Origin of the sequence: Levilinea saccharolytica, assembly GCF_001306035.1 — a bacterium.
Classification (GTDB): domain Bacteria; phylum Chloroflexota; class Anaerolineae; order Anaerolineales; family Anaerolineaceae; genus Levilinea; species Levilinea saccharolytica.
Genome location: NZ_LGCM01000045.1, coordinates 1 through 57376, shown reverse-complemented (window position 1 = coordinate 57376; position 57376 = coordinate 1). Strand labels below are relative to the sequence as shown.

General features: G+C 64.2%; 50 protein-coding genes (1 of these 50 cut by a window edge). 28 read left to right on the top strand and 22 right to left on the bottom strand.

Annotated elements, in window-relative coordinates; translation table 11 throughout:
• From ADN01_RS13130 to ADN01_RS13055, 16 genes are all read left to right on the top strand, one after another.
• A protein-coding gene (locus ADN01_RS13130; RefSeq protein ID WP_062417355.1) for a clostripain-related cysteine peptidase crosses the window boundary here: on the top strand, positions 1–1130 show its end. The gene continues 3925 nt to the left of window position 1, outside the view; 1130 of the gene's 5055 nt are visible here — the last part of the coding sequence; the start codon falls outside the window, past its left edge; the stop codon is at positions 1128–1130.
• Positions 1131–1304: 174 nt separating this feature from the next.
• Positions 1305–1661 carry an NADH-quinone oxidoreductase subunit A gene (locus ADN01_RS13125; RefSeq protein ID WP_062417356.1) on the top strand — a complete coding sequence of 119 codons (357 nt, stop codon included), beginning with the start codon at positions 1305–1307 and terminating at the stop codon, positions 1659–1661.
• Positions 1652–2134, top strand: coding sequence for an NADH-quinone oxidoreductase subunit B (locus ADN01_RS13120; protein ID WP_062417357.1), 483 nt, complete (start codon positions 1652–1654; stop codon positions 2132–2134). Before ADN01_RS13125 ends, ADN01_RS13120 begins: the two co-directional genes overlap by 10 nt.
• 45 nt (positions 2135–2179) lie before the next feature.
• Positions 2180–2692: an NADH-quinone oxidoreductase subunit C gene (locus tag ADN01_RS13115; protein ID WP_062417358.1), complete on the top strand. Its 513-nt coding sequence runs from the start codon at positions 2180–2182 to the stop codon at positions 2690–2692.
• Positions 2693–2782: 90 nt separating this feature from the next.
• On the top strand, positions 2783–3937 hold the full coding sequence (nuoD, locus tag ADN01_RS13110; protein ID WP_369425844.1) for an NADH dehydrogenase (quinone) subunit D: 1155 nt from the start codon (positions 2783–2785) through the stop codon (positions 3935–3937).
• Complete coding sequence (locus tag ADN01_RS13105) at positions 3934–4443, top strand: NADH-quinone oxidoreductase subunit NuoE family protein (protein WP_082142650.1); 510 nt, start codon at positions 3934–3936, stop codon at positions 4441–4443. The genes nuoD and ADN01_RS13105 overlap by 4 nt, the downstream gene beginning before the upstream one ends.
• 2 nt (positions 4444–4445) lie before the next feature.
• Entirely contained in the window at positions 4446–5690 is a 1245-nt protein-coding gene (gene nuoF, locus ADN01_RS13100; protein WP_075071194.1) for an NADH-quinone oxidoreductase subunit NuoF, read from the top strand.
• A 53-nt stretch (positions 5691–5743) separates the two neighbouring features.
• Entirely contained in the window at positions 5744–8251 is a 2508-nt protein-coding gene (nuoG, locus tag ADN01_RS13095) for an NADH-quinone oxidoreductase subunit NuoG (RefSeq protein WP_062417360.1), read from the top strand.
• A 7-nt stretch (positions 8252–8258) separates the two neighbouring features.
• Positions 8259–9269, top strand: a complete 1011-nt coding sequence (nuoH, locus tag ADN01_RS13090; RefSeq protein ID WP_062417361.1) for an NADH-quinone oxidoreductase subunit NuoH — start codon at positions 8259–8261, stop codon at positions 9267–9269.
• Positions 9270–9272: 3 nt separating this feature from the next.
• Positions 9273–9764: an NADH-quinone oxidoreductase subunit NuoI gene (nuoI, locus tag ADN01_RS19920; RefSeq protein WP_062417362.1), complete on the top strand. Its 492-nt coding sequence runs from the start codon at positions 9273–9275 to the stop codon at positions 9762–9764.
• A gap of 14 nt (positions 9765–9778) precedes the next feature.
• Positions 9779–10330: an NADH-quinone oxidoreductase subunit J family protein gene (locus ADN01_RS13080; protein WP_062417363.1), complete on the top strand. Its 552-nt coding sequence runs from the start codon at positions 9779–9781 to the stop codon at positions 10328–10330.
• A gap of 4 nt (positions 10331–10334) precedes the next feature.
• A complete protein-coding gene (gene nuoK, locus ADN01_RS13075; protein ID WP_062417364.1) occupies positions 10335–10634 on the top strand; it encodes an NADH-quinone oxidoreductase subunit NuoK in 300 nt (99 codons plus the stop codon).
• A gap of 47 nt (positions 10635–10681) precedes the next feature.
• Positions 10682–12670, top strand: coding sequence for an NADH-quinone oxidoreductase subunit L (nuoL, locus tag ADN01_RS13070; RefSeq protein ID WP_062417365.1), 1989 nt, complete (start codon positions 10682–10684; stop codon positions 12668–12670).
• 25 nt (positions 12671–12695) lie between these two features.
• Positions 12696–14186 carry a complex I subunit 4 family protein gene (locus ADN01_RS13065; RefSeq protein WP_062417381.1) on the top strand — a complete coding sequence of 497 codons (1491 nt, stop codon included), beginning with the start codon at positions 12696–12698 and terminating at the stop codon, positions 14184–14186.
• Between the two features lie 14 nt (positions 14187–14200).
• Positions 14201–15646, top strand: a complete 1446-nt coding sequence (locus ADN01_RS13060; RefSeq protein ID WP_062417366.1) for an NADH-quinone oxidoreductase subunit N — start codon at positions 14201–14203, stop codon at positions 15644–15646.
• Between the two features lie 88 nt (positions 15647–15734).
• Positions 15735–17624, top strand: coding sequence for a hypothetical protein (locus ADN01_RS13055; protein ID WP_062417367.1), 1890 nt, complete (start codon positions 15735–15737; stop codon positions 17622–17624).
• On the opposite strand, the gene ADN01_RS13050 is transcribed toward ADN01_RS13055, so the two are convergent.
• Entirely contained in the window at positions 17621–19615 is a 1995-nt protein-coding gene (locus tag ADN01_RS13050) for a discoidin domain-containing protein (RefSeq protein WP_062417368.1), read from the bottom strand. The two genes, ADN01_RS13055 and ADN01_RS13050, sit on opposite strands and share 4 nt — an antisense overlap.
• A gap of 13 nt (positions 19616–19628) precedes the next feature.
• Positions 19629–20774, bottom strand: coding sequence for a hypothetical protein (locus tag ADN01_RS13045; protein ID WP_062417369.1), 1146 nt, complete (start codon positions 20772–20774; stop codon positions 19629–19631).
• A 950-nt stretch (positions 20775–21724) separates the two neighbouring features.
• Here ADN01_RS13045 and ADN01_RS13040 point away from each other — a divergent pair.
• Positions 21725–23776 (top strand): PP2C family protein-serine/threonine phosphatase, encoded by a 2052-nt coding sequence (locus tag ADN01_RS13040; RefSeq protein ID WP_062417370.1) that lies wholly within the window; start codon positions 21725–21727, stop codon positions 23774–23776.
• 1 nt (position 23777) lies between these two features.
• Here ADN01_RS13040 and ADN01_RS13035 read toward each other — a convergent pair whose 3' ends face one another.
• The 9 genes from ADN01_RS13035 to ADN01_RS12995 form a co-directional block, all read right to left on the bottom strand.
• Positions 23778–25022, bottom strand: coding sequence for an MFS transporter (locus ADN01_RS13035; protein WP_062417371.1), 1245 nt, complete (start codon positions 25020–25022; stop codon positions 23778–23780).
• Positions 25023–25046: 24 nt separating this feature from the next.
• Positions 25047–25877: a DUF92 domain-containing protein gene (locus tag ADN01_RS13030; RefSeq protein WP_062417372.1), complete on the bottom strand. Its 831-nt coding sequence runs from the start codon at positions 25875–25877 to the stop codon at positions 25047–25049.
• A 103-nt stretch (positions 25878–25980) separates the two neighbouring features.
• Positions 25981–26478 (bottom strand): hypothetical protein, encoded by a 498-nt coding sequence (locus tag ADN01_RS13025; RefSeq protein ID WP_062417373.1) that lies wholly within the window; start codon positions 26476–26478, stop codon positions 25981–25983.
• A gap of 129 nt (positions 26479–26607) precedes the next feature.
• On the bottom strand, positions 26608–27510 hold the full coding sequence (locus ADN01_RS13020; RefSeq protein ID WP_062417374.1) for a PH domain-containing protein: 903 nt from the start codon (positions 27508–27510) through the stop codon (positions 26608–26610).
• A gap of 11 nt (positions 27511–27521) precedes the next feature.
• Positions 27522–28706, bottom strand: coding sequence for a DegT/DnrJ/EryC1/StrS family aminotransferase (locus ADN01_RS13015; RefSeq protein ID WP_062417375.1), 1185 nt, complete (start codon positions 28704–28706; stop codon positions 27522–27524).
• Positions 28707–28793: 87 nt separating this feature from the next.
• Positions 28794–29207 (bottom strand): hypothetical protein, encoded by a 414-nt coding sequence (locus ADN01_RS13010; RefSeq protein WP_062417376.1) that lies wholly within the window; start codon positions 29205–29207, stop codon positions 28794–28796.
• A gap of 8 nt (positions 29208–29215) precedes the next feature.
• Positions 29216–29581 (bottom strand): DUF4190 domain-containing protein, encoded by a 366-nt coding sequence (locus ADN01_RS13005; protein WP_062417377.1) that lies wholly within the window; start codon positions 29579–29581, stop codon positions 29216–29218.
• A 33-nt stretch (positions 29582–29614) separates the two neighbouring features.
• Positions 29615–30184, bottom strand: a complete 570-nt coding sequence (locus ADN01_RS13000; RefSeq protein WP_062417378.1) for a DUF4126 domain-containing protein — start codon at positions 30182–30184, stop codon at positions 29615–29617.
• Between the two features lie 21 nt (positions 30185–30205).
• On the bottom strand, positions 30206–31027 hold the full coding sequence (locus ADN01_RS12995) for a DUF2085 domain-containing protein (RefSeq protein ID WP_062417379.1): 822 nt from the start codon (positions 31025–31027) through the stop codon (positions 30206–30208).
• A 94-nt stretch (positions 31028–31121) separates the two neighbouring features.
• Here ADN01_RS12995 and ADN01_RS12990 point away from each other — a divergent pair, with 94 nt between their 5' ends.
• Positions 31122–32276, top strand: a complete 1155-nt coding sequence (locus tag ADN01_RS12990; RefSeq protein ID WP_075071193.1) for a DUF3048 domain-containing protein — start codon at positions 31122–31124, stop codon at positions 32274–32276.
• Positions 32277–32380: 104 nt separating this feature from the next.
• Here ADN01_RS12990 and ADN01_RS12985 read toward each other — a convergent pair whose 3' ends face one another.
• Genes ADN01_RS12985 through menC form a run of 3 tightly spaced genes read right to left on the bottom strand, consistent with a single transcriptional unit; the run spans position 32381 to position 35437 of the window.
• Complete coding sequence (locus tag ADN01_RS12985) at positions 32381–33517, bottom strand: M20 family metallopeptidase (RefSeq protein ID WP_062417383.1); 1137 nt, start codon at positions 33515–33517, stop codon at positions 32381–32383.
• Positions 33498–34334 carry a GNAT family N-acetyltransferase gene (locus ADN01_RS12980; protein ID WP_062417384.1) on the bottom strand — a complete coding sequence of 279 codons (837 nt, stop codon included), beginning with the start codon at positions 34332–34334 and terminating at the stop codon, positions 33498–33500. The genes ADN01_RS12985 and ADN01_RS12980 overlap by 20 nt, the downstream gene beginning before the upstream one ends.
• Complete coding sequence (menC, locus tag ADN01_RS12975) at positions 34331–35437, bottom strand: o-succinylbenzoate synthase (RefSeq protein WP_062417385.1); 1107 nt, start codon at positions 35435–35437, stop codon at positions 34331–34333. Before menC ends, ADN01_RS12980 begins: the two co-directional genes overlap by 4 nt.
• Before the next feature lie 393 nt (positions 35438–35830).
• Here menC and ADN01_RS12970 point away from each other — a divergent pair, with 393 nt between their 5' ends.
• The 9 genes from ADN01_RS12970 (at position 35831) to ADN01_RS12930 (ending at position 46990) form a co-directional block, all read left to right on the top strand.
• Positions 35831–37198, top strand: coding sequence for a cryptochrome/photolyase family protein (locus ADN01_RS12970; protein ID WP_062417386.1), 1368 nt, complete (start codon positions 35831–35833; stop codon positions 37196–37198).
• A gap of 108 nt (positions 37199–37306) precedes the next feature.
• Entirely contained in the window at positions 37307–40108 is a 2802-nt protein-coding gene (locus tag ADN01_RS12965; protein ID WP_062417387.1) for a molybdopterin-dependent oxidoreductase, read from the top strand.
• A 17-nt stretch (positions 40109–40125) separates the two neighbouring features.
• On the top strand, positions 40126–40821 hold the full coding sequence (locus tag ADN01_RS12960) for an aspartate/glutamate racemase family protein (protein WP_062417388.1): 696 nt from the start codon (positions 40126–40128) through the stop codon (positions 40819–40821).
• A 35-nt stretch (positions 40822–40856) separates the two neighbouring features.
• Positions 40857–41252 carry a DUF3054 domain-containing protein gene (locus tag ADN01_RS12955; protein WP_082142651.1) on the top strand — a complete coding sequence of 132 codons (396 nt, stop codon included), beginning with the start codon at positions 40857–40859 and terminating at the stop codon, positions 41250–41252.
• Complete coding sequence (locus ADN01_RS12950) at positions 41204–41866, top strand: RNA polymerase sigma factor (RefSeq protein WP_201778684.1); 663 nt, start codon at positions 41204–41206, stop codon at positions 41864–41866. Before ADN01_RS12955 ends, ADN01_RS12950 begins: the two co-directional genes overlap by 49 nt.
• Complete coding sequence (locus ADN01_RS12945; RefSeq protein WP_062417391.1) at positions 41863–42837, top strand: anti-sigma factor family protein; 975 nt, start codon at positions 41863–41865, stop codon at positions 42835–42837. The genes ADN01_RS12950 and ADN01_RS12945 overlap by 4 nt, the downstream gene beginning before the upstream one ends.
• A 3-nt stretch (positions 42838–42840) precedes the next feature.
• Positions 42841–43365 (top strand): NUDIX hydrolase, encoded by a 525-nt coding sequence (locus ADN01_RS12940; RefSeq protein ID WP_075071192.1) that lies wholly within the window; start codon positions 42841–42843, stop codon positions 43363–43365.
• Between the two features lie 72 nt (positions 43366–43437).
• Entirely contained in the window at positions 43438–44538 is a 1101-nt protein-coding gene (locus ADN01_RS12935; RefSeq protein WP_062417393.1) for a site-specific DNA-methyltransferase, read from the top strand.
• Positions 44539–44548: 10 nt separating this feature from the next.
• Positions 44549–46990 (top strand): DNA translocase FtsK, encoded by a 2442-nt coding sequence (locus ADN01_RS12930; protein WP_062417394.1) that lies wholly within the window; start codon positions 44549–44551, stop codon positions 46988–46990.
• A gap of 7 nt (positions 46991–46997) precedes the next feature.
• Here the strand turns inward: ADN01_RS12930 and ADN01_RS12925 are convergent, their stop codons facing one another.
• Entirely contained in the window at positions 46998–47720 is a 723-nt protein-coding gene (locus tag ADN01_RS12925) for an RsmE family RNA methyltransferase (protein WP_062417395.1), read from the bottom strand.
• Positions 47721–47727: 7 nt separating this feature from the next.
• Positions 47728–48483 (bottom strand): 16S rRNA (cytidine(1402)-2'-O)-methyltransferase, encoded by a 756-nt coding sequence (rsmI, locus tag ADN01_RS12920; protein ID WP_075071191.1) that lies wholly within the window; start codon positions 48481–48483, stop codon positions 47728–47730.
• Between the two features lie 118 nt (positions 48484–48601).
• On the opposite strand from rsmI, the gene lipA reads away from it, so the two are divergent.
• A complete protein-coding gene (gene lipA / locus ADN01_RS12915; protein ID WP_062417396.1) occupies positions 48602–49558 on the top strand; it encodes a lipoyl synthase in 957 nt (318 codons plus the stop codon).
• Positions 49559–49627: 69 nt separating this feature from the next.
• Here the strand turns inward: lipA and ADN01_RS12910 are convergent, their stop codons facing one another.
• From ADN01_RS12910 to ADN01_RS12885, 6 genes are all read right to left on the bottom strand, one after another.
• The gene (locus tag ADN01_RS12910) at positions 49628–50395 is read right to left on the bottom strand and encodes a nucleoside phosphorylase (RefSeq protein ID WP_062417397.1); all 768 of its coding nucleotides are present in this window, start codon (positions 50393–50395) and stop codon (positions 49628–49630) included.
• A gap of 38 nt (positions 50396–50433) precedes the next feature.
• On the bottom strand, positions 50434–52332 hold the full coding sequence (locus tag ADN01_RS12905) for a CASTOR/POLLUX-related putative ion channel (RefSeq protein ID WP_062417398.1): 1899 nt from the start codon (positions 52330–52332) through the stop codon (positions 50434–50436).
• 132 nt (positions 52333–52464) lie between these two features.
• Positions 52465–54075 carry a maltose alpha-D-glucosyltransferase gene (gene treS / locus ADN01_RS12900; protein WP_062417399.1) on the bottom strand — a complete coding sequence of 537 codons (1611 nt, stop codon included), beginning with the start codon at positions 54073–54075 and terminating at the stop codon, positions 52465–52467.
• 118 nt (positions 54076–54193) lie between these two features.
• Positions 54194–55408 (bottom strand): carbohydrate ABC transporter permease, encoded by a 1215-nt coding sequence (locus ADN01_RS12895; RefSeq protein ID WP_062417400.1) that lies wholly within the window; start codon positions 55406–55408, stop codon positions 54194–54196.
• Positions 55405–56319, bottom strand: coding sequence for a carbohydrate ABC transporter permease (locus ADN01_RS12890; RefSeq protein ID WP_201778683.1), 915 nt, complete (start codon positions 56317–56319; stop codon positions 55405–55407). The genes ADN01_RS12895 and ADN01_RS12890 overlap by 4 nt, the downstream gene beginning before the upstream one ends.
• Positions 56320–56471: 152 nt before the next feature.
• The coding region (locus ADN01_RS12885; RefSeq protein WP_075071190.1) for an ABC transporter substrate-binding protein at positions 56472–57376 on the bottom strand (905 nt) is incomplete at its 5' end.

Genomic DNA, 57376 nt, shown 5'->3' with positions numbered 1-57376 from the left:
CGGGCGGGATTCGCGAATCGCGCTTTGTGCAGTCGGTGGATTTTGCCACGGCTGACCCGGGCGACCCCACCTACACCATCCAGAAGAAACCATTCCAGGGCTACCGCACCGTCTGGTATCAGATTTCACCTTTCGCCAGCGGGACGCTGAAGGTGAATACCTTCGGCAGCGACTACGACACGGTTTTGGGGGTGTGGACGCGCACCGCGGACCAATGGACGCGGGTGGCATGGAATGACAACCGCCCCAACCAGAAGAAGAATTCTTCGGTGAGCCTGACGGTGAACCCGGGCACGACCTACTATGTGGAAATTGCCGCCAAGAGCGACACCGCCAAGAACCTGGTGGTCAGCACCAAATTCACGCCGCGCAAGGCCTCCAACAACCTCATCGCCTACGGCCGCCTGGTGCGCGACAGCCTGACGGGAACGGATTTCCAGCGCAGTGACGACGTGTACGCCGCCACCACCAGCCTGCTCGACCCGGTTTTCCCCGGTATCGGCCAGGGCCAGCGCAGCGTGTGGTACCGCTTTACCCCACTGCGCAGCGGCACGCTGACCGTCAGCACGGAGGGCAGCCAGTATGATACCCTGTTGGGGGTGTGGTACGGCTCGCGCAGCGCCCCGCAGCTGGTGGCCTGGGATGACAACGGCGGCGCGGAGGGCACTTCCCGCCTGTCGGTGGATCTGGTCGGCCGCGTCACGTATTATATCGAAGTGGCCGCCGCCCCTGGCGCGCTGGGCTCGAATCTGAACTTCCAACTCCAGTTTGCGCCCGCCGCGGCGCTGACCGAGAACCATTACGAAGCCGACCTGGGGAACCTGACCACCCTGGGGCTGTGGGAGGACAGCGGGGCTTTGCTGACCTCTTCGGCCCCGCGCGCCAGCGCCGGGTTGAATTTTGAGGGCCGCCAGATCCGCCTGGCCTACAGCCGCCTGCCCCTGGGGCTGGGCAAGCTGCGCGTCAAGGTGGACGGCGTGACCCTGACCACCCTGAATCAATCCAGTTCGCTGGTGCAGGAGGACGGCCTGGTATGGACCAGCAAGCTGCTCAAAGCCGGGGAGCACACCCTCACCCTGGAAAGCGTCAGCGGTGAGGTTAACCTGGATTGGATCGAGGTGCTGCCGTAGCGGGCTGAGGCAGCGCAAAAATGAGCGTAAGGGCGAGGTACTACCTCGCCCTTACGGGGTTAATCCGCGAAATTTATTCATGATTCCATTTCCCTTGTATGTGAAAATTGCCACCAATCTGGACATGTGATATACTCATTACACACAAATAAGACCTATCCGGTAAGGATTCCTATGATCGAACATTATCTCCCCCTGTTTGTCATCTTGGGCCTGGCGGTCTTCGTCGGGGTTTTGGTGGTCGTCTTAGGGACCATTTTCGGCCCCAAACGCCCCACCGAACGCAAATCCTCCCCCTATGAATCCGGCATGGTTCCCTACGGCCCCGGCCGCCGCCGCATGTCTGTGCGCTACTACCTGGTGGCGGTGCTCTTCATCCTGTTCGATATTGAGGTCATCTTTGTCTTACCCTGGGCGGTCACCTTCCGCGACCTGGGCATGCCCGGCCTGTGGCTGATGATCGTCTTCCTGCTGGTTTTAGAGGTAGCCTACGTGTACGCCTGGAAGAAAGGAGCGCTCGAATGGGAATAGAGCAAAAAGCCGGAAACATGGGCGTGGTCACCGCCCGCCTGGAAGATGTGATCAACTGGTCCCGCACCAATTCCATGTGGCCGATGCTGTTTGGGCTGGCCTGCTGCGCCATCGAGATGATGGCTGCACAGGCCGCTAATTATGATATGAGCCGCTTCGGCATGGAGCTGATGCGCGCCAGCCCGCGCCAATCCGACCTGATGATTGTGGCCGGGCGCGTCAGCCGCAAGATGGCCCCCGTGCTGCGCCAGCTCTACGACCAGATGCCCTCGCCCAAATGGGTCATCGCCATGGGCGACTGCGCTTCCTGCGGCGGTGTGTTCAACAATTACGCCGTGGTGCAGGGGGTGGACGAAATTGTGCCGGTGGATGTGTACGTGGCCGGCTGCCCGCCGCGCCCCGAAGGCCTGATTCACGGGGTGATGACCCTGCACGAAAAGATCAAACAAGAAAAGCTCAAAACCTGGGCTTAATACCCCTGCCTGCACCCTTCTCCCGATCGAAGATGGATGATGCCGATGAACGAAAATCTCCAAGCTGCTGTTGATGCGATTCAGGCCGAGTTCGGCGCCAGTCTGCAAACCTTTCGCGGCGAGCACACCCTGATCCTCGCCCGCGAACAGATCGCGGCTGCTGCCCAGGCCCTGCGCGACCGCTTCCAATTTGAGATGCTGGTGGATGTGACCGCGGTGGATTATTGGCCCCAAGAAGAACCGCGCTTCCACGTCATTTACCAGTTCAACTCCGTCAGCCACCACGGCCTGCTGCGCGTGCGTGTGCCCCTTTCGGCGGCAGAACCGAAAGTGCCCACGCTGGAGGGCGTGTACCCCGGCGCCAACTGGTATGAGCGCGAGGTGTGGGACATGTTCGGGATCCAATTTGAGGGGCATTCCGATCTGCGCCGCATCATCATGCCCTACGACTGGGTGGGCCACCCCCTGCGCAAAGATTACCCCCTGGGCTATGAAGAAGTCCAGTTTACCTTTAATTTTGACGACATCAGCCTGCGCAAGCCGCACCCCAAAGAATAGGCTGGAGGAGCGTTCATGACCGAAATCCGCGAAGTCAGTGTGGATGAACTCCGCCATCTGGTATCCGACCGCGCCCGCAGCGGCGAGACCATGCTGCTCAACATGGGCCCGCAGCACCCCAGCACCCACGGTGTGCTGCGTTTGCTGTTGGAGCTGGACGGCGAAACGGTGGTCAGCTGTATTCCCGACATTGGATTCCTGCACACCGGTGTGGAAAAGAACATGGAATCCAAGAATTACCAGCAGGCTGAGGTGATGACAGACCGGTTGGATTACCTCAACCCCATCGGCAACAACCTGGTGTACAGCCTGGCGGTGGAGAAGCTGCTGGATCTGGACGTGCCGGAGCGCGCCCAGGTGATCCGTGTGATCCTGGCCGAGCTGACCCGCATCAACTCGCACCTGGTGTGGGTGGGCACTTCGGCTCTGGATCTGGGGGCCATGTCCCTCTTCCTGTACGCCATGCGCGAGCGCGAGCTGATTCTGGACATCTTTGAGATGTGCGCGGGCCAGCGCATGATGACCACCTACGTGCGGCCGGGCGGTTTGTGGCGGGATGTGCCGGTGGAATTTGAGGCCGCTGTGCGCGATTTTCTGGCCCTCATGCCCGCCCGGTTGGACGAATACGAGCGCCTGCTGAACAATAACCCCCTCTTCCTGGAACGCACCAGCCAGATTGGGATCATCTCGAAAGAGGACTGCCTGCGCTATGCCGCTACCGGCCCGGTGCTGCGCGCCGCCGGCATGGCCTATGACCTGCGCAAAGCCCGCCCCTACAGCGGCTATGAGACCTACGATTTCGACATCCCCACCGAGACCGCCGGGGATGTGCGCGCGCGCTACCTGGTGCGCATGGCCGAGATGCGCCAGTCCCTGCGTATCATTCAGCAGGGCATGGACCGCCTGCCCTACGGGCCGGTGCGCTCCAACAACCGCAAATACGTGCCCCCACCGCGCTCTGAGATCGGCGTCAGCATGGAAGCCCTCATCCACCACTTCAAGTTGTGGACGGAAGGCTTTTCGGCCCCGCAGGGGTCGGTGTACGCCACCATTGAATCGCCCCGCGGCGAGCTGGGCGTGTTCTTAGAAAGCGACGGCGGCCCCAAGCCCTACCGGGTGCACTTCCGCACCCCCACCTTCCCCAACCTGCAAATTATGCCGCTGCTCAGCCGCGGTCATTTTGTGGCGGACGTGGTGGCGATCATTGGTTCCATTGATATTGTTCTGGGAGATGCTGACCGGTGAACGAGCTGCTGAGCAAATACCCCCAAGAAGTCCAGCGCATCCTGGCGCGCTACCCGGCTGAGCGTAAACGCTCGGCGGTTATGCCGCTCCTCTTCCTGGCGCAGGCCGAGAAGAACTACATCACCCCGCAGGCCATCGCGGAAATCGCCGAAATTGCGGAGGTTTCTGCCACCGAGGTGGCTTCGGTGGCTGGTTTTTACACCCTCTTCCACGAAGAGCCGGGCGGGCGTTACCGCATTCAGGTGTGCACCGATTTGCCCTGTGTGCTGCGCGGCGCAGACCGTTTTTTGCAGGAACTGAAGGCCTACCTGGGCATTGAGGTCGGCCAGACTACCGCTGACGGCATGTTCAGCCTGGAAGAGGTCAAGTGCCTGGCGGCCTGCCACCGCGCGCCCATGTTCCAGCTGCAAGGGGATGGGCAAATCACCTACCACGAAGACCAAACCCTCGAAACCGTGCGCGCCCTGGTGGAAGAGCTGCGCGCGCGGGCTGGAAAGGAGGCCTAGGCATGGGTCAATATCTCCTCCTGCGCCACCGAGAAATACCCAACCTGCACCAATTGGACGTGTACCGCGCCCACGGCGGTTTTGAGGCTTTCCGCAAAGCCGTCACCAGCATGACCCCCGCGGATGTGCTGGCGGCGGTCAAAAATTCGGGCCTGCGCGGGCGCGGCGGTGCGGGCTTCCCCACCGGCATGAAATGGGCTTTTCTGCCCAACGACCGCTGGCCGCATTACGTGGTGGCCAACGCGGACGAATCCGAACCGGGCACGTTTAAAGACCGCGAGCTGCTGGAATCCAACCCTTACCAGTTCCTGGAAGGGCTGATGCTGGCTTCTTACGCGGTGCAGGCCAACCAATCTTACGTGTACCTGCGCGGCGAATTCTGGGCGCTGGCCCAAAAGCTGGACGGCTGTATCGCCGAGCTGGAAAAGGCCGGGCTGCTGGGCGAAAACCTCTTCGGCACGGCCTACCACCTGCGCCTGGCCACCCACCTGGGGGCCGGAGCCTATATCTGCGGTGAAGAAACCGCCCTGCTGGAATCGCTGGAAGGCAAGCTGGGTCAGCCGCGGCTGCGCCCGCCCTTCCCCGCCACCCACGGCCTGTACAACAGCCCCACCGTGGTCAACAACGTGGAAACCCTGGCGAATGTGCCCCTGATTGTGGAACACGGCCCGGATTGGTACCGCTCCTTCGGCACCGAGAAAAGCCCCGGGGTCAAGATCTTCTCGCTGTCGGGCTGCGTGAACAAGCCGGGCAACTATGAGCTGCCCCTGGGCACGCCCTTCCGTGAGCTGATCTTCCAGCACGGCGGCGGCATCCCCAACGGCGGCCAGGTGAAGGCCTTCATGTCCGCCGGGGCTTCGTCCACCATCGTGGCCGCGGATGACGCCGCCCTGGACACGCCCATGGATTACGAATCCACGCAGAACAATCTTAACGCCCCCCTGGGTTCGGCCTCGGTCATCATCCTGGATGACACCGTGAACATGGCCGACCTGGTGCAGAAGACGGTGCATTTCTTCAAGCACGAATCCTGCGGAAAATGCACCCCCTGCCGCGAAGGAACCTTCTGGATGAACCGCCTGGCCACCCGCATCGCCGCGGGGCAGGGCAGCGAAAAGGATGTGGATCTGCTGGCGGCGGTTGCCCGTCAGATGCAAGGCAAATGCCTGTGCGCCCTGGGTGAATTTTCCACCATGGCGGTCGTTTCTGGCATCGAGAAATTCCGCGAGGATTTTCTGCACAAATAAAGCCCACCGCGCGCCCACCGGCGCTGACCGGAGCGCGAAGGAGTTGAGAATTAATGGCGAAAATGGTAACGCTCAGCATAGATGATCAGACCGTAACCGTCCCCGCCGGAACGCTGGTGGTGGATGCGGCCAAGAAGATTGGCAACGACATCCCCGTGTTCTGCTACCATCCTAAGATGGAACCGGTGGGCATGTGCCGCATGTGCCTGGTGGAAATCGGCCGCCCGGTGATGGACCGCGCCAGCGGACAGCCCGTGCTGGAGCCGGACGGCAAGCCCCGCATCCAGTTTGCCCCCAAGCTGGAGACGGCCTGCACCACCCCCGTTTCGGAGGGCATGGTGGTTCTCACCGAAAACCAAAAGGTGACCGCGGCCCGCAAAGAGGTGTTGGAATTTCTGCTCACCTCGCACCCCCTGGACTGCCCCATCTGCGACAAGGGCGGCGAATGTCCGCTGCAAAACCTGACCCTGGCCCACGGCCCCGGCGAAAGCCGCTTCCTCTTTGACGAGAAAATGCGCCAGCAGAAGCATGTGCCCCTGGGCGAGCTGATCTTCCTCGACCGCGAACGCTGCATCCAATGCGCGCGCTGCGTGCGCTTCCAAAGCGACATCGCCGCCGACCCTGTGTTGGGCTTCAGCCAGCGCGGGCGCTCGCTGGAGATCATGACCCATTCTGAGCCGGGCTTTGATTCGATCTTCTCCGGCAACACCACCGACATCTGCCCGGTGGGCGCGCTGACCACCGCCGATTTCCGCTTTGGCGCCCGCCCCTGGGAACTGAAATCCGCCGCCTCGCTGTGCAACCACTGCCCGGTGGGCTGCAACCTGACCTACAACGTACGCCGCGAGGCCCGTTCGGACGGCAAGTCCGTCATCAAGCGCGCCCTGCCGCGCCAAAACGAGGCCGTCAACGAGATTTGGATCTGCGACAAGGCCCGCTTTGTGTATCACTACACCGAAAGCCCCGAACGCCTTTCCACGCCCCTGGTGCGCAGGAACGGCGAGCTGACCCCCGCCTCGTGGGACGAAGCCCTGGAGGCCGCTGCCCAGGGTCTGCGCAGCGCCGGTGAAAAGCTGGTGGTGCTGGCGGGCGGGCGGCTGAGCAACGAAGACCTGTTCAACCTGCACGCCCTGGCCGCCGCACGCAAAGGCCGCGCCGTGCTGTACAGCGATATGGCCGGCGGCGACCTGACCGCTCAAGTGGGCCTGGCCCCCGGCAGCAACCTGGCCGATCTGGGCGCGGGTTCGGTGGTGCTGGTGGCCGCCAGCGATCTGCACGAAGAGGCCCCCCTGTGGTGGCTGCGCATCAAGCAGGCCGCCCAGCGCGGAGCGCGGCTGATCACCCTGGGCGCCCGCCCGACCCGGCTGGAGGCATTTGCCAGCCTGCGCCTGCGCGCCGATTACGGCCAGCAAGCCCAGGCCCTGGCCAGCCTGCTGGAACCGGCTGGGCTGGAAGGGGATTTCCGCGAGGCCGCCGAAGCCCTGCGCAGCGCCGAAAATGTGGTCATTTTCTTCGGCAGCGACGGGGTTGAACTGGCCGAATCCGAGGCTTTGGCCCGCGCCGCCGCCGATTTGCTGGTGCACACCGGCCACACCGCCCGCCCCAACAACGGGCTGGTGGGGGTTTGGCCGCACGGCAACACCCAGGGCGCCTGGGACATGGGCTTCCACCCGCAGGCCCCCGCCGAACTGGCGCACAGCCTGGCGGGCGCGGGCGGGGTGCTTTTGGCTGGGGCCGACCCGGCGGGCGACGACCCCGCGCTGGCGGCTGCCCTGGAGCAGGCCGGGTTTGTGGTGGTGCAGGAGCTGTTCCTGACGGAAAGCGCGCGCCGGGCTGATGTGGTGCTGCCCGCCGCGGCTTATACCGAGCGCGAAGGCACCTACACCTCCGGCGAACGGCGCGTGCAGCGCTTTTACCCCGTCACCCCGCCGCGCGCCAATGCCCGCCCCGATTTCGTCATCGCCGCCCAGTTGGGCACGGGTCTGCTGACGGATGTGGAAGGCCGCGCCGCCGCCCTGGTGATGCAGCGCATCGCCGCTCAGATCCCCGCCTACGCCGCGATCAGCTACCAGCGCCTGGCCGAAACCCAGGAGCAGTGGCCCATCATCGGGCGCAAAGACCTGTATTACGGCGGCACGTCGTATGAGAATACCCAGGGGTTGGGCGTGTCTCTGCCCCTGCCGGAGATGGTGAGCCTGCCCGCGCCCAAGGCTTACGCGCCCGCGCCGGTCCCTGCCGGGGCTTTGCGCCTGGTGCGCTTCAGCCGCCTGTACGACCACGGCAGCCTGGTGCGGCATTCCCCGCTGATCGGTCAGCGCCTGGCGGCCCGCGCCGTCTGGCTGCACCCCAGCCTGCTGGTGCAGTTGGGCGTTCAGCCCGGCGAGGAAGTGGAAATAACCGCCGGGGATGAGATCCTGCGGCTGCCCGCGGCGGCGGATGAAAACCTGCCGCTGAATGCGGCTGGCCTGCCGCGCAGCGCGGGTTTCCCCACCCCCAATGTGCCGTGGGTGGTCGTGCGTGTACCGGCGCCTGTCCCCAGCGGGCAGGCTAACAAGGAGTGAGGTGCGCATGGATGCTGCATTAATCTGGGAATGGGTCATCAAGTCCCTTTTCATCATCCTCTTCATGACCGCGGGCTTCGCCTACGTCACCCTGCTGGAACGGCGCGTGCTGGCGCGCATGCAGGTGCGCATCGGCCCCAACCGCGCCGGGCCGTTTGGCCTGCTGCAGCCGGTGGCAGACGGGGTTAAGCTGATCTTCAAAGAGGAATTGATCCCGGCCTACGCCGACAAATTTGTCTTCGTCCTTGCGCCGGTGCTCACCGTCATCCCCGCGCTGATCATCACCGCCGTGGTCCCCTGGGGGCCGCAGGTGATGCTCTTTGGGCGGCCTGTGCCCCTGTATCTGGTGGACCTTAACATCGGCGTGCTCTACATCGTGGCCGTCACCTCCATCTCCGTGTACGGCATCGCCCTGGCGGGGTGGTCTTCCAACAACAAATACGCCACGATGGGCGGTCTGCGCGCCACAGCGCAGATGATCAGCTACGAATTGGCCCTGGGTCTGGCCATGCTGGCGCCGGTGATGATGGCCGGCTCGATGAGCATGGTGGACGTGGTGGAAAGTCAGCGCACCCTGCCCTTCATCGTCCTCCAGCCGGTGGCCTTTCTGATTTACTTCATGTCCTCCCTGGCGGAGATCAACCGCGCCCCCTTTGATATGCCCGAAGCCGAGCAGGAGCTGACCGCCGGGTATCACACCGAATATTCCGGCATGAAGTTCGCCCTGTTCTTCATGGCTGAATACATCAAGATGATCGCCGTGGCCATGATCGGCTCCACCCTCTTCCTGGGGGGCTATGCCTGGCCGCTGCCGCCCGAATGGTTGGGGGGCTTTGCCGGGCCGATCAACCTGTTGGCCAAGGTATTGGTGTGGCTGTTTGTCATCATCTGGCTGCGCGCCACCCTGCCGCGCATCCGCTACGACCGGCTGATGTTCTACGGCTGGAAGGTGCTCTTCCCGGTCGCCCTGGTCAACATTGTGATCACAGCCGTTGTGATTGTATTGGTAGGAGGTTAAGCGATGATCGAAGGACTGTGGACCACGCTGAAAGCCTTTTTCAGCAAGCCGGTGACGATCTCATACCCTGAAGAGAAGCGCCCCGTGCGCGTGCGCTTTAAGGGACGCCACACGCTGAAGCGCTATGACAACGGGCTGGAAAAATGCATCGGCTGCGCCCTGTGCGCTGCCGCCTGCCCCGCGGACGCCATTTTTGTGGAAGCCGCCGAAAACACGGATGCGGCGCGCTATTCCCCGGGTGAGCGCTACGCCAGCACCTATGAAATCAATATGCTGCGCTGCATCTTCTGCGGCTTTTGCGAAGACGCCTGCCCCACCGAAGCCATTGTGCTGGGGGATAACTACGAGCTGTCTTTTGTGGACCGCGCCGCCTCCATTTACACCAAAGATCTGCTTCTGGAGCCGGTGGCGGAAGGCGGCCAACTGACCCCCCAAGAGACCCCGCCGGGTGTGTTCACCCGTTCGGTGCCGGCCATGCAAGACCCCAGCGACTAAAAGGAAGGAATCCCATGCTGCCTGGCGAAATCCTCTTTGGTTTTATCGGCCTGGTGGTGGTGATCACCGCGGTGGGGATGGTCATCAGCCGCAACGCCATCTACTCGGCCCTCTTCCTGGTGAGCAATTTCACCACCGTGGCCCTGCTGTATCTGATTTTGGGCGCACCGTTCATCGCTGTGGTGCAGATCTCGGTGTATGCCGGTTCCATCATGGTGCTGTTCCTGTTCGTGATCATGCTCTTGGGCGCAGAACGCCTGGCCGCCAAAGAAAAGCTGCAAGGTCAGCGCCTGCTGGCCGTCATCCTGGGCGTGGTTTTCCTGGTGGAATTGGGCCTGTTCGGGGTGTGGAAAGCCGGGTACATGACTACCCCCGTGCCCCCCGCTGCGGCTACCGCGGGCGCGCCCGAAGCCGTGGGCATGGCCCTCTTCACCCAATACGCCCTGCCTTTTGAAGTCACCGGCTTCATCCTGCTGGTGGCCACCGTCGGCGCCATCCTGCTGACCCGCGGCGATAAGCCCGCCAGCAAAGACCTGATCACCGCTGTGAGCGAGAAGGAGGGCTAAAACCATGCCGTTGGGTTACTACCTGGCTTTGTCGGCTGTCATGTTCGTCATCGGCATTGTGGGCGTGCTGGTGCGCCGCAACGCCCTGATCGTCTTCATGTCCTTGGAATTGATGTTTAACGCCGCGAACCTGCTGTTTGTCACCTTTGCCGCCTATTACGGCACCATCATCGGCCAGATTTCAGTCTTCTTCGTGATGACCGTGGCCGCGGCGGAGGTGGCGGTGGGGCTGGCGCTGATGGTGGCTATTTTCCGCACCAAGCACAGCATTGATGTGGACCAGATGAGCAGCCTGAAAGGCTGATCCAACTGCACCCGCTGCGGCGGGTGTCTTGGACACGGGAGAGGAACATGCTTCTGAGTGAAACCCTTCAAAACCCTGCCGTAAGTCTGGTGCCCTGGGTGGTCTTCCTGCCGTTGATCGGTTTGGTGATCAACCTGGTGCTGGGCCAGCGTCTCGGTGAAAAATTTGTCGGTGCGGTGGCCAGCCTGGCTGCCCTGGCGGCCTTTGGGGTGGCGGTGGTGCTGGCTGTCACCCTGGCGGGCGAGCCGGGGGTGGGAAAATTCCACCTGCTGGATTGGATTCAGGTGGGCGGGCTGAACCTGGGGTGGGATTTCCGCGTGGACACCCTGTCGGTGACGATGATGCTGGTGGTGGCGGGCGTCGGCTCCCTCATCCACATCTACGCCACGGCTTACATGCACAGCGATGTGCGCCACAACGGCGACCCCAGCCGTTACCGCCGCTTCTTCGTCTATTTCAACCTCTTTATCCTCGCCATGATGATCCTGGTCAGCGCCGACAGCTACCTGATGCTGTTTGTGGGCTGGGAAGGCGTGGGCTTATGCTCTTATCTGTTGATTGGCTTCTGGTTTGAAAAAGGCGCGGACGGCACCGCCAACGCCAAGGCGGCTAAAAAGGCCTTTGTGGTCAACCGCGTGGGCGATTTCGGCCTGCTGCTGGCCATGTTCCTGCTCTTCTGGAACTTCAAATCGCTCAGCTTTGACGAAATCTTCGCCCAGGCCCCGGCCCTGGCGCAGGCGGCCCCCGGCGTGGTGCTGGCCGTGACCCTCTTCATGCTGCTGGGCGTGGCGGGCAAATCGGCGCAGCTGCCCCTGTTTGTGTGGCTGCCCGATGCGATGGCCGGCCCCACCCCCGTCTCGGCCCTCATCCATGCCGCCACCATGGTCACCGCGGGTGTGTATCTGGTGGCTCGTTCCAGTCCGCTGTATCTGGAAGTGCCGGCGGCGCAGCAGGCGGTGATGTGGGTGGGTGCGCTGACAGCCCTCTTCGCCGCCACCATCGCCGTGGCGCAAAATGACATCAAGAAGGTGCTGGCCTATTCCACCATCAGCCAACTGGGCTTCATGGTGGCCGCGGTGGGCATGACGGCCTATGTGGCGGGCATGTTCCACCTCATCACCCACGCCTTCTTCAAGGCGCTGCTCTTCCTCTCGGCGGGTTCCGTCATCCTCGGCCTGGAACACGGCCATGCCCACTCCCACAACGGGCACAATGGGCACGAGGAAGACCATTTCGACCCGCAGGACATGCGCAACATGGGCGGGCTGCAGGGGCGCATGAAGACCACCTTCTGGGTGTATCTGATCGGCGCGCTGGCCCTGGCGGGGATTGCCCCGCTCTCGGGCTTCTTCTCCAAGGATGAAATTCTGGCTGCTGCCCTGCACACCTCTCCGGCGATCTTTGCCCTGCTGATCGCGGCCGCCTTCCTGACTGCCTTTTACATGGGCCGTCAGGTGTTCCTGGTGTTTTTTGGCCGCCCGCGCAGCACCGCTGCCGAACATGCCGTCGAAAGCCCGGCCCTCATCACCGTGCCGCTTATCCTGCTGGCGCTGCTCTCGGCCTTGGGCGGCGCGCTCAACCTGCCTAAGATTTACACCCTGGAACACTGGCTGGAACATTCCCTCCAGCACAGCCTGGTGGTGGAATTTAACCTGACCGTGGCGGTTGGCTCGGTGCTGCTGGCGCTGACGGCTATCGCCCTGGCCTGGTGGCTGTACGGCAAACGGCAGATGCGCGCCAGCGACCCCGATCCCCTGGCGGCGCCGCTGGGCGGCCTGTTCCGCGCCCTGCAAAACAAATGGTGGGTGGATGAACTCTATCAAGCCGTTATTGTGCGCCCCTACCACGCCCTGGCGAGCTGGCTTTCGGGTCCGGTGGACAGCACCGGCATTGACGGCATTGCCAACGGTTTGGGGCAGTTGACCCATTGGGCGGCGGGCAGCCTGCGCCGCATTCAAACTGGTTATGTGCGCACCTACGTTCTGGTGGTTCTCTTTGGCGTGGTGCTCATGCTGGCCTTCCTGGCGTTCAACTAGGCCGCGGGAGAGCGAACCGATGACTATGGTTTTGAATCCAATCCTTTTGATGACCTTTTTCCCGCTGGTGGGGGCTGCCGTCATTTTGTTCTTCAAATCGGAGCAAAAATCGGCCATCCGCTGGACCGCTCTGATCACCAGCCTGGTGACCTTTGGGCTGTCGCTGTGGGTGCTGGCCGCATACGGCCGCCAGGACGTGGGCATTCACCGCCTGTGGTTCCGCATCGCCGGTCTGCCCATCCACTTCCACATGGCCGTGGACGGCCTCAACATCCTCATGGTGCTGCTGACCACCTTCCTGACCCCGCTGGCTGTGCTTTCCACCTGGAAAGCGGTGGAAGAACGGGTCAAAGGCTTCATGATCTTCTTCCTGCTGCTGGAAGTGGGCATGCTGGGCGTGTTCCTGGCGCTGGATCTGGTGCTGTTCTACATCTTCTGGGAATTCACCCTCATCCCCATGTACTTCCTCATCGGCCTGTGGGGCGGCGAACGGCGCATCTACGCCGCCGTCAAGTTCTTCCTGTTCACCATGGCCGGATCGGTGATCATGCTGCTGGCCATCCTGTACCTGGGGTGGAACGCCAAGACCTTTGATCTGCCGGCCCTGCTGGCCGCTCGCGACAGCTTCGCCGCCGCGCAGATCCCGCTGTTTGCGGCCTTTGCCCTGGCCTTCGCCATCAAAGTGCCCATGTGGCCGCTGCATACCTGGCTGCCCGATGCGCATGTGGAAGCGCCCACCGCCGGTTCGGTCATTTTGGCGGGCGTGCTGCTGAAGATGGGCGCATACGGTTTCCTGCGCTTCAATTTGCTGCTCTTCCCCCAGGCCAGCCTGCAGTTGGCTCCCTGGATGGCGGGGCTGGCTGTGATCGGCATCCTCTACGGCGCGGCGGTGGCGTACACCCAAAAGGATGTCAAAAAGCTGGTGGCCTATTCCTCGGTCAGCCATCTGGGCTTCGTCATGCTGGGCATCTTCGCCCTGAACGCTGAAGGCCTGAGCGGGGCCATTTTGCAGATGGTGAACCACGGTCTGAGCACCGGCGCGCTGTTCCTGATGGTGGGCTTCCTCTACGAGCGCCGCCACACCCGCCTGATGGAGTCCTTTGGCGGCCTGTGGAAGAGCGTCCCCGTTCTGGCGGCCCTGGCCCTCATCGTCAGCCTGTCCTCGATGGGCCTGCCGGGTCTGAACGGCTTCGTGGGCGAGTTCACCATTCTGACGGGGGCCTTTGGCTCGGCGGCGTTGGGCAGCCCCTGGTTTGCGGGTCTGTCCACCCTAGGCGTCATCCTGGCAGCGGTCTACCTGCTGCACATGATGGAAAAGGTCTTCCTCGGCCCCATCACCCACGCGGAAAACCGCAGCCTGCCCGATCTCAGCCCGCGCGAACTGGCGGTGATCCTGCCGCTGCTGGTGGTGATTTTCTGGATTGGCCTGTATCCTAAGCCCTTCTTTGGGCTGATCGAACCCGGCGTCGCCCAGATCCTCGCGGCGGTTCAATCTGCGGCCCTGGCGCTGCATTAACGGAGAGTGACGCGATGACACTGAACGATCTGATCACGATCCTTCCTCTGGCCTTTTTAGCGGCCTGGGGTGTGCTGCTGCTGCTGGTGGATCTGTGGATCCCCGCCAACCGCAAGGGCCTCACCGCTATCTTGGCGGCGGGCGGGTTGGCCGTGACCCTGGGCCTGACCCTGGCGCGCGGGCAGCACAGCCTGGAAGCCTTTAACGGCATGGTCTCTGTGGACGGCTTTGCCGTCTTCCTGGATGTAATCTTCCTGGGCAGCGGCCTGGCGGGCATTGCCCTGGCTTATGACTACCTCAAGCGCACGCACATCGAACGCGGCGAGTATTACTCCCTGCTGCTCTTCACCGTGGCGGGCATGATGCTGATGACCTACGCCAACGATCTGGTCATCGTCTTCCTGGCCCTGGAGCTGCTCTCGCTGCCCCTGTACGTTATGGCTGGCTTTGCGCGCTTGCAGCTTTTGTCTGAAGAAGCCGCCCTCAAGTACTTCCTCATGGGGGCCTTCTCCTCCACCTTTGTGCTCTACGGCGTGGCCCTCATCTTCGGCGCCACCGCCCGCACCGATCTGCCGGGGGTGGTGGCGGCGGTGCAGGGCGGAACGGCCAACCCGGTCTTCTTCTTGGTGGGTGCGGCCATGCTGCTGGTGGGCTTTGGCTTCAAATCCGCGGTGATGCCCTTCCACATGTGGGCGCCGGACGTGTACCAGGGTTCGCCCTCCTCCGTGACGGCCTTCATGACCGTGGGGGCCAAGGCCGCTGGTTTCGCCGCGCTGCTGCGCGTGTTTGTGGTGGCCTTCCAAAGCATCTCAGCAGATATGACCCCCATCTTGTGGGCGTTGGCCGCCCTGACCATGTTTGGCGGCAATATCCTGGCCATCGCCCAATCCAACATCAAACGTATGTTGGCCTATGCCAGCATCGCCCAATCTGGCTACATGCTGATGGCCTTTGTGCCTTACGGGCAGGGAGCCGTGCTCAAAGACACCATCGCCGCCATGCTCTTCTTCCTGGTGACCTATTCGCTGGCCACCTTGGGGGCCTGGGCGGTGGTGATTGCTCTGGAAAAAGAGGAAAACAAAGACCTGGAGATCGCCGATTACGCCGGGCTGGGGCGCAAATACCCCTGGCTGGGCGCGGCCATGACGGTCTTCATGCTGTCCTTCACCGGCATGCCCCTCACTTTGGGCTTCTGGGGCAAATTTTACCTGTTCAGCACCGCGGTGGAAGGCGGTTTCACCGGCCTGGCCCTGGTGGGCCTGCTGACCTCGCTGATCTCGGCTTACTACTACCTGCGCGTGGTGGTGTACATGTTCATGAAACCCGGCGAACCCACCCTCACCCAGGACCCCTGGATTCAGCTCACCGCCCTGGTGTCGGCTTTCCTGGTGGTGGCGCTGAGCCTGTTCCCCGGCCCTCTGCTGGATTACGCCTCGGCCGCGCTGATGCTGCTGCGCTGAGGACTCTGCGTTGACTCACAACGGCCCGCCCACCCCCGGCGGGTCGTTTGATTCTCGCCGACCGGAAAACACGGTACAATTGGAGCCGATGAAAACGCGACTCGCCCGTTGGCCCCTGGAAAGCCTTGCCCCGCTGCTGCTCTTCGCCGCTTTGCTGGCGGCGCCCCTGCCCTGGCTGAAAACCGCCGGAGGGGCAGCGCGCACCGATTTCAGCGTGCCTTTGCTGCTCAGCGCTGCCCTGCTCTACGGTGCCCTGCGCCTGCCGGGGCGCTGGCGAAACGCCCTCAGCCTGTCCGTCACCCTGGCGGCGTACGCCCTGGCGCTGGTGGGGCTGTGGGCCAACGGTCTCAGCGAAACCGCCGTGGTCAGCGGGCTGCTGCCCTGGAACGACGCCGCTTCGTATTATCAGGACGCGCTGCGCCTGCTGCAAGGCAGCCCCGTCACCAGTTTTTCGGCGCGCCGTCCGCTCTTCGCGGGGACGCTGGCCCTGCTGCTGACCGTCACCGGCGGGCATCTGCAAGCGGCCCTGGCGGCGCTGACCTTGCTGATGGCCCTCAGCGCCCATGCCTTCACACGCGAAATTCAGCGCACCCACGGCCCGGCCGCTGCGGCGGCCTCCTGGGCGGTGCTGTTCTTGTTTGCCCGGCGCTTCACCGGCATCGCCCTGACCGAATCGGTGGGCTTTTCGCTGGGGGTGCTGGGGCTGGCCCTTTTGTGGCGCGGCGCGGCCCACCAACGCCTCTGGCACGCCGCGGCGGGTTTGCTGACCCTGACCCTGGCCCTCAACGCCCGCGCTGGAACCTTCTTTGTGCTGCCCTTGCTGCTGCTGTGGCTGGGCTGGGCTTTCCGCGGGGTGCGCCGCTTTGCCTGGAGACCCGTGCTGTGGGGCGGGCTGGCGGTGGCTTTGGGCTTTGCCCTCAATTTCGCCGTGCTGCGGGTGGTGGCCTCGCCCACCTCGGCGGCTTTTTCCAACTTTTCGTTTTCGCTCTACGGCGTGTCGGTGGGGGGCAAGGGCTGGACGCAGGTCTTCCGCGATCACCCAGAGGTGGCCAACCTGCCGGAGCCGCAGCGTTCGCAGACGGTGTACGCCCTGGCCCTGGATGAAATTCGCCGCCAACCGTTGAATTTTGCGCGCGGCGCGCTGCGCCAATGGCAATTATTCTTTACCGATCCCTGGTTTGGGGTGTATTCCTATGTGGGCGGCGAGAACCCGCGCCTGCAGACGGCCGCCTGGCTGGGACTGTATGTGCTGTGGGGGTTGGCCCTGGTGCGCGCTCTGCGCCGCCCGCCGCAGCCCATCCCCTGGTTGGTGCTGGCGGTGTGGGTGGGGGTGCTGCTCTCGGTGCCCTTTGTGCCCCCGGAAGATGCGCACAAAATGCGCCCCTACGCCGCCACCATCGCCGTGTTTGCCTGGCTGCCCGCCCTGGGAACCGCCGAGCTGCTGCGCTGGCTGCGCCTGGAGGCCTGGGAAAGCCGCGCCCTGGGCGAAACCCCGCCCATGAACCGACTGCCCGGCGCGGTGCTGGCCCTGGCGGGGCTGGTGGTGCTGGCGGGGCCGCTCAGCCTGCTGATGGGGCATGCGCCTGCTCCCCTGCCGGAATTGACCTGCCCCGCCCCGCAGGAGTCGGCGGTGGTGCGTTACCAGCCGGGGACATTCATTCAGCTCATCCCCAAAAGCGACTTGCGCCCGGACGTGCTGCCCAGCTTCCACACGGAGCTGTTCCGCCGTCAGGTGCACAACCTGCCCAACAGCGAAGCCGCGCTGCATTTTGAAAGCCTGAAGGCTCCGGCCTGGGTATGGCTGGATGTGGACCGGCGCACGCTGAAACGGGTGTGGGTGGTGCTGGACGAACCGCCGCCCGCGCCGGAACAGGCCGCCTGGCTGGGCGTGTGCGGGTCGTTGCTGGAGACCCCCGACAGCGCCGAAAAGCCCTTCCTTTTCCGTGTGCAGCGGGTGATCTGGGCGCAGCCGCGCTAAGGCCGGAAAAAGCCGTCGGGTGAATGCGAGTACACGCTCAGCCGCCACAGCATCAGGCGCTGATCGGGCCCGCCGCGGTAGCGCAGACGCACATAACGAAATTCCCCCTGCTGGGCCAGCGGGTACTGGTAGACCGTCTCCGACACGGTGCGCCGGCGGCCCGCATCCCCGGCGCGTGAATCATAAACCACCTGCCAGGCTCGCCCGTCGGCCGAAGTCTCCCAGCGGTAATCGCTGAACACCGCCGCGATGCCCCGCCCCTCGCCCTGATAACCGGATTTCACTTCCAACACGCTGGCCCGCCGCACATGCCCTAAATCGAGGGTCAGGGTCAGCGGCCCGCTGTTGCCCGCCTGGGCAAAGCGCTCATCCGCGAAGCCGCGCAGCGCCCATTCGATCCCCGTCTCTTCCGTAAATGCCGCTGCCCCCTCCGCCACCTGGGCGCTCCGGGCGTAATCCTGGGGCTGGAAGGCCCACAGCAGGCTGACCCCGGCGAAAAGCCCGCCTGCCATCAGCAGGGCGGCTGCGTAGCGTCCGCCGGAACGCAGACGAGCTTCGGCGGACGGGTCGGGGGCGCGTCCCGGGGAAAATTTCAGCAGCAGGTAGAACATCACCACCGGCAGGATGTGCAGAACGGCGCGGTTGGCCGAATCGCCGATGCCGTAGCGGTAGGGGTCGCGCAGCCCGCTCTCCGTCATCAGGAACAGGAAAAACACGCCGATCCCCAGGCTGAAGATGCGCTCGGCGGGCAGCGCGGGCTGGGTCAGGGCCAGCAGACCCAGGCCCAACACCACCAGCCACAGCGGCCCCCACCACCAGCCTTTGAAGAGTAGGTTATCGGCCGTCACCCGCAAACTCTGGAGCATGGTCTGCGGCGCGGCCAGGGTGAAGACAGCAAAGGCCAGCCCCACCGCGGCCAGTTCCACCCAATGCAGGCGCGGCAGCCAGACGCGCGCCAGGCTGGGCCAGCGCTGCGCCGCTGCCAGCAGCAGGGCAAAGCCCGCCAGCGCAGCCAGGATGAAGGCCGCGTTCCCAGCATTGAGGTAGTTCGTGCCGCTGGGGCCAAAAAACAGGATGCGCCCCATCCACAGGCCCGCCAGCGCTAAAAACGGCGCGCATACCCGCAGCAGCCGTGCGGGGGGCACCGCGCCCAGGCTGAGGAAGACCGCCAGCGAAAGTAGCCCGTAGAGGGCTCCGTCAATGCGCGTCAGGCTCAGGCCGGTGAAGGCCGCCGCGGCCAGCCCCAGCCAACCCGCCTCGGGTTCGCGCTGCGCCCACCACAGGCTGACCATGCCGGTGAACAGGAATGCGGCGGCCGTCAGATTGTCGTGAATGTGCCCGCTGTGGAAGAGAAACAGGTAACTGGCGGCAAAGCCCCCCAGGGTCAACCCGGCCGCCGTGCGGGCCGTGCCCGCCTGTGCGCCCAGCGCGCGCAGGCTGCGCACGCCCAGGGTCAAAAACAGGGTGCACAGCGACAGGGCCGTCAGCGGCTGGTGCAGAACGTGATATTCCGCCCCCACCCAATAGGCCGCGGCTTGCAGCGACACGGGCAGCAGGCTGTTGCCCTGCAAATTGGCCTGCACCGACGCGGAAAGGCCGTCGAGCACCAGGGCACGGCCGGTCAGAATTTTGACTACACTGTCGCCGGTGGCCTGCGAGAAGTTGAAGCGTGTGCCCAGAGCGGCCAACAGGGTGAAGAGCAGCCCGCTCCCGGCCAGGACCAGCCCTTGCGCGCGGCTCAGGTTCAGCTCGCCGCGCCGCCGCGCCCAGAGCAGCGCCGCCAACCCCACCGCCGCCGTCCCCAACCCGGCTGAGATCAGGGTGTAGGGGATGCCTAGCACCAGGATCACTGCCGTCACCGCGGCCCAGGCGGCCGCGCCCAGCAGATAGGCCGAGCCTGCCAGCACACCCAGCGGCAGCCGCCGCCCAGCCGCCAGCCCCAGGCTCAGCCCCACCAGAAACAACCCCACACTCAAGCCGATCAGGTTCAAAGCGTCCTCCCCCTCATTCCCAGGCGCAGGGGTACACCAGCAAATGATCCGCCGTCAGCGCCTCCAGGCAGATACGGACTGCGTCTTCGGCGGGCGTCACGCGCAGCAGGGTGTAGCGCTGCCATAGGCCGCTGTCGGGATTGCGGATGGATAGGGTATCCTGGGGGCGTTCAGCCAGGGCTTCCAGGCGGCTCACTGGCGGTGCCTCCGTGGCGCGAGCTTCCACACCGGCCAGACGCCCGGCGTAGGTCAGTTTTTCTGCGCCCAGGCTCAGTTCGCGGGCCAGTTCGGGCCGAACCACCAAGGTGCTGCCCGCAAAGTGATCGCTCAGGTAGACCAGCAGCGGGTAGGTGGCGAACTCGTAGCCCTCATCCGTGATCAGCTCCATCAGGCTGTTGTCGGGCTGGCGGTCGAGGTGGTAGTAAGAAAAAGTGTTGGTGTCGTAGAAGCGCGCCGCATGGGTTGTAGTTAATGCCCAGACCGCCGCCATGAAGATCAGCGGTGTGAGGCGCAGCCAGCGACCGCCCCAAAGGAGCAGCCCGGCCAGCCACAGCCCGCTGCCCAGCCACAGGGACGCGCCCAGGAGGGGATGTTGGGTGAAGAGGAAATAGCTCATCTGCTGGGGGGTGACCGCACCGGAGAGAAACAACGTCCCCACCCCCACCAGCAGACCCCCACCGCCCCAGGCGAGGATGCGGCGCTGCGCGGGGGTCAGGCCGGTCTGCGCGGGCTGCGGCCCCAGCGGGGTTTGGCCTGCGCCGGAGGCCAGGAGCCAGCCCGTGAGGGCGGTGAGGGCGCCCCACACGGTCAGGAAGGCGCCCGCCGGGCGCAGCCGCAGGGCAAAGGGCTGCACGGCCGCGGAATAGGCTTCCGGCGGCAGGGAGAGGATCACCACAGTGATCAGATGGAGCAGCCAGCCCAGGGCTGCCCCTGCCCAGACCCAGCTGGGGCGCAGATGGTCCACAAAGCCGCTCAGCCGCGGCCAGCCCTGGCGCAGCCCCCAGGCGAACAGGGTCAGGCCCGCCGTCAGCAGGGCAAAGGCAGCCGCGCCGGCCCAGGCGATGGTTGTGCGGCCTTGCCCCCAAAAGGCAGCCGCAGTCCACAGCGCCGCGGCGGCGGCTGCGGCGGCATATAGGCTCCAGGCGGTACGGTGGTGCATGTGTGCGAACTGCCTCCCAGGGGTGTGGAATTCAGCCATGAAGTATACTACCCCTCTTTTCGATCCGTTGGTTTCATTTTGTGGGGTTAATTGTATAATTAACCCTGGCGGTTCGCCCAGCCCTGTCCTCGCAGCCTTGATCCGGTAGGGTGCGCTCGCTTTTTGAACGCACCACGCCCCAAAGGGATCCGTACCTTTTGTGGGAGAGACTGCTTCGGCCGGGAAGGTCACCCGGCCTCGCAGTGACACTTCTTGGTGTCATCGCGAGCCGTGAAGCGGCGTGCCCTCGCACTTCGAGGGCGCGGCGATCTCTTCCCTCAGGGTGGAGACTGCTTCGGCCGGAAAGATCATCCGGCCTCGCAGTGACAAGGTAGGCTGAAGGGATCTGCTCTTTCTGGGTAGAGACTGCTTCGCCCCCAAAGAGCGGGGGCTCGCCCTCAAAAGGCGAGGGCAAGCAGTGACACTTCTTGGTGTCATCGCGAGCCGCAAAGCGGCGCGGTGATCTCTTCCCTCAAGGTGGAGACTGCTTCGGCCGGGAAGCCCCGGTAGGGTGCGTTCGTTGTCTGAACGCACCACGCCCCAAAGGGATCCGTACCTTTTGTGGGAGAGACTGCTTCGGCCGGGAAGGTCACCCGGCCTCGCAGTGACATAGTAGGCTGAAGGGATCTGCTCTTTTTAGGTAGAGACTGCTTCGACCCGAAAACCCATCGGGTCTCGCAGTGACATGTCAATGTGAAGCGGTCTGCTTTTCTGAGGTGGAGACTGCTTCGCCCCCAAAAGGCGGGGGCTCGCCCCCAAAAGGCGGGGGCTCGCAGTGACATGGTAGGCTGAAGGGATCTGCTCTTTTTAGGTAGAGACTGCTTCGTCCTCAAAAGGCGAGGGCAAGCAGTGACATCAATGGCAGGTTCGCGGCCGCAACGGACCGCACTCTTTCCCAACACAGGTGAGCGTTGCACAACTTCTTACTGCGCATTGCCCGGCTGTTCAACCGCGGCGAAACTTCAAAAGGCTTTCAGGAGCGAGGGGAAAACGTCACCGAGGCCTTTGCCCTGCTGTACACCGCCCCGCTGGCCCTGGCGGGTGTGGTGTGGCTGATCCTGGCCACCGACCTGGAAGCCCTCCCAGAACAGATTTTTTACCTGCTGGGGCTGCTGGCGTTATTTTTCCTCTTTGAGCAGTACGATTTCTACACCTATTATGAAATCCAGCCCGGCAACTACGCCTCGTGGCAGGAGAACCTGTGGAGCCTGGTGCATTGGCCGGCGGTGCTGGTTTTTGGCCCCAACGGGCTGTGGCCGTTTGTGCTGTGGGCCATCTTCAGCCAGATTCTGCGCTGGCGCCGCGACCGCATTACCCGCTCCAGCCTCAACATCGCCTGGAACCTGACCCTCGACCTCACCCGCGCGGTGCTGCTGGCCCTGGCGGCCCTGAGCATTTACCCCTTAATCGGCGGCAGCGTGCCCATGACCGGCCTCACCCGCCGCAGCGTGTTCCCGGCCCTGGGCATCAGCCTCATCTGGCAAATCCTGTCTTTCCTGCTGTGGCTGCCCTACCTGTGGCAGACCGCCAATTTTAACGCCCGCATGCAGAAGGGTTCCTCGATATTTTGGCGTTTTTCGCTCATGACCACCGGCTGGCACCTGCTGGTGATGCCCTACGCGGTGCTGCTGGCGGGCCTGTTCGTGCAAAACGGCCTGGGTGCCTATCTCTATTTGCTCAGCGGCACCCTGCTGGTCAGCCTGATGGCTAATCAGCTCAGCCGCGCCGCTGACCGCAGCCACATGCGTTCGCGCGAGCTGGGTGAGCTGGAACGCCTATCGCAGGCCTTGCTGCTGGCTCCGCCGGACGCCTCCACCCTGCCGCAGGTGCTGCAGCAGCATATCCCCAGCATGTTCGCCAGCTGTTACGTGGACATTCGTTTGTTCAACGGGGAGACCCTGTTCCGTTCGGATCACGACAGCCCCGCCGCGGATGAGACCTTTTGGGATTGGGCGCGCAGCGCGGAGCAGTCGCGCGTGTTCCCCCTGGACAGCGTGCTGCCCTGGAACCAGACCCGCTCCCGTTCGGCGGTGGTGACCGTGCCGATCGTTTTGAAGGATCACCCCGCGCCTATCGGCGCCCTGTTCCTGGCGCGCCAACGCTCTGCCGAGCAAATTGACGCCACCGTGCCCGCGGCGCAGTCCCTGGCGGCGCAGATTGCCGCTGCGCTGGACGCCGCCCGCATTTACGCCCGCACCCTGGCCCACCAACGCGTGGAGCAGGAATTACAGCTGGCCGGGGAGATTCAGGCCAGCCTGCTGCCCGATGAACTGCCCGCTCTCAAAGGCTGGGATTTCAGCGCCGCCCTGCTGCCCGCCCGCGAAACCTCAGGCGATTTTTACGACATCATCCCTCTGCCCAACGGACGGGTGGCCCTGGTGATCGCCGACGTGGCCGATAAGGGCATGGGCGCGGCCCTGTATATGGCCCTCAGCCGTACCCTCATTCGCACCTATGCCGTGGCTTACCACACCCGCCCCGACTATGTCATGCGCGTGGCCAACCAGCGCATCCTCAAAGATACGCGCGCCGATCTGTTTGTGACCGTGTTTTATGCCGTGCTCGACCCCATCAGCGGCGAAATGACTTACTGCAACGCCGGGCACAACCCCCCTTGCTGGCTGCGCGCGGATTCCAGCGATACACCCTTGCTGCGCCGCACAGGCATCCCCCTGGGCATCTATGAGGATGTCACCTGGGAGCAGGTCAGCGTGCGCTTGCAGGCCGGAGACCGTCTGGTGCTGTACACCGACGGCATCACCGAAGCGCAGAACGCCGCTCAGGAATGTTTGGGGGATGAACCTTTCTACGAGCTGCTGAAAACCCTGCGCGGCCAAAGCGCCGCGGCCATTCACCAGGCGGTTTTAGAAGCCGTGGCGGCGCACAGCGGCGGCGTGGACCAATCCGATGACATCACCCTGATGGTGGCGGCCTGCGACGAACTGGGCAGCCCCGCCGAATGACCTAATCGCGCGGGTCTTCCCCCTGCCCGGCGGCGGGTGGATTCGGGGCGCGCAGTTGGGGGCGGATGAGACCCAGGACGGGGGTGAGCAGCGCCGAGGAACTGAGCAGCGCCGCCGTGATGGAAACCTGCTGGGCCACCAGCCCCACCAGCGGCCCGCCGCCAATCTGCCCGATGGCGTCCACCTGACTGCTCATGGAAAGCACGGTAGCGCGCACCTGTGAATCCAGGCGCTGGTTCACCCAGGCGGTGTACAGCGGCTCCACCCAATTGCGCAGCACCGAAATGATCAAATACAGCAGCAGCGCGGCTGGAAGCCAACGCGTCACGGCAAAACCCGCCAGGCTGAGCACAATCCCCGCGCTGGCCGCCGCGATCCAACCCGCCAGACTGCGCAGGCGGGTCACATCCACGCGGCGCTGCACCATCTCCACCGCGGCCACCGAAAGCAGCATGGCCGTCCCGCGCAGCAGGCCCATCCACACCACCGGTTCGGCCCACGGAAAGCTGTAATTTTGCAGCAGGTGCGCCACCCACAGACGGTCAAAGCCCTCGCTGTACAGGCCGTAAAACAGCCCAATCCACAAGATGGCGCGCAAGGCCGGGCGCTGACGAACCGTGCGCAGGCCGCCGCGGAAGGTCTCGAACATATTGCCCCAGGTGGTGCGCTCGGCGCTGGGGGTGGGCTTAAAGCCGTTTTCGGGCATGGTGAAAATCAGCCCCAGCCCCAGCAAGGCCATCAGCGCACCGCAGGCCACCAGCGGAAAGGCCAGGTTGACCCGCCCCAAGAGGGTTCCGGCCGCGATGCCCGCCAGGCCGGTGAGCATTTCCAGTTGGCGCGCCCGCAGGAAGGCCTGGTTGGCGCGTTCTTCGCCGATCTCATCGCTGATCCAGGCTTGCAGCGCCCCGCTGGTGAAGGTGTAGCCCACCCCCCACAATACCTGGGCCAGCAAGATGGGCACAAAAAAGGGCAGCAGCCCTTCGGTGATGAAGCCCGCTCCCACCAGAAACAGGCCGATGATGATGGACAGGCGGCGGCTGAAGCTGTCGGCCACCACGCCGGTGGGCACTTCGAAGAGGAACACCGCCGCCTCCAGGGTGGTGCCCACCAGCACCAGCTGCAGCGGGTTGAGCCCCGCCACGGTCACCTCGTACAGGCTGGCGACGGTGAAGGCCATTGAAAAACCGAAAGCGGTCAGACCGCTGTAGATTAAGAACAGGGGGTAGGCTGCGGTGCGTTTTATCAAGAGGATGTGTCCAAAAATGGGATCTTAAAAGACAAACCACAGGGCAGCGGCCAGCGCCCCGCTGAGGGTGCACAGGGTGTTGACCCAGTCGTTGCCCAGCCAGCTCAGGCCGCGCAGGCGGGTGGTGGGCGTGCCGCACAGGTGCAGGGGATGGCGCTCGGTCTCTTTGCCGCAGGCCGGGCAGTGATAAATGGCCTGCAGGGTGGCGCCCAGGAGCGAATCCACCAGGCTGCCGGCCAGACCCGCTAGGGTCACGGCCGCCAGGGCCGCGGCGATCTGCTCCCAGCCCAGGGCCAAAAGACCCCCAGGCCAAAACAGCACCGCCAGCAGGGCGATGAACAAGGCCCCGCTGCCGGCCGCCAGCGTGCCAGCCGCGCTGATGCCGCCGGAGGTGCCGCGCTCCACGCGCTGGCCGGTGGTGATCAGCCGCGGCGCGCTGCGGCTCAACACGCCCAATTCGGTGGCCCAGGTGTCCGCGTTAGCGGCGGCCAGCGCCCCGGCAAAACCGGCCCACGGCCAAAGCGCCTGTGGAAAGAGCACATGCAGGATCACGAACAGACCGGCGATGCCCCCGTTGGCGGCCACCTGGGCGTAATCGCGCTGGGAACCTTTCGAAAATTTCTCGTTGAGGGCTTCCTTGCGGCGGCCCGCGAAGCGCGACAGCCCGCTGGAAGACACAAAAAAGCCCACCAGCAGCACCGCCCAGCCCAAACCACCCAGGCCAAACACCACCGTGCCCAAAACGGCCGCGGCCAGCGCCCCCGAACGGCTGAGGCTGCGCGCGCGGTAGGCCGCCAGGGCGATGACCACGGCGGCTGCCAAACCGATGACCAGTTGTATCGCGTTGATCTTCATGGGCGTGTCACCTTTCGGGCCCGATTATAACAGGCCGGAGCGTCAGAGATGAAAAAACTCCCCTGGCGTTTTGGGCCGGGGGAGTCGGTCGGTTCACAATCGGTCAGCCGTTGGCGGGGCCGTTGTAGAAAATCGGCAGGAAGAAGGTCCAGGCCAGCACCGCCAGCGAACCGATCCAGGAAATATGCACGCCGTAGGCGGCGAAGGGGCCGCCCAGGGTGTAGACCCAGATGATGAAGGACACGGCGGAGATGACCACATGCCACCAATCCACCGCCAGTTTTTTCTTGGGGTCTCGTGTGCCGAAAATGCGCAGCAGCACCACGCCGACGAGGCAAATGACCGACCACACCAGCAGGCCCACCTTTTGCTCGCTGGGGATCAGGCCGCTGCCCACCAGGTAGAGGCTGATGGCTTCGCCGGGCAGCAGCTTGGTGAGCTTTTCCAGGAAAAATTCGAACTGCTCTTTGGTGCTGGCGGCCGGAGCCGCAGCCGTGACGGGCGCCGCGGCCGCCGCTGACCCGGGGCGGTCGTGCCGCCGGGCGGCGGCTTCTCTTCGGGCGGTAACAGCAGGGCTGACAATACGATAGGGTGCAGACATCCACAACCTCCCTGTTGACTAAACCCTGCCCGTCCGCGGGCGGCAAGGCAGGCTGGACACTTCAGAATCAGTATAGCACAGCGCTGAAAAAACACGCGCTGAAGGAGGGCATGAGTCACCAGGGGAAGGTTACAGCAGCAGAATCAGCACCGCCGCGAAGAGCAAAATCCCCGCCGCCACACTGCTGATCCACAGCAGGTAGGCTACCGGGCGATTTTCGGGCAGGCGAAAGAAAAACAAACCCAGGAGTAAATTAAAGCCGTAGGTCAGCGCGCCCAAGACCGGCAGCAGCAGCGCTCGTTCCGGCGGCCCGGCTTGCAGGGGCAGGCCGCGAGCGTCGTAGCCCAAAGCCACCGGCCCATGCCCAGGGATGAGTACCCCCGCGGTGATGAACATCACCACCATCACCCCCAGCCCCGCGGCCAGCAGAACGCGCGCAAAGGGCTCGCCCCACACGTTCTGCACAAAGGCCGCCGGACGAGCGGAAAGCGGCTCGATGGGCGAGAGGCTGCCCATTTCCATCACCCGCTGAAAGGCGCTGAGGAATTCGCGCGGGTCTGCCGGAGAGATGACGTACACCTGCTGGCGGGTGGCCACCAGGATGAGCGTTTCGGCGTCCCCGGCCAGGTACTCCACCAGCCCCAGGCCCTCCACCATGCGCCGCCCCAAGATGCCCCCCGGCAGCGATAGCCCCGGCAGCGGCAGGGCATAGCCCAAATCCGCCGCGGAAAGCACCCATTCAACTTCCGGCAGGGGAATATCCTCGCCGCGCAGCCCCCAACGCAGCTTCAGCCCGTCGCGCTCCAACGTGTAGCTGGCCCGCAGCAGGGCGTAGCCGCGGTAGGCCGCTAGAACCGCCGGGGGCAGCAGCAGCACCGAGAGGAGCAGCAGCAGCACAAAATAGGCCCCCACGGCAGCCTGGGTGGCAAAGTACAGGCTGCCCGCGCTCACCCCCAACAGCAGCAGGGCCAGGCCAAAATGCAGCAGCAGGCCCTGGCGGCGAACGGGGGTGAAAATCTGTGCTTCGGACATACTCGCTTTGCCTACAGACAGCTCGCCAACGTGCGGCAGACGGCGTCTACCTGTTCTTCGCTCATCTTGCCGGAAAACGGCAGGGCCAGACCGCGCTCGCCCAGGTCTTCTGTCACCGGGAAGTCGCCGCGGCGGTAGCCGAAACGTTCCATCATGTAGGGCTGCAAATGGATGGGAGAGAAATAGGGCCGCACCGGTACGCCGCGCGCCCCCAGCCGTTCGGCCAGGGCTGCCCGATCGGCGCCCCGCGCCAGACGGATGACATACACAAACCAGCTCACCCGCGTGGTGGAAGGGATCAGCACGGGGGCTTCCACGCCAGGGATCTCGGCCAGACGCTCAGCGTACCAATCCGCCACCTGTTGGCGGGAGGTGAGCAGCTCGTCAATGCGCGCCATCTGGGCCGCGCCCAGGGCCGCCGAGAGTTCATCCAGGCGGTAGTTGTAACCCAGGTAGGTGTGTTCCAGCCAGGTGTCGCCGGGGGCGCGCCCCTGGTTGCGCAGGGCCTGCATCAGCGTGCTCATGCGCTCGTCGTCGGTGATCACCAGGCCGCCCTCGCCGGTGGTGATTTGCTTGTTGGGGTAAAAGGCAAACACCCCGCAGTCGCCCAGCGTCCCCGCCGGACGGCCCTTATACTCGGCCCCCAGGGCTTCGCAGGAATCTTCGATCAGGCTCAGGCCGTGGCGGGCGCTGATGCCGCGCAGGGCGTCGTAATCGGCGGGCTGACCAAACACGTCCACCGCCAGCAGGCTTTTCAAAGCCCCGGGCGCTTCGGCCCCGGTGCGCGGCAGCCAGCGCTGGGCCGCCGCCCCGCCCGCCTGTAAATCCTGGGCAGCCTGGGCGGTCTGTTCGACGTCCATGTTGCCGGTCACGGGGTCCACATCCACAAACACGGGCACGGCCCGTTCATAGAGCAGCGCGTTGGTAGAGGCCACAAAGGAGAAGGGCGTGGTCAGCACGCGGTCTCCGGCGCCCACCCCGCAGGCCAGCACACACAGATGCAGCCCGGCCGTGCCGGAATTCACCGCCAGGGCGTGGCGGCTGCCCGTGAAGCGCCGAAACGCCTCTTCAAAGGCCCGAATCTGCGGCCCCATGCTTAAATTGGGGGTCTGCAAAACGCTCAGCACCGCCTGGCGTTCGCTCTCGGTCAGATCCGGGGACGACATGGGAATGCGTGGGGGAGCTTGATAGTCCATGAGGCTGATTTTACACCTTTTTTGGCGCTTAAAAGCAAAGGCCGGGCATGACCCCGACCCTGGCTTTATCTTCTGAATGACAGCGGATTAGATCAACGCCAACAGCGGGGCGACGCGGCTGAATTCGTTCATGAGCTGATCGAAATCCATCATGCCCGTGCTGAACACCACCAGGGGCACAACCACGCAGCAGCAGCACAGCAGCACCAGGACCACAATCAAGATGATCCACAGGGTCTTGTTGCTTTTCTTCTCTTCAACGGGCGGAACAGCGGGGGGAGTATAATCATTCATTTTTGCCTTCTCCTTTGGGGTATCGGATGAAACCGGGGGGACTTCTTCGGGCGGCAGCGGCTCTTCCCATTGGGGTTTGGGGGCAGAATCCGCCGCGTCCGGTGCTGCTTTCTCTACTTTGGGAGCGAAGACCGTCGGGCTGCTGTTGGAGGGCGTTTCCGGCGGCACAGGCGGGTCGGTATCACGGGGGTCTTTATACTCGCTCACGGCTCCTCCTAGGGGACGTAGTAAAAACTGCTGTTGATCTCGTTCATGAAGGGCAGCATGCACAGGGGCGCAGAGATGGCCCCGGCGAAGATCAGCACGCCCAGGCACAGACCAATCAGCGCTAGAATGATATTGGCGTAGCCCAAAACCAGGCCAATGGTGGCCATGCCGTCACCGCTCACCCGGCCGTAGGATTTTTTGATCTCCCCTTTGGCCACATGGCCAAAAATGACCGCCAACAGCCCTCCCAGGCCGAACACACCCAGCCAGCCCAAAATGCCGCAGATCAGGCTGATGATGGCCGAACTGCTGGTGGTCACCGCCACGGGCGGGGGATATTGGGCGTTTGGGGGCGGATATGGAACCTGTGACATCCGTGCACCTCCCTCTCTGATTAAGATGATTGATTAATGCGCGGCCGCAGTACGGTTACTGCGCCGCCAGAACCACCAGATGACACCGGCCGTCAACAGCACCAACAGGCAGGCGATCACCACTGGGATGACCACCGCCAGGATGGAGATCAGGGTGGAGGTCAGGTCTTCCAAAATGCTCACGGGCACATTGCCCGCGCCGCCCGTGGCTGCGGTGACCGCTGGACGGACCGCCCCGGCCTTGACCGCATGTACGCCGCCCGCCACCAGCAAGCCCATGCCCATCGCCAGGATGGGGTGGATGTCGGTGATGACGTTGGCGCTGGCCGCAAAGGCCACCGCCCCCGCCGCCGGGCGCACGAAGGTCTGAATGGCGTCGTTGATGTGATTGACCGCCGGAAATTTATCCGCAAAAAATTCTACCAACGACAGGACCACCAGAATGCCGATGATCCACCAACTGCTGAGGGTATCCCACGGAGCGCGCAGGGTGATCAAGTTGGTAAAACGCGCCAACAAAGCCACGATGAGCAGCGGGATGTAGGCATTCAGCCCGGCGCTGGCCGATAAGCCAAAAGCGGTGAAAATGCCCAAAACTTCCATCTTCTTCTACCTCCCCAGCCCTTACAGGCCGGAAAAGAACCCGTTCCAGCTGCCCGTCAGCCAGTAGCGGGCGTAATCCAGCACGCCGGTTTGCAGCATGGCCACGAAAAAGCCCGCCGCCAACAGACCCGCCGCCTGACCCCAACGGGTGTAGGCGTTTTCTTTCTTCAAGACCAACGTCCACATCACACTGTAAATCAGGGTCAAGATGATCACCACCGTTAGCGCCGAGAGCAGCGCCAGCGGGTACAGCAAGATCGGATTCTCGCTCCACACCGCCGCGTCCACCACCAGCACCGCCGCCGTCAGAACGGCCATGTCGCGCCAGCCGGTCAATGCCGGGCGCGGGTCCCAGTCTACCCACAGGTTCTGGTTGACCAGCGGCACCAGCAGCGCTGCCATGCCCAACCCCATGCCCGAACCGGTCAGCAGCCGCAGCAGGTTGTGCGACTCGTACACCTGCGGTATGTTCGGAAAGAACTGCACATACGAGTTCAGCCCGTCCACGCCGAAGGCCGCCACGAACAGCCCCAACACGGCCACCACCCGCCAGGGCGGCATGCCGCCGCGTTTTCCCAGCCGGAACTGGTAGATCATGCCCACCAGCGCGCCCAGGTACATGCCGGAACAGCGCGCGCACAGGGGCACGGGGCGGTCGTCGAGGAAAAAGGAGCGCTGCGGAATGCGGTGGCAGACGGCATACCCCACCGCATCGGCCTTGCCCAGCAAACCGGGCGGAGTCAGCGCCAGCCACACCCCCAAAACCAAAAGGGCCGCCGCAAACGGGAGGTAGCGTAGGAATGGGAATGTGCGGCGCTGGGGCTGGGTTGGCGTTTCTTCCATTATGGTTCATTATAGAGGTGAATGGGCCTGCGCGCAAGTGCATTGGCACGCGCCACAAAATCGGGTATGATCCCCTTCAGTAAAGGAGATCCGCTTGAACCCTCTGCAGACTTTTGCCAAAACCATGCTGGCGGCTGCTCTGCTGCTGGGGGCTTGTGCCCCCGCGCCCGCCGCTCTTGCCCCCACCGCCGCCCCCGGCCAGCCCGCCGCACCCGCCGCCAACCCCGCTTTGCCCAGCCCCACCCTGGGCCCCACGGCTGCGCCCTCGCCCAGCGGCCCAGCGCTGAACCCCCTCACCGGCCTGCCCCCGGCCGCGCCAGAGCTGCTGCTGCGCCGCCCGGTGCTGGTGAAGGTGCAGAATGTGCCGCGCGAAGACCGCCCGCAGTGGGGCCTTTCGCAGGCCGATCTGGTGTTTGAATACTACATAGAATACGGCGACACGCGCTTTGCGGCCCTCTTTTACGGCCAGCAGCCCACCGCCGTGGGTCCCATCCGTTCCGCCCGCCATATTGATATCCCCCTGGTGCAGATGTACAAATCCTTTCTGATCTTTGGCGGCGCGTACGATGAGCTGTTTGACCTGCTGTTGGAATCTGATTTTCAGGAGCGCCTGATCCGCGAAGGCCCCAACACCGCCCCGGCCCTCTTCCGTTACGATCCCACCGGCCGCAACAGCCTGCTGGTGAACCTCAGCCTGCTGCCGGAGGTTTACCAGCGCTACGGCATGGATGACAGCCCGCAGGAGCTGAACGGCATGGTCTTCAGCGCCGCGCCGCCCGCGGGGGGTGAAAAAGCCGAGCGCGTGTTTGTGCGCTTTTCGGGCGGCATGTACAACCGTTGGGATTACGACCCCGCCAGCGGGCGCTATTTGCGTTTCGCCGACGCTCAGGACGACCTGAACCGCGACAAGCCGGTGTACACCGCCGCCGTGGACCGCGCCAACGGTCAGCCGATCGGCGCGGAGAATGTGGTCGTGCTGTGGGTGCCGTATGAGCGCGTTAAGGCCGGGGCCGAGGTGTATCAGGCCGAACTGCTGGGCAGCGGCCCGGCGGACCTGGCCCGCGACGGCCAGCTCTTCCGCGTGCGCTGGCAGCGTGACGCGGCGGAAGATGTGCTGCGTCTGGTGGATGAGAGCGGACAGCCCGTGCCCATGAAACCCGGCCAGACCTGGTTCTCGCTGTTGGAGGATGACAGCGCCGTGCGCCAGGAGGGCGCTGACTGGGTTTTCACTTTCCAACCGGTGCCGTAGCCTCGCTTTGCGCTGATCCCTGGCGGATGCAATAAAACCCAGGTTAAACCCAACCGAGGGCCTGCACGCGCAGACCCTCGGATTTTTTTGATTTTTCCCGCGGGTTATTCCTGCCAGCTCTGGATGAGGGCGGCCACGAGGGCGGTGCGTTCGGCCAGGGACGGAACCATAATGAATTCGCGGTCCGAATGGGCGCCGTCGCCCACCGCCCCCAGACCGTCCAAGACGGGCACGCCCAGCGGGGCGACAAAATTGGCGTCCGAAGCGCCCCCCACGGCTTCTTCGTTCAGGAAAAAGCCCAGCTGCACCGCCAGGGCGAAGGCTTTGGCGTAGCAGACTTCCATCAAGGTGTCGCGCGGCATGGGCGGGCGGTTCAGCTCGTAGCGCACGCGCACTCCGGTTCCCACCACCTGGGGGGTGCGGCTGCGCGCCCATTCCTCCAGGCGGAGGGCCTCTTCCATCTGCGTCACACGGAAATCCACCTCGGCCTCAGCCGCATCGGGGACCACGTTGCTGCGCGTGCCCCCGCGGATGACCCCCACGTTCACGGTGGTGCCCCGGCTGTAATCCGTGAGGGCCTGGGCGGCCAGGATGTGGTGGGCCAGCTCTTCGATGGCGTTGCGCCCCTCGGCGTGGGCTGCCCCGGCGTGCGCTGCCGTCCCCTGGGTCTCGATCCTCAGGTCGCCGACCCCCTTGCGCGAGGTCTTGATGGCTCCGCTGGGGGTGGCCGGTTCCAGCACCAGCACGGCCCGCGCCTGTGCAGCCAGTTTTTCAATCAGCGCCCGCGATGACGTGCTGCCGATTTCTTCATCGGAGTTGATCAGCAGCTGCACGGGCAGGCCCGGCCCGCCGGGGGTTTCGTGCAGCGCGCGCAGCGCGGTGACGGCCATGGCGATGCCGGCCTTCATATCCAGCACGCCTGGCCCATAGGCCCGCTCTCCCTCCACGCGGAAGGGCCTTTGCGCGGTGGTGCCCAGGTCAAACACGGTGTCCATGTGGCAAAGGATCAGCAGCGGGCGATCATCCCCGCCCCAGCGGTAGAGCAGATGGTTTCCGCTTTGCGTCTGTGGAAAGGTTTCCACCGTGCCGGGCAGGCCGCCCAAAATCTCCGCCAGCCGCCGTCCCAGGGCGTCCACGGCGGGTTTCTCGGTGGAGGGCGATTCGCAGTTCACCAGCTCGCCCAGCAGCGCCAACATTTCCGCCTCACGGCGGGCAAAGAACTCAATGGGCAGGTGTGACATGATGTCTCTCCTCTTGTTTTTCCAATAAATAGGCCGGGCCGCCCACACGGGTGAAGCCGGTAAGGGCGTAGCCGCGCTCAAAATAATGCAGAAAGAGCTGGCGGCTGTGCAGGCGCCATTCCAGGGCGAGCTGAGGGTCGTTGTCGGCCAGGCGGGTGAAGCGCTCTGGCAGGCGCAGCAGCAGCCGCGGCGCAGTCAAGCCCAGATAAAGCGCAGTGGGCTGACCGTCGGCCACCACGTTCACCGGCTCGGCGTCCGCAAAGCCCGCATCCGGCGGGGTGCCCAGGGCCAGGGCTGCCGTCCGCGGGCTGGCCAAGGGCCAATCCACCAGCAGCCGGTCGGTGGGCGCACCGCTGTCAATGCCCTGCATGGTGCCGTAATAATCCACCAGATATTCGCGGCTGGAGGCCCCCAGGTGGCGGATGTTCAGCTCGGCGTTCTCCGCCCGCAGCGGGTCCACCGTCCACTGCACCAGGGTCACGCCGCGCTCCAGGCACCAATCGCGCTGGAACCATTTGAGGGCCGCACCAATGCCCTGGCCGCGCCATTCGGGCAGCACCGCCAGGCGGTGAGAATGCTGCACCTCCGGCTCACGCGTGGGCAGGCTGAAGCTGAAGCCCACCATGCGCCCGTCCGGCGCAAAAGCCCCCGCCACCAGCCCCCCGCTGAATTGGACGGCGATGAGCACCTCTTTGCACTCCGGGTAGGTATCGGCCCCCCACACGGCCAACTGCACCTGTTCGGCCTCCACCATCTCACGCGCCCCGGCCAGCTCGCGCAGGGTCAATTTGCCCCGTGAGGTGTCCAGCTCTCTCATGGGCGGAATTCCTCGCGCGACAGGGTGAGCTGATCGACATAGGCCATGTCCAGGGTCACGCCAATGCCGGGGCCAGCAGGAACGGGCATCATCCCGTTTTGGGTCTCCAGGGCTTCGTTGACCAGGTCGCGCTTCCAGTAGCGGCTGCTGGAGCTGGTGTCGCCGGGCTTGCGGAAGTTTTCCAGGGTGGCCAGGTGGATATTGTGGGCCCGCCCCACCCCGCTTTCCAACATGCCGCCGCACCACACCGGCGCGCCAAAGGCCGCGGCCACGTCGTGTACGCGCCGCGCCTCCAACAGGCCGCCCACCCGCCCAACTTTAATGTTAATCACCCGCCCCGCGCCGGATTCGAGGGCCTTGCGCGCATCCGCCGCGCTTAAAATGGATTCATCCAGGCACAGCGGGGTGCGGATTTGGGCCTGCAGTTTGGCGTGGTCGTGCAGATCGTCATAGGCCAGGGGCTGTTCCATGTAATCCAGGTCAAAGGCATCCAGGGCGCGCAGGGTGGGCAGGTCGCTGAGGGTGTAAGCCGAATTGGCGTCCACGGTCAAATCGGCCTGCGGAAAAGCCTCGCGCACCGCCGCCACCACATGCACATCCCAGCCCGGCTTGATTTTGAGCTTGACGCGCTTGTAGCCCTGGGCCAAATGCGCCCCGGCCAGGTCGCGGGTGGCCTCTGCCGAGGGCTGAATGCCCAGGCTGACCCCCACGGGAATTTGCGTGCGCGTGCCCCCCAACAGCCGGTAGAGCGGCAGGCCCAACTGCTTGGCCCACAGGTCCCAAACGCCCATCTCCAGCATGGCCTTGGTCATGCGGTTGCCCCGAAACGGCGCCAGACGCTCCATCACCTCCTGGGGGTGCTGCAAATCCACCCCCAAAATGCGCGGCAAAAAGACTTCGCGCAGCAGGGCCAGCGCGCCGGGGATGAACTCCTCGCGGAACATGGGCTGGGGATCCATGACCCCTTCGGCCAGCCCCTCCAAGCCCTCGCCAAACAGGCGCAGCAGCGGCACGTATTTGTCCGTTTCCACGCCAAAGGAGGTTTCAAAGGGGTGCAGCAGCTGCAATTTGACAATGCGAATTTCGGCTCGTTCGATTTTCATGAGGGGCTATCCTGTGGTTCACAAATTCACCGGCGCAGCGGTGTCATCTTGATTGTAGCGGAGATTGGAGCGGGGGGCAAACCCTATACATCCTGAACCATGAGGTTTTGTTAACTTGACTTTTCGCATCGGATCAGGGATACTACTATCAATGGGGCACGCCTTTACACCCCCGCACGCATGCCATCTTTACGAACAGGAGGTGATGTCAACAATGGATAGTAGTTATCAACCCAGCGCTGCGGCATCCCTCCTGGCTTCTGTTTAGCCAACTGATGCCGCAGCCAAACGGAAGGCCGCCCACCTTGGGCGGTCTTCTTTTAAACAGCCCACATTCCCACCCCCGCGGGTTTGCTCGCGGACGCGGCTCTTACACTGCATTGGGAGGCACCCATGACCGATACTGTCCTTTGGTGGCTGCGGCGCGATCTGCGCCTGGAAGATAACCCCGCCTTGCGGTTGGCGCTCAACGGCGACCGCCGGGTTGTGCCGGTGTTCATTCTCGACCCCACTCTGATGGCGCGCCCCGCTGAAAAACGTCAGGCCTTCCTCTTTGCCGGTCTGCGCGCCCTGGATGCTGACTTACGCGACCGCGGCAGCCGCCTGGTGGTGCGTGAAGGCCCGCCTGTGGAAGTTCTGGCCCATCTGAGCGCCGAAAGCGGGGCCAGCGCCGTGTATGCTGAAGAGGACATCAGCCCCTACGCCCGCCGCCGCGACGCCCAGGCGGCCGCGGCCCTCACCCTGCGCCTGGTCACCGGCGCCACAGTGTTCCCCGCCGGGCAGGTGCGCAAGGCCGACGGCTCCCCTTACACAGTTTTCACTCCCTACAGTAAAGCCTGGAAAGCCCTGCCCTTCCCCGGCGCGCCCCAGCCTGCTCCGGCGCGCTTGCCCGCCGTGCCGGATGCGCTCACCTCCTTACCCATCCCCACCACCCCCGCCCCAGCGGATTTTCCCGCGGGCGAGGCCGAAGCCAACCGCCGACTGGGAGCTTTTCTGGACGAGCGCATCGCCGCTTATGCTGATACGCGCGACCGCATGGATCTGGAGGGCACCTCTGCCCTTTCGCCCTACCTGCGCTTCGGCATGCTCTCGGCGCGCAAGGCCGCCTGGGCTGCCCTGGAGTCCGCCCGGCTGGCTCCCCACCCCCAGGCCCGCCGCGGGGCCGAAACCTGGCTGAACGAGCTGATCTGGCGCGAGTTTTATCACGCCATTCTTTACGCCTTCCCCTTTGTGATGCAAACGGCTTTCAACCCCGGCTTGCGCGGCGTGCCCTGGCGAAACGCCCCTGCTGAGCTGGAAGCCTGGCAGCAAGGCCGCACGGGTTACCCGGTGGTGGACGCCGCCATGCGCCAGTTGGCTGCCACCGGCTGGATGCACAACCGTGCCCGCATGATCGTGGCCTCCTTCCTCACCAAAGACCTGCTGATCAACTGGCAGGCAGGCGAGCGATGGTTCATGCGCAACCTGGTGGACGGCGACCCGGCCGCCAACAACGGCGGCTGGCAGTGGGCCGCGGGAACGGGCACGGACGCCGCCCCGTATTTCCGCATTTTTAACCCCAGCCTGCAGAGCGCCAAATTTGACCCCCAGGGCGTGTATATCCGCCGCTGGCTGCCGGAACTGGCCCGCGCCTCGCTGGCGGGCCTGCACGACCCCAACCATTTGACCCCTGGCGAGCGCCGCGCCGCCAATTACCCCCCGCCCATCGTGGATCATGCCGCTGCCCGCGAACGCGCCTTGCGCCTCTACCGCCCGACTTAACTCCGCGCCCAGTGTACTAGATGTCTGGATATTCATCTGCCTGTTTCTCAGGTATAATTTTTTGCGCCCCTTATCCGCTGGAAGACCCTTAACCTTATGTGAGGACGAATGGCAGACCCCACCCTTTCCCTGACGGTCAATCAGCAGCCTCTCGAAATCCCCGAACGCTATTGGAACTGGTCTTTGCTGCGCTACCTGCGCGATGTGTTGGGCCTCACCGGAACCAAATGGTCTTGTGACAGCGAGGGCACCTGCGGGGCCTGCACGCTCATTGTCAACGGCAAGGCGCGCCGCGCCTGCCTGACGCCCATCAAAAACCTGTCTGGGGCGCGGGTGGAAACCATCGAGGCCCTGCAGATAAGCCCAGAGCAGATTCCTCACCCTCTGCTGCAAACCGTGGTGCAGGACGGCATTTTTCAATGCGGTTACTGCGCCCCCGGCGCCCTGCTTTCGGCCAAGGCTTTGCTGGACGAGAACCTGAACCCCACCGAAAAAGAGATCGAGCGCGCCCTCTCGACTGTCATCTGCCGCTGCGCCGGACTCAACCGCATGGACCGCTCTGTGCAGCGGGCGGCGGCCATTCTGCGCGGCGACCAGCCCAGCACCTGGACCCCCGCTGACACCGCCGCCGAAGAGCGCCTGTTGGCCCGCCTGACCGGCAAAATGCCCTACACGGCCGACCTGCGCTTCCCCAATATGCTCTATGCCCAGGCTGTGCGCGCCGGAGCTGCCCACGCCCGCCTCACCCGCCTGGATGTGTCGCAGGCCGAGAGCATGCCCGGGGTGGCGAAGATTTTGACCCGCAAAGAAGTGCCGGGGGCGAATGCCTTCGGCATTTTTGTTTTTGATCAGCCCATTTTCCTCAGCCCCGGCGACGAAGTGCGTCATGTGGGGGACGTGTTGGCGGTGGTTGTGGCCGAAAGTCCCGAGCAGGCCGCTGCCGCAGCCGCCGCGGTGGATTTTGCCCTGGAGCCGCTGCCAGTGCTCACCAGCCCCCAGCAGGCCCTGGCTGCGGACGCCCCCGTTCTGCATGAACGTCTGCGGCTGGCCCACCCGGAAGAGGCTAACGTGCTGGCCCACCACCGCACGCGCAAAGGGGATGTGGCGGAGGGTTTCGCCGCTGCGGATGTGATCGTGGAAGGTGAGTACAGCGTGCCCTTTGTGGAACACGCTTATATGGAAATCGAATGCAGCACCGCCGTGCCCGAAAGCGACGGGAGCCTCACCCTGTACTGCGGCACACAAGGCCCGATGGAAGACCGGCATCAGGTGGCCGCCGCCCTGGGCCTGCCCGAAGAGCGCGTGCGCATCGCCCACCAGTTCATGGGCGGCGGTTTTGGCGGCAAAGAGGACATCGCCGGACAGATCCACGCCGCCCTGGGGGCCTATCACACCGGTCGGCCGGTGAAAGTGCAGTGGACGCGGGCCGAGTCCCTGGCGGTCAGCACCAAGCGCCACGCCCTGCGCATGCGCTACCGCACCGGCGCCGACCGCAGCGGCAAGCTGACCGCCGCCGAAGCCTATATTGTCGGCGATACCGGCCCCTACGCCTCGGTAGGCGAGGCGGTGCTCTTCCGTGCCTGCGTATTTTCCTGCGGGCCGTATGTCGTTCCCCACGCTCAGGTGGATTCGCTGGCCGTGCACACCAACAACGCCGTCGCCGGGGCCTTTCGCGGTTTTGGCAGCCCCCAGGTGGCCTTCGCTTCTGAAATTCAAATGCAGAAGCTGGCTGACGCGCTGGGCCTGGACCCCATCGAATTTCGCCTGCGCAACGCCCTGGAAGTGGGGCAGGCCACCATCACCGGCGACATCCTCACCCACGAAGTCGGTGTGAGCATCAAGGCCTGTTTGCTGGCCGTGCGCGAGGCCCTGGCCAAAACCCCGCCCCCGCAACTGCTGCCGGGGGAAAAACTGGGGGTGGGCGTGGCTGCTGCCTACAAAAACGTGGGCCTGGGGCAGAATCTGCCCGATTCCGCCGGGGCCAGCGTGTCTCTGGAGGCGGATGGGCGTTTTTTGGTGCGCCACGGGGCCACCGACATGGGTCAGGGCATCAACGACGCCATTGTCATGATCACGGCGCGCGCATTGGGCATTCCCACCCAGGATGTGGCCGTCCACACCGCCGACACGCGCTACGACCCGCCCGGCGGGGTCACCACAGCCTCGCGCCAGACCTTCATCTCCGGCAATGCGGCTTTGCGGGCTGCCGAGGCCGTGCGCGAACAGCTCTGGAAAACTGTCTCGGAAGAATTTGGCGTGCCGGTGGAGGACCTGGCCCTGCGCGAACGGGCCTTTGTGCAGCTTTCCAGCGGGCGCCGCCTGATTGACCTGCAAACCCTGGCTGCCAGCGGCCCGCGCTTTGAGGCGCGCATCACCTACGACCCCCCCACCACCGCCGACCAACCTGGCTATTCACCCGCTCAGCCCACCGAAAAGCGCCCGCCGCTGCATTTTGCCTACGATTACGGCGTGCAGGCCGCTCTGGTGGCCGTGCAGCCCGAAACCGGCGCGGTACGCGTGCTCAAAGTGATCGCCGCCCACGATGTGGGCCGCACCATCTCGCGCCGCAACGTCATTGGCCAGATCGAAGGGGCCATTGTGCAGGGCCTGGGCTACGCCCTGAGCGAATCCTTTGTGGTGGAAAACGGCCTGCCGAAAACGCTGAAATTCAAAGACCTGGGGCTGCTGCGTTTTCGCGACCTGCCCGAAATTGAACCCATCATCATTGAAGACCCGCATGTGCTGGGGCCGTTTGGGGCCAAGGGTATGGGCGAATTGACCATCTCACCCACTGCTCCGGCGGTGGTGAACGCCATTCACGACGCGGTGGGGGTGTGGATGACGGAGCTGCCTGTGACCCCCGAGAAACTGCTGGCGGCTCTGCGCGCCGCCGCTGACCCAACCCTTTAATCCCCTCAGGAGGCAGGATGAAAACCATCGGAATGATCGGCGGCATGAGCTGGGAATCTTCGTTGGAATATTACCGCATCCTCAATCAGACCGTACACGCCCGCCTGGGCGGCCTGCATTCGGCCCGCTGCATCCTGACCTCGGTGGATTTTGCCGAGATCGAGGTTTTGCAGCGCGAAGGCCGCTGGGAAGAAAGCGGGCAGCGCATGGCAGAGGCGGCGGCCAGCCTGGAGCGCGCCGGGGCGGATGTGGTCATTCTGTGCACCAATACCATGCACAAGTTGGTAGACGACATCCAGGCTGCCATCCAGATTCCCTTCCTGCACATCGCGGACGCCACCGCCGAACGGGTGAAAGCTGCCGGCGTTCAGCGCATTGGGCTGCTGGGCACGCGCTTCACCATGGAAGAGGATTTCTACCGCGGCCGCCTGGAACAGCTGCACCAGCTTACCGTGCTCACCCCGCCCCCGGCCCAACGCGAAACCGTTCACCGCGTGATTTATGATGAACTGTGCCTGGGTCAAATCCGCGAAGAATCGCGCGCCGCCTACCGCGAGATCATCGCGGACCTGGCCGCGGCGGGGGCGCAGGGGATACTCTTGGGCTGCACGGAAATTGAGCTGTTGGTGCGTCCCGAAGACAGCCCTCTGCCGCTCTTCCCCACCACGCGCATCCATGCCGAGGCGGCTGTGGATTGGGCCTTGACGGCCTGACCCCCAAGCGGCCAAAATCATATTACAATAGACCCATGAAGTGGACAATTCGCGCTGTGCTGTGGACGGCGGTGGGCGACGCCCTGGTGCTGCTGGGGGTGTCTTTGGCGGGTTTTGCCACCCACCAATCCAACCCGGCGGGCGGGCGCCTGCTGGCGATGGTCGTGCCGCTGCTGGCAGCCTGGGGGCTGACGGCCTTCCTGGGCGGCCTGTACCAACCGGGGTGGGTCACCTGGAAAAGCACGGCCTGGCGCGCCGTCTTGGCTGGCATCGCCGCGGGCCCCCTGGCCGCCGTCTTGCGCGGATTATGGCTGGGGAGCGCGCCGGTGATACCGGTGTTCGCGCTGGTGCTTTCGGGCACAACGGCGTTGGGAATGGGCTTATGGCGAATTCTAGCGATGTGGCTGTTCAAACCGAAGGGACGCGCATGAACACAGATGAACACAGCCTGGTTCAACAGGCCTGCGCGGGCGACTTGGACGCCTTTAACCAACTGGTGCTGCAATATCAGGGGTTGGCCTATAACGTGGCCCTGCGCATCCTGAGCGACGACGCCGCGGCCGAGGATGTGACCCAGACCGCTTTTATTGCCGCGTACCGCAGCCTGAGCAGCTTCCGCGGGGGGTCCTTCCGCGCGTGGGTCATGCGCATGGTCACCAACGCCTGCTACGACGAGCTGCGGCGGCGCAAGCGGCGGCCCACCACCCCTCTGGAGCCGCTTTCGGACGACGGCGAAGAAGAAATCGAATCCCCGGCCTGGCTGGCGGATGACGGCCCTTCGCCGGAGGATCAGGTGGCGCAGGGCGAACTGGAAAAAGCCATCCAACACTGCCTGCAGGGGCTGCCGGATGAATTCCGCGCTGTGGTGGTGCTGGTGGATGTGCAGGGTTTGGACTATCTGGAGGTTTCGGAGGCGGTGCGCACGCCCCTGGGGACGGTCAAGAGCCGCCTGGCTCGCGGGCGGGTGCGGCTGCGCGACTGCCTGCAGGGCTTCTGGGAACTTTTGCCGCCCCAGTTTCGTCAGGTACTTGAGGGACGCGCATGAAACCAACACTTACCCCCCAAGACTGGGCACAACTTTCTGAATATCTGGACGGCCAGCTGGGAGCTGAGGCCGCGCGAAAGCTGGAAGCCCGCCTGTCGCTGTCAGCAGAGCTGCGGCAAGGGTTGGAAGACTTAAAACACACGCGCGCCATGCTGCGCGCGCTGCGCCCTCACCCCGTTCCCCACAATTTCACCCTGACGCGCGCTATGGCGGCGGAAGCTCGGCGCGTTTCGCGCTGGTTCCCGGTGCTCAGCTTCTCATCGGTCATCGCCACCCTGTCGGCGGTGGTGCTGATGGGGCTGCGCCTGCTGCCCCTCTCGGCCCCTAACTTGATGGCCGCCCCCGCGGCGGCCCCCGCGCCGATGATGATGGAAAGTATGGATGCTGCCTCGGCCCCGGCTGAGGCGGGCGCGGAAATGGCCGCTGAACCCACGCCCATGATCATCACCTGGGGTTTCCAGGGGGTTCCGGGCTTTGGCATGGGCGGCGGTGGTGGTGACACGATGGGCCGCGGCGGCGGCACGGAGATGGAAGATGCAATGCCTGTGCCCGCCCCCGCCGAGTTGGCCGCGCCAGCTGCACCAGAGGGCGAAATGACCGCCGCGGACGCAGTCCCCACGGAGCTGCCCGCTGAGCCTGAGGGAGCAACGGCTGCCGCGGAACCAGCCCCCACGGAGGTGCCCGCTGAGCCGCCGTCTGCCAAGGAAGCCCCTACCGTGCCGATGGAAGCCCCCACGGAAGTGCCCCTTCAAAGTGGGGATCTGATCCTGGGGCTGCCCGCGCCGGAGGAACAGGGCCAGATGCTGGTTCCCCAAAGCAGCGCTGCGGCAGAGGCCTATGCTGCGCCCAGTGAGAACCGCGAAAGCCAGGAGAGCGCCTACCCCACTGCGCAGCCGTGGGTTTTGCCCCTGAGTCTGCTGACTCTGGGGGTGGGGCTGGGCCTGGCCGCCTGGCAGGTTCGGCGCCGTTAACCGATGCAAGACGACCCCTTTCGTTTTTGCCCGTATTGTGCTGCCCCGTTAACGCAGGAAATGCGCTTTGGGGAGCTGCGCCCGGTGTGCCCGGCCTGCGGCTATATTCATTTTGCGGACCCCAAAGTGGCGGTGGGCGTGCTGGTGGAAGGGGAGGCGGGCGTGCTGCTGGTGCGGCGCGTTAACGAACCTCTGCGCGGCCTGTGGAGCCTGCCCGCGGGCTTTGTCAACGCGCATGAAGACCCCCAGCGGGCGGCGGAGCGCGAATGTTGGGAAGAAACCGGCCTGCGCGTGCGCGTCACCGGCCTGGTGACGGTTTTGGCTGGGCGTGAACACCGCCGCGGGGCGGATATTTTCATCATTTACCGCGCGGAGGTGCAGGGGGGAACCCTGGCGGCGGGGGACGACGCTGACAGCGCCGCCTTTTTCCCTCGCGGGGGGCTGCCGCCGCTGGCTTTTTACGCCACCCGGCACGTACTGGGCCTGGGGGCTGAGGACGAAGGCCGCCCCGCTCCGCCCGAGCTGTAAATGGGCTGCTTATGTTACAATAGGGTTGTACGTTTGTTCTGAGAATCCTTCTCGTTCCGGTGCGGCCCTGGCATGTGTGCAAACCTTCCCCTAGACCAGATTTTGCAGGGTGACTGCGTTGAGATCCTCGAACGTCTGCCGGAAAAATCGGTAGATTTGATCTTTGCAGATCCCCCCTACAATTTGCAGCTTCAGAAGGAACTCTGGCGGCCCAATCAGACCCGCGTGGACGCGGTGGATGACGATTGGGATCATTATGATTCCCTGGAGGCGTATGACGCCTTCTGCCGCCAGTGGATCGCCGCCTGCCGCCGCGTGCTGAAAGACACGGGCACGCTGTGGGTCATCGGCTCGTATCACAATATCTTCCGCATTGGGGCCTTGCTGCAGGACCTGGGCTTCTGGTTCCTCAACGATGTCATCTGGATCAAGACCAACCCCATGCCCAATTTTCGCGGGGTGCGCTTTACCAACGCGCATGAGACCCTGCTGTGGGTGAGCAAATTCAAAGGGGCGCGCTACACCTTTAACCACCACGCGCTGAAAGCCCTCAATGACGATCTGCAAATGCGCAGCGACTGGCTGCTGCCGATTTGCAACGGCCCGGAGCGCATCCGCCACAACGGGCAGAAAGCTCACTCCACCCAGAAGCCCGAGGCGCTGCTCTACCGCGTGCTCACCGCCGCCAGCTGCCCGGGGGATGTGGTGTTGGATCCATTTTTCGGCAGCGGCACCACCGGCGCGGTGGCCAAAAAACTGCGCCGCCATTGGATTGGCATTGAGCGCGAGGCGGAATACATCCGCGTGGCCGAAGAACGGCTGGCGCAGGTGCAGCCGTTGAGCGAAGAGGACGCAGTGTACGCGCTGGAAGGGCGCGCCCCGGCCAAAACCCGGCGGCTGCCCTTTGGACGGCTGTTGGAGGCCGGGCTGCTGCAGCCGGGGCAGAGCCTGTATTACCGCGGCGAGCGCGCTCAGGCGGCTCAGGTGCGCGCGGACGGGCGGCTGATGCTGGACGGGCTGTGCGCCTCGATCCACGGCCTGGCCTCGCAGCTTTCGGGCGGCGCGCCCGCCAACGGCTGGCTGGCCTGGTATTACGAAGATGAAAACCAACGCCTGTGCGTGATTGATGAACTGCGTCAGCGCCTGCTGGCGGATTCTCACGGCGCAGCCTAAGGAGGAAGCGGTGTCTCCCAGTAAACCCACGCCGCGCAAAGCGGCCCCCAAATCCATGGCCAAACCGGTCTCCAAAGGCGCGGCCAAGCCTGCCGTGCGCCCGCGCAGCGCGGCTAAACCCGCCCGGCAAAGCAAATCCGCGGGGCTGCTTTCACGCCGCAGCGGACGCCGCTCTTCTTCACCCCCCCCTGCGCCCCGGCTGCCCTCCTGGCAGTTCCAGGGGCTTTCCGCCGAGCGCAAGCTGGATATTTTGGGGGGCGCGCTGGCCCTGGTGGGGCTGCTCAGCCTGCTGGCCCTGCTCTCTTCGGAAAACGGCCTGCTGACCGGCTGGTGGGTGACTTTCTTATACAAGGCGGCGGGTTGGGGGGCTTTGGTGCTGCCGGTGCTGCTGGTGGGCTTTGGACTGTGGCTGGTGTTCCGCAACGTGGAGCGCCTGCCGGTGCTTTCGGGGGAGCGCAGCCTGGGGTTGATTTTGCTCTTCCTGAATCTGCTGACCTGGCTGCATCTGCTGTTTGGCGGCGGCTGGGAACTGGCCAGCGCGGGCCGCGGCGGTGGGTATGTGGGCGGCGCGCTGGAGCGGCTGCTGGTATCCACCCTGGGCGGGCCGGGGGCGGTGGTGGCCCTCATCGCCTGGCTCATTTTGGGACTGGCCCTGGCGCTGGATGTGACTGTTCCGGAGCTGCTCGGTTGGCTGCGGCCCCTGTGGGAACGGGTGCGGCAGCCCGCGCCGGAGGCCGAAAGCCGCTCAACGGCGGCCAGCACGCCCGCGGGGGAACCCCCCGTATATACGCCCCTGCCGCCCGAATACGCGCCCCTGCCCCAGCGCAGCGGCGGCGTCCGTCCCGCGCCCGCGGGTCAAAGCCCGCTTCCAGCGGCGGCAGAGCCCACCCCGGCGGGGGCGGTGAGCGAGGCATCCCAGACAGCAGAAGGTGCGCGCCCCGCGGCGGCGCCAGTTCCGGCGGTGTCCATCGCCTGGACTCTGCCCGCAGTGGAGGACATTTTAGACCCGCCCACCCCGGCGGCGGTGCAGAACACCAGCAACCAGGAGCGGGCGCGGCTGATTGAAGAGACCCTGGCTTCCTTTGGCGCCCCCTGCCATGTGGTGGAGGTCAACCCCGGCCCCACCGTGACCCAGTTTGGGGTGGAGCCAGATTTTGTGGAGACGCGCACCGGCCGCACGCGTGTGCGCGTGGGCAAGATCGCCAGCCTGGCGGATGATTTGGCCCTGGCTTTGGCCGCCCCGCGCATCCGTATTCAGGCCCCCGTGCCCGGGCGCAGCTATGTGGGCATCGAAGTGCCCAATTTGGAAATCAGCCGCGTGAGCCTGCGCGAGGTGATCGAATCGGAACGTTTCCAACGCCTGCGCTCCGGCCTGCGCTTTGCCCTGGGCAAGGATGTGGCCGGGCACCCGGCGGCCTACGACCTGTCGGCCATGCCGCACCTGCTCATCGCGGGCACCACCGGTTCGGGCAAATCGGTGTGCGTGAACGCCATTTTGGCCGGTTTTCTGCTGAACAACACCCCTTCGGATCTGCGCCTGGTGCTGGTGGACCCCAAACGGGTGGAGCTGACCGGCTACAACGGCATCCCCCACCTGCTGGCTCCGGTGGTGGTGGAGGCCGATCGGGTCATCGGCGCGCTGCAGTGGATGATGCGCGAGATGGACAGCCGCTACCACAAGTTTTCGCGCAGCGGCGTGCGCAATATTCAGGAATTTAACACCCGCTTCCCTGCCGAAAAGCTGCCCTATCTGGTGGTGGTGATTGACGAGCTGGCCGATTTGATGATGCTTTCGCCGGACGAAACCGAGCGCACCATCACCCGCCTGGCGCAGCTGGCGCGCGCCACCGGCATTCACCTGATTTTGGCCACGCAGCGCCCTTCGGTGGACGTGGTGACCGGCCTGATCAAGGCCAATTTCCCGGCGCGGGTGGCCTTTATGGTGGCTTCGGGCATTGACAGCCGCGTCATTTTGGATCAACCTGGGGCTGAGCGCCTGTTGGGGCGCGGGGATATGCTCTTCCAGGCCCCCGACGCCTCGGCGCCGGTGCGCCTGCAGGGTGTGTATGTTTCCGATGTGGAAATTCAGCGGGTGGTGGATTATTGGCGGGATGAGTCGGCGCGTTTGGGTTCAACTTCGGGGACGCCGCAGCCCATGTCCTCCGGCGAATGGATTCCGGCGGGCGTACCGCTGCATCAGGGAGCGCTGTGGGAGGATATGGAAGAGGGCGGCGATCCTTTGATGAAGGACGCGGTGGATCTGGTGCGGCGCGAGGGGCGGGCCTCCATCACCATGCTCCAGCGGCGCATGCGCATCGGCTACACCCGCGCGGCGCGTTTGATTGACGCGATGGAAGAAAAAGGGATTGTGGGCCCGGTGCAGCCCAACACCCAGGTGCGCGAGGTGTTGGATTACGGCCCCACCGCGCCGCCGGAGGACGACGGCGCCTGAGGCTGCCTCAGCCCAATTCGTACACCAACAAGACCGCCGCCGCCAGGGCGGCGGTTTCCATACGCAGGATGCGCGGCCCCAGGCTGAGCGGCTGGCAGCCGCTTTGGCGCGCCTGCTCCACCTCGGCGGGGGTAAAGCCCCCCTCGGGGCCGATGAACACGGCGGCGGTCTGGCCGGGGGCGGGGGACAGGCCGCGCAGGGCTGCGCGTAGGCCGGTTTGCTGTTCCTCCTCCCAGGCGATCCAGCGCAGGCTGGCTGCCTGGGCGCTTTTCAGGGCGCCAGCCCAGGGCAGGGGGGCCGCCACGGGGGGAATGCGCCCGCGGCCGCTTTGCTCGGCGGCTTCCTGCACGATCTTTTGCCAGCGCGGCAGCTTTTTGTGCGCGTCCTGGGCGTCCTGCACCAGGGAGCGGGTGGAGACAAAGGGCACAAAGGCCGAAACCCCGGCTTCGGTGCATTTTTGCAGCGCCCATTCAAATTTTTCGCGCTGGGTGAGGGCCAGGTAAAGGGTCAGGTGCAGGGCGGGTTCGCCCGCGGCTGCCTGGCGGCTGAGCACCTGCCCCAGGTCGTCCCCGGTTAACTGCACGCGGTACTGCCAGCCCTGGTTATCCAGGGCCAACACCTCGGCCCCGGCCCCCAGGCGCAGCACCCGCCGGATCTGATGGGCGGTTTCGGGGGGGAAATGCACGGTATCGGCCTGGAAGGCTTCGGGCGGCAGGAAAAAGCGGTGCATGGGGGTCTCAGTCCTCGGCCGGTTGGCGCGGGTATTTGTTGCGCTTGCCCGGTTTGGGGGCAGGTTCGGCCCCGTCCTCACCTTCGGCTTCGGGCTCAGCCGCGGCGCCTTCGATGACCACGGTGTATTCGCCGCGGGGCGGGACGGCCTGCAGGTGGGCGATACATTCGCTCAGCCGCCCGCGGAAAACGGCCTCGAACATTTTGGTCAGGTCGTTGGCCAGGGCGGCGCGCCGGTCGCCGAACACGGCCTGGGCGTCTTCCAAAAAGCTCACTAGGCGGTGGGGTGATTCGTAAAAGATGAGGGTGTGCGGGGAGGTTAAATCCACGGCCAAAAAACGGCGGCGGGCGCCGCTTTTGCGCGGGGGGAAACCGCGAAAGGTGAAGCTGTGCACGGGCAGGCCGGAGAGCACCAGGGCAGGGATGACCGCGGTGGGGCCGGGGATGGCCGTGACGGGCAGACCCTCGGCCAGCACGCTGCGCACCAGCACGAACCCAGGGTCGCTGACCGCCGGGCTGCCCGCGTCTGTGACCACCGCCACGGATTGGCCGCTGCGCAGGGTGTCCAAAATGCGCGGCAGGGCGCGGATTTCGTTGTATTCGTGGAAGGCCATCTGGGGCTTTTTGATCTCAAAGTGCTTGAGCAGGAAACCGGTGGTGCGGGTGTCTTCGCTGACCACCAGGTCCACCGTGCGCAGGACTTCCAGCGCGCGCAGGGTGATATCGCCTAAATTGCCGATGGGGGTTGCCACCAGATAGAGCATACGTGTGCGCCTCACAGGGTGGGATTGCTTGCAGTATATCACGGATTACGGGCGGGGCTGACTGGGGTAATTTGAAATTCTTCCCGTTTACCTTTATAATCACCCCCAGGAGGTCACCATGCCTGCAAACCCTACTCGTGATCGTGTGGATCCACAAAAATTGGATACCACCCCTCTGCGCCGCCCGGATTGGATCAAAGTGCGCGCGCCGTCGGGTGAAACGTATGAATGGCTTCAATCCTTGATGCGGCGCAAGGCGCTGCACACGGTGTGTGAAGAAGCGGGCTGCCCAAATATGGGTGAGTGCTGGGGCAGCGGCACAGCCACGTTTTTAATTATGGGTGATATCTGCACGCGCTCGTGCGGTTTCTGCGATATTAAGCACGGCCAGCCGCAGGCCATGGACTGGCTGGAGCCGGAGCGGGTGGGGCAGGCGGTGAAGGCCATGGGCCTGCGCCATGCCGTGATCACCAGCGTGAACCGCGATGAGCGCAAAGACGGCGGCGCGCCGATTTTTGCGATGGTCATCCGCCGCATCCGCGCCCTGCAGCCCGGCTGCTCCATTGAGGTGCTGATTCCGGATTTCAAGGGCAGCCCTTCCGCCCTGGATATCGTCATGCAGGCCCGGCCGGAGATTTTGAACCACAATGTGGAGACGGTTCCGCGCCTGTTTAAGCAGGTGCAGCCGCAGGACCGTTACGAATGGTCTCAGGCCACCCTGACCAACGCCAAGCGCATGGATCCCGAGGTGCTGACCAAATCGGGCATGATGGTGGGGTTGGGCGAGACGATGGACGAGGTGAAGGAAGTGATGCGCGATCTGCGCTCCTGGGGGGTGGATATTTTGACCATCGGCCAGTATTTGCAGCCTTCGCGCCAGCACCTGGCGATTGCGCGCTATTACACCCTGGAGGAGTTTGCGGAGATCAAGCGCTACGGGCTGGAGATCGGCTTCCGCTGGGTAGAGAGCGCCCCGCTGGTGCGGTCGTCTTACCATGCCGCCGAGCAGGTGCGCGCGCTGAGCGTGGTGCACCGCAAGCTGTACGGCGATGCGGCCATGCAGGCGGCAGCCTAGGGATTTCGGATTGCGTACATGAAACGGCCTGCCGTGTACGGCAGGCCGTTTTTTTGATTCGGGGGGATATTACGGGATCGCCAACACCGCCTCGACCGCCAGCCAGAAAAGCAGCTCGCGGTCGTCGGCACGCTCGTGCCAGGCGCGTTTATCCCAACCGTCGGGAACGACCAGGTCGCCGCCGTAGACAATTTGCCCCAATGTCACCTGGCGGAAGGCGGCCGCCGCAAACAAAGCCGAGGCTTCCATCTCCACCACACAGCAGCCGTCCGCCAGACGCTGCTCACGCCGTTGGATGGTTTCGCGGTAAATGGCGTCGGTGGTCCAGGCCTTGCCCAGTCTGTAATCCAGACCGCGCCCTTCCACCACGCTTTGCAGGGCAGCCACCGCGGCGGGGGCAGGGAAGGCCTCGCGCGAGTGCGGCAGGTAGTGGTAGGACGTGCCCTCGTCGCGCACGGCGCTGGTAAGGATCACCAGATGCCCGGCGGCGATATCGCGGTCAATGACGCCGCAGCCGCCGCAGACGATGAACTTCTGCCCCCCGGCGGCGATGAGTTCTTCCAGGAAGCCGACAGCCAGGGGCGCGCCCACGCCGGGGTGCACCACCAGCACGCGCTCGCCGGGCTGCTGCAGCTCGTAGATGGGGTTGCGGCCGATTTCAGAGGCCACATAGCCCACTGGGCGCAGCAGGCCGTTTTGGTGCAGGCGGGACAGCACATCATGGAAAAAACACAGCACATAGCGCGGCGAGCCGCCGTTTTCGATGGTGGGCGCTTGGGGTGAGAGAATCGCCTCGGGCTGCAAGTTGGGTTCAAACAGCGGGGGTGTGGCGGTCATGGCAACTCCTGAGAGGGACAAGGGATAGGCGAAACGGCCTAGGATTCGGCCAGGACGATCAGCCGGTCGGCGGCGGTCAGGGTGACGGTTTGGGATTTTACCGGGTTCAGGTGAACGCCGTACATCTGCGAAGCGTCCTTCGACTGCGCCGCCAGGCGGTAGCCGATGGCCGTTTCCCCGCGCTGGCGGGCGGCTTCGATCAGGGTGGCAAACTGCACCCCCTGACCCGCCGCAACGTAATCGCTAGCGGGCTTGAGGTAAATCTCGGCCCCTTCGGGGTCAAAAATGTCGGCAAAGACTGCGTTGAGATTGGCGTTTTCGCTCACCTGGGCCAGCATCAGGCTGACGAGCTTATCGCTGACGATGAAGTCGTCCGCACGGGTCACATCCGCCAGGTTGCGGTTGCGGATGTCGAGCATTTCGGAGACGATGGAATAGGTGTAGCCCTGGCGGTCGGCCAGATCGCGCAGGTGCAGCAGAGAGATGAGGGTGCGGGCGTCGGCCTGCTGCGGTTCGAGGGTGTCGGAATAGCATAGTAAGATGATGTGCTGCACCTGATCCAAACCCAGGCTTTCCAGCACGCGCCGGTCGGTGGTATCGCCGGAACGGAAGATGATTTTCTGGTTGTGCATCTGGTCGTGGAGCCATTCCAGGTCGCCAAAATCCTCGCGGTCGGCCACCACGTGAACGACGGAGCCGGGGGCCACATACGCATCCAGCTCGGTGAGGATGGAGCGCCCGCGCAAGTTCCAGCCCAGGATCAGGTTGTGTTCGGGGGCCTGGGGGCTGTGGGGGGTTTGCAGAATGCGGCTCGTGTCTGGCTGGGCGCGGCCGTCCAGGGCAATTTTGTCGTCATCCTCAGCAATGACGATCAGCTCATCCTCCGTGCTCAAGACCGTATCCATAGGCGGGTTCAGGCGGGCCAGTTGACCGGGGCGCTGCAAGCCCAGGACGGCGTTTTTTTCAAAGGCGTTGAGCACCTCACCGTAGGTTTTGCCGGTCAGGCTGGGCTGGCGGGTGAAGTAAATTTCATCCCCGCCAAAATCGAGCAGTTCGGTGTAGACCACCGACAGGCCCGATTGGCGGCTGGTTTGGGCGATGATGCGCGCGATCAGGTCGCCAACCAGCACCCATTCGACTTCATCTTTGCCCACCACGCGGGCGGCGTCCATATTTTTAACATCGTGAATTTCAGCGACGATATTGTATTTCTCTGGGCGGCGGTCGGGGTGGTTGGTGATGGCCAGGACGGTTTTAATCACCTCGGCATCGGCTTCGGGGGTGTTGGGCGAAACGACAATGATGGCTTTGGCCTGGTTGATGTTGGCGATGCGCAGATCCGACATTTCCATGGGGCTGCCGCTGCGGCACACCAGGCGAGTGCTGCCCAGGTCTGCCACCTTGGCGGCGATCTCCTCTTCCATGACGACTTTATCCTCGTCGCCCATGACGACGATGCAGGGGCGTTTCTGGTTTTGGTTAGCAATTGCCAGTTCCGACAGGATGGTGAAGACCTGCTCCGACCAGCCCAGGATGACGGTGTGGTTGCTTTCCAACACGCGTGAGCGGCCCTTGCGCAGCTGCGCCAGGCGCTCTTCGACCCCGGCTGAGAGCACGCCGATGAGGCTGGAGATGACGAACACGCCGCCGATGGTGACAAAGAGCATCACCAGGCGAAAGCCCCAGCCCTGATCGCCGCCCATGGTTCCGGCGTCCAGGGTGCGCATGAGGGCTTCCCACATGGCTTCGCCCAGGCTGAGGCGTTCACCGCCGGGGGGCGAGGTGAGGTCCCCGCCCAAAACGACGGCCGCCGCGCCGACGGCGATGATCAAGAAGGAAAGGACGAACAATGCCCCAATCAGGGCAGCGGTGCCGCGGGAGAAGAGGTTGTCCTGCCAGTACTGAAACCGTTCGCGGAAGGTAATTTTTCGGGGCATGGTGAGGGGATCCTTTCAAGGCAAAATGATCTGGATAGTGTACGCGCTTTTGGGCTTTAAAGCAACTCGGTAAATAAAGAGAAAGCCCGGTGAGCAAGGCCGGGCTTTCTGTTGGGTAGGCTGCGGTGAAGATTAGTGAAGGCGCAGCCAGCGGTATTGGTGCGGGGAGAGAACCCATTCGGAGGGTGCGGGGAAAGCCGCGCCGGTGATCAGATCGGTACACAGCGACCCTGCGGGCAGGTCGGCAGTCAGAGAAAACTGTACCGGCTGATCCGAAAGGTTGTTGAGGATCAGGGCAATTTCACCCTGGGCGCAGCGGCGGTAGGCGGCTACCGCGGGCGGCAGCGCGCGCAGCCATTCGAAATGGGTGCAGGAGAGGGAGGGGGTGCGCTTGCGCACCTGGATGAGGCGTCGCACCAGGTTATACAGCGAGCCGGGATCGCTGCGCTGATCCGCCAGGTTCACCTGGGCAGGGGCGAAGGGCGGTTCAGCGATGATGGGGGCGTACAGCTTATCGGCGGGCGCGCTGGAAAAACCGGCATTGAGGCCAGAGGTCCACTGCATGGGGGTGCGCACGCCGTTGCGGTCGAAGAGCCAGATGTTGTCGCCCATGCCGATTTCATCCCCATAGTATACGATGGGCGAGCCGGGGAGGGTGAAGAGCAGCGAGTAGGCCAGCTCAATTTTGCGGCGGTCGTTTCCCAGCAGGGGGGCCAGGCGGCGGCGGATGCCCAGGTTCAGGCGCATGCGCGGGTCGGGAGCGTATTCCTGCCACATCCACTGGCGTTCTTCCTCGGTGACCATTTCCAGGGTGAGTTCATCGTGGTTGCGCAGGAAGGTGCACCACTGGCAGTTTTCGGGGATGGGCGGGGTGCGGTCGAGGATCCATTCCAGCGAGTCGCGGCGGCCCTGGCGCAGGGACATGAAAATGCGCGGCATGACGGGGAAATGGAAGCCCATGTGAAATTCGTCGCCGTCGCCGAAATAGGGGCGCACGTCTTCGGGCCACTGGTTGGCCTCGCACAGCAGGATGGCCTGGGGGAAGTGCTGGTCAATAAAGGCGCGCAGGCGTTTGAGGTACTGATGCGTTTCGGGCAAATTCTCACAGTTGCTGCCCTCGCGTTCGAAGAGGTAGGGCACGGCGTCGGCGCGGAAGCCGTCAATGCCCAGCTCCAGCCAAAAGCGCACCACGTTGAGCATTTCTTCCTGCACGCGCGGGCTGTCATAGTTTAAGTCAGGTTGTGAACTGTAGAAGCGATGCCAATAATACTGCCCGGCCTGCTCATCCCAAGTCCAGTTGGATTTTTCGGTGTCCAGGAAGATGATGCGGGCGTCGCTGTATTTCTGATCGGTGTCGCTCCACACGTAATATTCGCGGTAGGGGGAGGCTGGGTCGGAACGGGCGCTCTGGAACCAGGCGTGTTGGTCGGAGGTGTGGTTGAGCACCAGGTCCATGATGATGTGCATGCCGCGCGCGTGCACCTGGGCCACCAGCTCTTTCAGGTCGTCCAGCGTGCCGTATTGGGGGTCAATGCTGTAAAAATCGGAGATATCATAACCGTCATCTTTGCGCGGCGAGGGGTAGATGGGCATGAGCCAGATGCAGTCCACGCCCAGGGCTTGCAGGTGGTCGAGGTGCTGAATCACGCCGCGCAGGTCGCCGTAGCCGTTGCCCGAACTGTCGGCGAAGGCGCGGGTGTAAATTTGATAAAAGACGGCGTTTTTATACCAGGCTTGAGACATGGAAACAAATTCCTTTCTGCCGCGCGCAGCCCGCCCACAGCCAGCCGGGTGACTGGCTGTGGGTCGATGAGGCTGTCGGCGGGGGGCCGCCCAAACGGACGGCAGTCGTAGAGTGGGCCTAGCCCTTTACCGAGCCGGCCAGCATCCCGCGCACAAAGTAGCGCTGGAAGCCGAAGAAAACGATCATAGGAACCAGGAAGGACAAGAAGGCCGCGCCGGTGAGGATATGCCAGTTGCCGCCGCGCGGGTCAATCAAATTGGTGATCTGTACGGTGAGCACGGGGTTATTGGACAGGAAGATCTTGGCCACCAGGAAGTCGTTCCAAATCCACAGGAATTGGAAGATGGCCAGCGAGGCGATGGCGGGGGTGGCCAAAGGAATGGCCAGCTGCCAGAAGGCGGTCCAATGGTTGGCCCCGTCCAGATAGACGGATTCAAACACCTCTTTGGGCAGACCGCTGAGATAGTTGCGCAGCAGATAGATGGCGTAGGGCAGACCGAAACCGGTGTGGAAAAGCCAGATCCCGATGAAGCTGCCTTCCATGCCCAGGCTGACGTACATGCGCGCGATGGGCACCAGGGTCATTTGCAGGGGGACGATTTGCAGCCCCACCAGCAGGGCAAACAGCCACATGCGGCCCTTGAAATCCATCCAGGCGAAGGCGTAGGCCGCGAAGGCCGCCAGCAGAATGGGCAGCAGGGTGGAGGGCACGGCCACCAGCAGCGAGTTCACAAAGGCACGCCCCATGCCTTCGGGGTTAAGCAGGTCGGCGGCGGTGCATTTGAACTTGCTCAGGGCGCTTTCGACCCCCTGTTCACAATCGGTGAGGTAGTTTTGCGTGCCTTTATAGCCCACCAGCGCGTCAGCATAGTTGCGCAGGGTGAAGCGCGACTGGTCCTGACTGCTGCCGGAGAAGTCCTGCATATAGGTCAGGATGGGGGAGAGCTTTTCCAGGGCCTCGTTAGGGTTTTCGGGCAGGGCGGGGTCGGTTAGATGCGGCTGGCCGTTGATTTCTTTGCGCAGCATGGCCAACAGGCGGTTGGAGCGCGGATATTTTTCGATCAAAGTCGGGTCGCTCAAATCGGCGGCGGGCAGGGCTTTGCCGTCGGCCCCGTGGCAGGAGGCGCAGTAGGTGGTGTATTCCGGCTCGCCGGGGGTCTGGCGGGCGGCCAGGGCCGTCCACCAACCGGTGGTGCGCACGTCTTCGCTGTTGCGAAAGGAGGTGACAAACAGGCCCATCGTAGGCAGTACCCACGCCACGCACATCAAAATCAGAGCCAGATGCACCGGCAGATGGTTGAAAATGCGGTTAAGCCGCTGGAAGGGTTTCATCGCGAAGCCTCCTGCTGGCGGAAGCGGTTGACGTTGAAGATCAGCACCGGGATGGTGAGCAGCACCAGCAGCACGGCGATGGCCATGGAGCGGCCGGTGTCGGTGACAATCAACTTGAACATACGGTTGGCGATGACTTCGGTGCCAAAATTGCCGCCGGTGAGCACGAAAACGATATCGAAGATCTTGAGGACGTTGATGACCATGGTGGTGGTGACCACCAGGATGGTGGGCATGATGATGGGCAGCATGATTTGGAAAAAGACTTCCACTTCGCGCGCACCGTCCACGCGGGCTGCCTCTAAGATTTCAGCGGGCACCGATTTTAAGGCCGCGGAGAGGATCGTCATGCAAAAGCCCGCCCACAGCCATACGCCCACGATCATCAGGGCAAAATTGTTAAAGGCGGGGTTGCTCAGCCAGGCCACCGGCTGGCCGCCAAAGGCCACCAGCACGGCGTTGAGCAGGCCGATCTGTTGGCCGGAGCCGGTTTCGATGTAGTACACGAAGCGCCAGATGATGCCCGCGCCCACAAAGGAGATGGCCATGGGCATAAAGATGATGGCTTTGGCCAGGGCCTCATAGCGCACCCGGTCGGCCAGCACGGCGAACAGCAGGCCGGTGATGACCGTGCCGGGAACCATCAGCAGCAGCCACAAGGCATTATTGCGCAGGGCTTGCAGCATTTCAGGGTTGGTGAGGGCGTAGCGGTAATTTTCAAAGGAGCCCCAGCAGGGCTGACCCGCGACGCAGCTCACCGCAGCCGACTGCGTGCCGGTTTTGTCCATGAAACTCAAGACAAAGGTGTTGAACATGGGGTACAGCACAAACACCGCCATGACCAACAAAGCCGGGGCCAGGTACAGCCACGGAACCCAGCGGCTTTGTTTCATGATCGTTGGAGTGTTCATTCGGTTTCTCCTTCGCGGCCCGCGGGGGCAGCTTGAAAGGGTTCATTCGCTCGCGATGCGGCGGTATGGCGGGGTGAAACAGGGGTGAAGTGGGTTTGGAGTCGAACGGGGGGAGGGGATGGGGCGGAAACGCCCCATCCCCTGAAAACAGTTTATTTCAAGGCTTCGGCCTGCGCGGCGGCGGCAGGGGCCAGCGCCTCAGCGGCGGCGGTACCCTGCACGACGGCGATGATGGCCTTCCATTCGGCTTCACCGAAGGGAGCAGGGATGGTGTCGCCCAGGTCAGGGGTGAAACCCGCGGCGGCGGAGAGGGCAGCGGCCTTCTTGGTGAGCTGGGCGTCGGTGTATTTGCCGTCGGCCAGCTTGTTGGGGGAGAGGTCAAAGCCGACAGAGGCCCAGGTCTCGGCACCGGCGGCACCGGTGAGGTAGCCCACCAGAGCCTTGGCAGCGGGTGAGTCCGAGAAGGCCATCATGTAGTCGGCCCCACCCTGCATGCCCTTGGCGCCGGGGAAGGGGAAGAAATCATAGTCGGTGCCGTATTCGAGGGTGGGGAACTTCTTGGCCACCTCACCACCGGCGAAACCGGACTGCTTGACCATCATGGCCTCGGCGGGATCGGCGAAGACCTTGTAGATGGCATCCAGGAAGGGAGTGGAGACAGTGCCGGTGGCGCCGCCGACGGTGTGCTTGTCGGAAGCGGCCCATTTGGCGTAGGTTTCGTAAGCCTTGACCACCCCGGCGTCGTTATAGGCGACCTTGCCGGAGATGAGATCCATGACGTACTGCGGGCCTTGCTGGGCGAGGAGGATATCCTGGATGAAGTCGGAGCCAGTCCAACCGGTGGCGGCGCCGGATTCCATGCCCATCGACCAGGGGATGTTGCCGTCGGCGATCATTTTCTCCACCAGGGCTTCAAGCTCTTCGAAGGTGGCGGGAGGCGTGTAGCCGAAGGCTTCAAACTGGACGGGGGAGTACCAGACGATGGACTTGATGTCGGCCTTGACGGGCACGGCCAGCCATTTGCCGTCCATGGAGCCCAGGTCCTGCCAGAACTTGG

What these genes read in the sequence shown, in the direction of transcription:
- ADN01_RS13125 (WP_062417356.1), top strand. Translation starts at nt 1,305, where the DNA reads ATGATCGAACATTATCTCCCCCTGTTTGTCATCTTGGGCCTGGCGGTC.
- ADN01_RS13120 (WP_062417357.1), top strand. Translation starts at nt 1,652, where the DNA reads ATGGGAATAGAGCAAAAAGCCGGAAACATGGGCGTGGTCACCGCCCGC.
- ADN01_RS13115 (WP_062417358.1), top strand. Translation starts at nt 2,180, where the DNA reads ATGAACGAAAATCTCCAAGCTGCTGTTGATGCGATTCAGGCCGAGTTC.
- nuoD (WP_369425844.1), top strand. Translation starts at nt 2,783, where the DNA reads ATGCTGCTCAACATGGGCCCGCAGCACCCCAGCACCCACGGTGTGCTG.
- nuoF (WP_075071194.1), top strand. Translation starts at nt 4,446, where the DNA reads ATGGGTCAATATCTCCTCCTGCGCCACCGAGAAATACCCAACCTGCAC.
- nuoG (WP_062417360.1), top strand. Translation starts at nt 5,744, where the DNA reads ATGGCGAAAATGGTAACGCTCAGCATAGATGATCAGACCGTAACCGTC.
- nuoH (WP_062417361.1), top strand. Translation starts at nt 8,259, where the DNA reads ATGGATGCTGCATTAATCTGGGAATGGGTCATCAAGTCCCTTTTCATC.
- nuoI (WP_062417362.1), top strand. Translation starts at nt 9,273, where the DNA reads ATGATCGAAGGACTGTGGACCACGCTGAAAGCCTTTTTCAGCAAGCCG.
- ADN01_RS13080 (WP_062417363.1), top strand. Translation starts at nt 9,779, where the DNA reads ATGCTGCCTGGCGAAATCCTCTTTGGTTTTATCGGCCTGGTGGTGGTG.
- nuoK (WP_062417364.1), top strand. Translation starts at nt 10,335, where the DNA reads ATGCCGTTGGGTTACTACCTGGCTTTGTCGGCTGTCATGTTCGTCATC.
- nuoL (WP_062417365.1), top strand. Translation starts at nt 10,682, where the DNA reads ATGCTTCTGAGTGAAACCCTTCAAAACCCTGCCGTAAGTCTGGTGCCC.
- ADN01_RS13065 (WP_062417381.1), top strand. Translation starts at nt 12,696, where the DNA reads ATGGTTTTGAATCCAATCCTTTTGATGACCTTTTTCCCGCTGGTGGGG.
- ADN01_RS13060 (WP_062417366.1), top strand. Translation starts at nt 14,201, where the DNA reads ATGACACTGAACGATCTGATCACGATCCTTCCTCTGGCCTTTTTAGCG.
- ADN01_RS13055 (WP_062417367.1), top strand. Translation starts at nt 15,735, where the DNA reads ATGAAAACGCGACTCGCCCGTTGGCCCCTGGAAAGCCTTGCCCCGCTG.
- ADN01_RS13045 (WP_062417369.1), bottom strand. Translation starts at nt 20,774, where the DNA reads ATGCACCACCGTACCGCCTGGAGCCTATATGCCGCCGCAGCCGCCGCC.
- ADN01_RS13030 (WP_062417372.1), bottom strand. Translation starts at nt 25,877, where the DNA reads ATGAAGATCAACGCGATACAACTGGTCATCGGTTTGGCAGCCGCCGTG.
- ADN01_RS13025 (WP_062417373.1), bottom strand. Translation starts at nt 26,478, where the DNA reads ATGTCTGCACCCTATCGTATTGTCAGCCCTGCTGTTACCGCCCGAAGA.
- ADN01_RS13020 (WP_062417374.1), bottom strand. Translation starts at nt 27,510, where the DNA reads ATGTCCGAAGCACAGATTTTCACCCCCGTTCGCCGCCAGGGCCTGCTG.
- ADN01_RS13015 (WP_062417375.1), bottom strand. Translation starts at nt 28,706, where the DNA reads ATGGACTATCAAGCTCCCCCACGCATTCCCATGTCGTCCCCGGATCTG.
- ADN01_RS13005 (WP_062417377.1), bottom strand. Translation starts at nt 29,581, where the DNA reads ATGTCACAGGTTCCATATCCGCCCCCAAACGCCCAATATCCCCCGCCC.
- ADN01_RS13000 (WP_062417378.1), bottom strand. Translation starts at nt 30,184, where the DNA reads ATGGAAGTTTTGGGCATTTTCACCGCTTTTGGCTTATCGGCCAGCGCC.
- ADN01_RS12995 (WP_062417379.1), bottom strand. Translation starts at nt 31,027, where the DNA reads ATGGAAGAAACGCCAACCCAGCCCCAGCGCCGCACATTCCCATTCCTA.
- ADN01_RS12985 (WP_062417383.1), bottom strand. Translation starts at nt 33,517, where the DNA reads ATGTCACACCTGCCCATTGAGTTCTTTGCCCGCCGTGAGGCGGAAATG.
- ADN01_RS12980 (WP_062417384.1), bottom strand. Translation starts at nt 34,334, where the DNA reads ATGAGAGAGCTGGACACCTCACGGGGCAAATTGACCCTGCGCGAGCTG.
- menC (WP_062417385.1), bottom strand. Translation starts at nt 35,437, where the DNA reads ATGAAAATCGAACGAGCCGAAATTCGCATTGTCAAATTGCAGCTGCTG.
- ADN01_RS12970 (WP_062417386.1), top strand. Translation starts at nt 35,831, where the DNA reads ATGACCGATACTGTCCTTTGGTGGCTGCGGCGCGATCTGCGCCTGGAA.
- ADN01_RS12965 (WP_062417387.1), top strand. Translation starts at nt 37,307, where the DNA reads ATGGCAGACCCCACCCTTTCCCTGACGGTCAATCAGCAGCCTCTCGAA.
- ADN01_RS12960 (WP_062417388.1), top strand. Translation starts at nt 40,126, where the DNA reads ATGAAAACCATCGGAATGATCGGCGGCATGAGCTGGGAATCTTCGTTG.
- ADN01_RS12955 (WP_082142651.1), top strand. Translation starts at nt 40,857, where the DNA reads ATGAAGTGGACAATTCGCGCTGTGCTGTGGACGGCGGTGGGCGACGCC.
- ADN01_RS12950 (WP_201778684.1), top strand. Translation starts at nt 41,204, where the DNA reads ATGGCGAATTCTAGCGATGTGGCTGTTCAAACCGAAGGGACGCGCATG.
- ADN01_RS12945 (WP_062417391.1), top strand. Translation starts at nt 41,863, where the DNA reads ATGAAACCAACACTTACCCCCCAAGACTGGGCACAACTTTCTGAATAT.
- ADN01_RS12940 (WP_075071192.1), top strand. Translation starts at nt 42,841, where the DNA reads ATGCAAGACGACCCCTTTCGTTTTTGCCCGTATTGTGCTGCCCCGTTA.
- ADN01_RS12935 (WP_062417393.1), top strand. Translation starts at nt 43,438, where the DNA reads ATGTGTGCAAACCTTCCCCTAGACCAGATTTTGCAGGGTGACTGCGTT.
- ADN01_RS12925 (WP_062417395.1), bottom strand. Translation starts at nt 47,720, where the DNA reads ATGCACCGCTTTTTCCTGCCGCCCGAAGCCTTCCAGGCCGATACCGTG.
- rsmI (WP_075071191.1), bottom strand. Translation starts at nt 48,483, where the DNA reads ATGCTCTATCTGGTGGCAACCCCCATCGGCAATTTAGGCGATATCACC.
- lipA (WP_062417396.1), top strand. Translation starts at nt 48,602, where the DNA reads ATGCCTGCAAACCCTACTCGTGATCGTGTGGATCCACAAAAATTGGAT.
- ADN01_RS12910 (WP_062417397.1), bottom strand. Translation starts at nt 50,395, where the DNA reads ATGACCGCCACACCCCCGCTGTTTGAACCCAACTTGCAGCCCGAGGCG.
- ADN01_RS12905 (WP_062417398.1), bottom strand. Translation starts at nt 52,332, where the DNA reads ATGCCCCGAAAAATTACCTTCCGCGAACGGTTTCAGTACTGGCAGGAC.
- treS (WP_062417399.1), bottom strand. Translation starts at nt 54,075, where the DNA reads ATGTCTCAAGCCTGGTATAAAAACGCCGTCTTTTATCAAATTTACACC.
- ADN01_RS12895 (WP_062417400.1), bottom strand. Translation starts at nt 55,408, where the DNA reads ATGAAACCCTTCCAGCGGCTTAACCGCATTTTCAACCATCTGCCGGTG.
- ADN01_RS12890 (WP_201778683.1), bottom strand. Translation starts at nt 56,319, where the DNA reads ATGAACACTCCAACGATCATGAAACAAAGCCGCTGGGTTCCGTGGCTG.